Annotated in this window: 48 protein-coding genes, 2 pseudogenes and 1 riboswitch (2 of these 51 only partly in view); of the genes and pseudogenes, 22 read left to right on the top strand and 28 right to left on the bottom strand. The window is 72.3% G+C overall.

The window, feature by feature from the left end:
• On the top strand, positions 1-325 hold the 3' portion of the coding sequence (eda, locus tag ACIDOF_RS17035) for a bifunctional 4-hydroxy-2-oxoglutarate aldolase/2-dehydro-3-deoxy-phosphogluconate aldolase (protein WP_409006714.1). 302 nt of this gene lie to the left of the window's left edge; only the last 325 of its 627 coding nucleotides appear in the window; its start codon lies off the left edge, out of view; the stop codon is at positions 323-325.
• An 8-nt stretch (positions 326-333) separates the two neighbouring features.
• Here eda and ACIDOF_RS17030 read toward each other — a convergent pair whose 3' ends face one another.
• The 4 genes from ACIDOF_RS17030 to ACIDOF_RS17015 all read right to left on the bottom strand — a co-directional run bounded on the left by ACIDOF_RS17030 (position 334) and on the right by ACIDOF_RS17015 (position 4455).
• The gene (locus ACIDOF_RS17030; RefSeq protein WP_409006713.1) at positions 334-1689 is read right to left on the bottom strand and encodes a bifunctional RNase H/acid phosphatase; all 1356 of its coding nucleotides are present in this window, start codon (positions 1687-1689) and stop codon (positions 334-336) included.
• A 3-nt stretch (positions 1690-1692) separates the two neighbouring features.
• Complete coding sequence (locus tag ACIDOF_RS17025; protein WP_409006756.1) at positions 1693-2436, bottom strand: zinc ribbon domain-containing protein; 744 nt, start codon at positions 2434-2436, stop codon at positions 1693-1695.
• On the bottom strand, positions 2433-3284 hold the full coding sequence (locus ACIDOF_RS17020) for a Nif3-like dinuclear metal center hexameric protein (RefSeq protein ID WP_409006712.1): 852 nt from the start codon (positions 3282-3284) through the stop codon (positions 2433-2435). The genes ACIDOF_RS17025 and ACIDOF_RS17020 overlap by 4 nt, the downstream gene beginning before the upstream one ends.
• Positions 3285-3399: 115 nt before the next feature.
• On the bottom strand, positions 3400-4455 hold the full coding sequence (locus ACIDOF_RS17015; protein WP_409006711.1) for an ABC transporter substrate-binding protein: 1056 nt from the start codon (positions 4453-4455) through the stop codon (positions 3400-3402).
• A gap of 599 nt (positions 4456-5054) precedes the next feature.
• Between ACIDOF_RS17015 and ACIDOF_RS17010 the strand changes: the two genes are divergently transcribed.
• A complete protein-coding gene (locus ACIDOF_RS17010; RefSeq protein ID WP_409006755.1) occupies positions 5055-6206 on the top strand; it encodes a hypothetical protein in 1152 nt (383 codons plus the stop codon).
• A gap of 290 nt (positions 6207-6496) precedes the next feature.
• A complete protein-coding gene (locus ACIDOF_RS17005) occupies positions 6497-6673 on the top strand; it encodes a hypothetical protein (protein ID WP_409006710.1) in 177 nt (58 codons plus the stop codon).
• 91 nt (positions 6674-6764) lie between these two features.
• On the opposite strand, the gene ACIDOF_RS17000 is transcribed toward ACIDOF_RS17005, so the two are convergent.
• From ACIDOF_RS17000 to ACIDOF_RS16990, 3 genes are all read right to left on the bottom strand, one after another.
• Positions 6765-7706, bottom strand: a complete 942-nt coding sequence (locus ACIDOF_RS17000; RefSeq protein WP_409006709.1) for a 3-oxoacyl-ACP reductase — start codon at positions 7704-7706, stop codon at positions 6765-6767.
• A 45-nt stretch (positions 7707-7751) separates the two neighbouring features.
• Positions 7752-8828: a Zn-dependent alcohol dehydrogenase gene (locus ACIDOF_RS16995; RefSeq protein WP_409006708.1), complete on the bottom strand. Its 1077-nt coding sequence runs from the start codon at positions 8826-8828 to the stop codon at positions 7752-7754.
• A 63-nt stretch (positions 8829-8891) separates the two neighbouring features.
• On the bottom strand, positions 8892-9746 hold the full coding sequence (locus ACIDOF_RS16990; protein WP_409006707.1) for a MaoC/PaaZ C-terminal domain-containing protein: 855 nt from the start codon (positions 9744-9746) through the stop codon (positions 8892-8894).
• 300 nt (positions 9747-10046) lie between these two features.
• Here ACIDOF_RS16990 and ACIDOF_RS16985 point away from each other — a divergent pair.
• Positions 10047-10472, top strand: a pseudogene (locus ACIDOF_RS16985) (response regulator); the annotation flags it as partial.
• A 39-nt stretch (positions 10473-10511) separates the two neighbouring features.
• On the opposite strand, the gene ACIDOF_RS16980 reads toward ACIDOF_RS16985, so the two are convergent.
• Positions 10512-11960 (bottom strand): MFS transporter, encoded by a 1449-nt coding sequence (locus ACIDOF_RS16980; RefSeq protein WP_409006706.1) that lies wholly within the window; start codon positions 11958-11960, stop codon positions 10512-10514.
• 268 nt (positions 11961-12228) lie between these two features.
• On the opposite strand from ACIDOF_RS16980, the gene ACIDOF_RS16975 reads away from it, so the two are divergent.
• A complete protein-coding gene (locus ACIDOF_RS16975) occupies positions 12229-13071 on the top strand; it encodes a tyrosine-protein phosphatase (RefSeq protein ID WP_409006705.1) in 843 nt (280 codons plus the stop codon).
• Positions 13072-13133: 62 nt separating this feature from the next.
• On the opposite strand, the gene ACIDOF_RS16970 is transcribed toward ACIDOF_RS16975, so the two are convergent.
• Genes ACIDOF_RS16970 through ACIDOF_RS16960 form a run of 3 tightly spaced genes read right to left on the bottom strand, consistent with a single transcriptional unit; the run spans position 13134 to position 17404 of the window.
• Complete coding sequence (locus tag ACIDOF_RS16970; RefSeq protein WP_409006704.1) at positions 13134-14321, bottom strand: lipid-transfer protein; 1188 nt, start codon at positions 14319-14321, stop codon at positions 13134-13136.
• Positions 14322-14345: 24 nt separating this feature from the next.
• Positions 14346-16553 (bottom strand): acyl-CoA dehydrogenase, encoded by a 2208-nt coding sequence (locus ACIDOF_RS16965; protein ID WP_409006703.1) that lies wholly within the window; start codon positions 16551-16553, stop codon positions 14346-14348.
• 38 nt (positions 16554-16591) lie between these two features.
• On the bottom strand, positions 16592-17404 hold the full coding sequence (locus ACIDOF_RS16960; RefSeq protein ID WP_409006702.1) for an alpha/beta fold hydrolase: 813 nt from the start codon (positions 17402-17404) through the stop codon (positions 16592-16594).
• Between the two features lie 78 nt (positions 17405-17482).
• Between ACIDOF_RS16960 and ACIDOF_RS16955 the strand changes: the two genes are divergently transcribed.
• The gene (locus ACIDOF_RS16955) at positions 17483-18328 is read left to right on the top strand and encodes a helix-turn-helix domain-containing protein (protein WP_409006701.1); all 846 of its coding nucleotides are present in this window, start codon (positions 17483-17485) and stop codon (positions 18326-18328) included.
• Positions 18329-18524: 196 nt separating this feature from the next.
• Positions 18525-19961, top strand: a complete 1437-nt coding sequence (locus ACIDOF_RS16950) for an FG-GAP repeat protein (RefSeq protein WP_409006700.1) — start codon at positions 18525-18527, stop codon at positions 19959-19961.
• A 24-nt stretch (positions 19962-19985) separates the two neighbouring features.
• Here the strand turns inward: ACIDOF_RS16950 and ACIDOF_RS16945 are convergent, their stop codons facing one another.
• The 7 genes and pseudogenes from ACIDOF_RS16945 to ACIDOF_RS16915 form a co-directional block, all read right to left on the bottom strand.
• A complete protein-coding gene (locus ACIDOF_RS16945; RefSeq protein ID WP_409006699.1) occupies positions 19986-20300 on the bottom strand; it encodes a hypothetical protein in 315 nt (104 codons plus the stop codon).
• 440 nt (positions 20301-20740) lie between these two features.
• Positions 20741-21148 carry a hypothetical protein gene (locus ACIDOF_RS16940; protein WP_409006698.1) on the bottom strand — a complete coding sequence of 136 codons (408 nt, stop codon included), beginning with the start codon at positions 21146-21148 and terminating at the stop codon, positions 20741-20743.
• A gap of 16 nt (positions 21149-21164) precedes the next feature.
• Positions 21165-25897 (bottom strand): annotated as a pseudogene (locus ACIDOF_RS16935) (putative T7SS-secreted protein).
• On the bottom strand, positions 25897-26565 hold the full coding sequence (locus tag ACIDOF_RS16930; RefSeq protein WP_409006697.1) for a hypothetical protein: 669 nt from the start codon (positions 26563-26565) through the stop codon (positions 25897-25899). The pseudogene ACIDOF_RS16935 and the gene ACIDOF_RS16930 overlap by 1 nt, the downstream one beginning before the upstream one ends.
• A gap of 73 nt (positions 26566-26638) precedes the next feature.
• On the bottom strand, positions 26639-27067 hold the full coding sequence (locus ACIDOF_RS16925) for an SseB family protein (RefSeq protein ID WP_409006696.1): 429 nt from the start codon (positions 27065-27067) through the stop codon (positions 26639-26641).
• Positions 27068-27345: 278 nt separating this feature from the next.
• Complete coding sequence (locus tag ACIDOF_RS16920; RefSeq protein WP_409006695.1) at positions 27346-28314, bottom strand: N-acetylmuramoyl-L-alanine amidase; 969 nt, start codon at positions 28312-28314, stop codon at positions 27346-27348.
• A gap of 100 nt (positions 28315-28414) precedes the next feature.
• Positions 28415-29008 (bottom strand): class I SAM-dependent methyltransferase, encoded by a 594-nt coding sequence (locus ACIDOF_RS16915; protein WP_409006694.1) that lies wholly within the window; start codon positions 29006-29008, stop codon positions 28415-28417.
• Positions 29009-29334: 326 nt separating this feature from the next.
• On the opposite strand from ACIDOF_RS16915, the gene ACIDOF_RS16910 reads away from it, so the two are divergent.
• Both ACIDOF_RS16910 and ACIDOF_RS16905 read left to right on the top strand, forming a co-directional pair.
• A complete protein-coding gene (locus ACIDOF_RS16910; RefSeq protein WP_409006693.1) occupies positions 29335-30144 on the top strand; it encodes a hypothetical protein in 810 nt (269 codons plus the stop codon).
• Between the two features lie 147 nt (positions 30145-30291).
• Positions 30292-31302: an LLM class F420-dependent oxidoreductase gene (locus ACIDOF_RS16905; RefSeq protein ID WP_409006692.1), complete on the top strand. Its 1011-nt coding sequence runs from the start codon at positions 30292-30294 to the stop codon at positions 31300-31302.
• A gap of 20 nt (positions 31303-31322) precedes the next feature.
• Here ACIDOF_RS16905 and ACIDOF_RS16900 read toward each other — a convergent pair whose 3' ends face one another.
• The 4 genes from ACIDOF_RS16900 to ACIDOF_RS16885 form a co-directional block, all read right to left on the bottom strand.
• Positions 31323-31910 carry a hypothetical protein gene (locus ACIDOF_RS16900; protein WP_409006691.1) on the bottom strand — a complete coding sequence of 196 codons (588 nt, stop codon included), beginning with the start codon at positions 31908-31910 and terminating at the stop codon, positions 31323-31325.
• Between the two features lie 269 nt (positions 31911-32179).
• On the bottom strand, positions 32180-33271 hold the full coding sequence (locus ACIDOF_RS16895; protein WP_409006690.1) for a prenyltransferase: 1092 nt from the start codon (positions 33269-33271) through the stop codon (positions 32180-32182).
• On the bottom strand, positions 33268-34020 hold the full coding sequence (locus tag ACIDOF_RS16890) for a class I SAM-dependent methyltransferase (RefSeq protein ID WP_409006689.1): 753 nt from the start codon (positions 34018-34020) through the stop codon (positions 33268-33270). The genes ACIDOF_RS16895 and ACIDOF_RS16890 overlap by 4 nt, the downstream gene beginning before the upstream one ends.
• 192 nt (positions 34021-34212) lie before the next feature.
• Entirely contained in the window at positions 34213-35565 is a 1353-nt protein-coding gene (locus tag ACIDOF_RS16885) for a glycosyltransferase family 4 protein (RefSeq protein ID WP_409006688.1), read from the bottom strand.
• Positions 35566-35790: 225 nt separating this feature from the next.
• Here ACIDOF_RS16885 and ACIDOF_RS16880 point away from each other — a divergent pair, with 225 nt between their 5' ends.
• On the top strand, positions 35791-36435 hold the full coding sequence (locus ACIDOF_RS16880; RefSeq protein ID WP_409006687.1) for a TetR family transcriptional regulator: 645 nt from the start codon (positions 35791-35793) through the stop codon (positions 36433-36435).
• A gap of 103 nt (positions 36436-36538) precedes the next feature.
• Here the strand turns inward: ACIDOF_RS16880 and ACIDOF_RS16875 are convergent, their stop codons facing one another.
• Positions 36539-36772 carry a ferredoxin gene (locus tag ACIDOF_RS16875; protein ID WP_409006686.1) on the bottom strand — a complete coding sequence of 78 codons (234 nt, stop codon included), beginning with the start codon at positions 36770-36772 and terminating at the stop codon, positions 36539-36541.
• A 12-nt stretch (positions 36773-36784) separates the two neighbouring features.
• On the bottom strand, positions 36785-38242 hold the full coding sequence (locus ACIDOF_RS16870) for an aldehyde dehydrogenase (protein WP_409006685.1): 1458 nt from the start codon (positions 38240-38242) through the stop codon (positions 36785-36787).
• Positions 38243-38546: 304 nt separating this feature from the next.
• Here ACIDOF_RS16870 and ACIDOF_RS16865 point away from each other — a divergent pair, with 304 nt between their 5' ends.
• From ACIDOF_RS16865 to ACIDOF_RS16835, 7 genes are all read left to right on the top strand, one after another.
• Complete coding sequence (locus ACIDOF_RS16865; protein ID WP_409006684.1) at positions 38547-39593, top strand: MBL fold metallo-hydrolase; 1047 nt, start codon at positions 38547-38549, stop codon at positions 39591-39593.
• Positions 39594-39908: 315 nt separating this feature from the next.
• Positions 39909-39980, top strand: a riboswitch (cobalamin riboswitch).
• Between the two features lie 142 nt (positions 39981-40122).
• Positions 40123-41340, top strand: coding sequence for a prenyltransferase/squalene oxidase repeat-containing protein (locus ACIDOF_RS16860; RefSeq protein ID WP_409006683.1), 1218 nt, complete (start codon positions 40123-40125; stop codon positions 41338-41340).
• A complete protein-coding gene (locus ACIDOF_RS16855) occupies positions 41337-41984 on the top strand; it encodes an SCO2322 family protein (protein WP_409006682.1) in 648 nt (215 codons plus the stop codon). Before ACIDOF_RS16860 ends, ACIDOF_RS16855 begins: the two co-directional genes overlap by 4 nt.
• Positions 41985-41992: 8 nt before the next feature.
• Positions 41993-43132 carry a CbiQ family ECF transporter T component gene (locus ACIDOF_RS16850; protein ID WP_409006681.1) on the top strand — a complete coding sequence of 380 codons (1140 nt, stop codon included), beginning with the start codon at positions 41993-41995 and terminating at the stop codon, positions 43130-43132.
• Positions 43129-44886, top strand: a complete 1758-nt coding sequence (locus ACIDOF_RS16845; protein ID WP_409006680.1) for an ABC transporter ATP-binding protein — start codon at positions 43129-43131, stop codon at positions 44884-44886. The genes ACIDOF_RS16850 and ACIDOF_RS16845 overlap by 4 nt, the downstream gene beginning before the upstream one ends.
• Positions 44883-45740, top strand: coding sequence for an ECF transporter S component (locus tag ACIDOF_RS16840; RefSeq protein ID WP_409006679.1), 858 nt, complete (start codon positions 44883-44885; stop codon positions 45738-45740). Before ACIDOF_RS16845 ends, ACIDOF_RS16840 begins: the two co-directional genes overlap by 4 nt.
• Positions 45741-46094: 354 nt before the next feature.
• On the top strand, positions 46095-46538 hold the full coding sequence (locus ACIDOF_RS16835) for a transglycosylase SLT domain-containing protein (protein WP_409006678.1): 444 nt from the start codon (positions 46095-46097) through the stop codon (positions 46536-46538).
• Positions 46539-46620: 82 nt separating this feature from the next.
• Here ACIDOF_RS16835 and ACIDOF_RS16830 read toward each other — a convergent pair whose 3' ends face one another.
• Positions 46621-47790, bottom strand: a complete 1170-nt coding sequence (locus ACIDOF_RS16830; protein ID WP_409006677.1) for a steroid 3-ketoacyl-CoA thiolase — start codon at positions 47788-47790, stop codon at positions 46621-46623.
• Between the two features lie 281 nt (positions 47791-48071).
• Here ACIDOF_RS16830 and ACIDOF_RS16825 point away from each other — a divergent pair, with 281 nt between their 5' ends.
• Positions 48072-49316: a cytochrome P450 gene (locus ACIDOF_RS16825; protein WP_409006676.1), complete on the top strand. Its 1245-nt coding sequence runs from the start codon at positions 48072-48074 to the stop codon at positions 49314-49316.
• Between the two features lie 374 nt (positions 49317-49690).
• Positions 49691-51091, top strand: coding sequence for a glycine betaine/L-proline transporter ProP (gene proP / locus ACIDOF_RS16820; protein WP_409006675.1), 1401 nt, complete (start codon positions 49691-49693; stop codon positions 51089-51091).
• 21 nt (positions 51092-51112) lie between these two features.
• On the opposite strand, the gene ACIDOF_RS16815 is transcribed toward proP, so the two are convergent.
• Together ACIDOF_RS16815 and ACIDOF_RS16810 are read right to left on the bottom strand one after the other, a co-directional pair.
• Positions 51113-52237 (bottom strand): serpin family protein, encoded by a 1125-nt coding sequence (locus tag ACIDOF_RS16815; protein ID WP_409006674.1) that lies wholly within the window; start codon positions 52235-52237, stop codon positions 51113-51115.
• 89 nt (positions 52238-52326) lie between these two features.
• A complete protein-coding gene (locus tag ACIDOF_RS16810; protein ID WP_409006673.1) occupies positions 52327-52719 on the bottom strand; it encodes a hypothetical protein in 393 nt (130 codons plus the stop codon).
• Between the two features lie 170 nt (positions 52720-52889).
• Here ACIDOF_RS16810 and ACIDOF_RS16805 point away from each other — a divergent pair, with 170 nt between their 5' ends.
• Positions 52890-53216, top strand: a complete 327-nt coding sequence (locus ACIDOF_RS16805) for an antibiotic biosynthesis monooxygenase family protein (RefSeq protein ID WP_409006672.1) — start codon at positions 52890-52892, stop codon at positions 53214-53216.
• A 177-nt stretch (positions 53217-53393) separates the two neighbouring features.
• Positions 53394-53885, top strand: coding sequence for a GNAT family N-acetyltransferase (locus ACIDOF_RS16800; protein WP_409006671.1), 492 nt, complete (start codon positions 53394-53396; stop codon positions 53883-53885).
• Between the two features lie 103 nt (positions 53886-53988).
• On the opposite strand, the gene ACIDOF_RS16795 is transcribed toward ACIDOF_RS16800, so the two are convergent.
• Positions 53989-56052 carry a DHA2 family efflux MFS transporter permease subunit gene (locus tag ACIDOF_RS16795; protein ID WP_409006670.1) on the bottom strand — a complete coding sequence of 688 codons (2064 nt, stop codon included), beginning with the start codon at positions 56050-56052 and terminating at the stop codon, positions 53989-53991.
• Positions 56053-56388: 336 nt separating this feature from the next.
• Between ACIDOF_RS16795 and ACIDOF_RS16790 the strand changes: the two genes are divergently transcribed.
• Positions 56389-56619, top strand: partial view of a peptidoglycan-binding domain-containing protein gene (locus ACIDOF_RS16790; protein WP_409006669.1) — the start only. Its footprint extends 753 nt past the window's final position; only the first 231 of its 984 coding nucleotides appear in the window; its start codon is at positions 56389-56391; its stop codon lies off the right edge, out of view.

Genomic DNA, 56619 nt, shown 5'->3' with positions numbered 1-56619 from the left:
GTCCGGCGTGCCGTTCCTGCCCGGCGTCTCCACGACGTCCGAGGTCGTGGCGCTGCTCGAACGCGGCGTCGACGAGATGAAGTTCTTCCCCGCGGAGGCCGCCGGCGGCACCGCCTACCTCAAGTCCCTCGCGGGCCCGCTCCCCCAGGCCCGCTTCTGCCCGACCGGCGGCATCACCCCGGCCTCCGCCCCGTCCTACCTGGCGCTGCCCAACGTCGGCTGCGTGGGCGGCAGTTGGATGCTCCCCGGGGACGCGGTCGCCGCCAAGGACTGGGCCCGGGTCGAGCAGCTCGCCCGCGAGGCGGCGGCGGTACGCACCGCCTGACCGCCCGATCAGTTGCGCAGGTGGGACGTCTCGTTGAGGAGCCGCAGCGAGGCGTTGCCGTCCGCGTAGTACGCGATGGCGGAGAGCGAGGCCGCCGACAGCTCCATCCGGAACAGCGCCTCCGGCGGCGCCCCGAGCGCGAGCCGCACCAGCGTCTTCACCGGCGTGACATGCGTGACGAGCAGCACCGTGCGCCCCGCGTACCGCGCGACCAGGCGGTCCCGTGCCTCCTCGACCCGCGCGGTGACCTGCGCGAAGGACTCGCCGCCCGGCGGGGCCGCGTCCGGCGAGGCCAGCCAGGCGTTCAGCTCGTCCGGCCAGCGCTCGCGCGCCTCGCCGAAGGTCAGGCCCTCCCAGGCCCCGAAGTCCGTTTCCCTGAGGCCCTGTTCGACGGTCACGCCGAGGCCGAGGCGGGCCGCGACGACGTCGGCGGTCTCGCGGCAGCGGCGCAGCGGTGAGCTGACGATCTCCTGGATGGTGCCGCGCGCGGCGAGGGCGGCGGCGACCCGCCGGGCCTGTTCGCGCCCGGCGGCCGAGAGCTCCGGGTCGCTGCCGCCGCTTCCGGAGAACCGCTTCTCGGGCGTGAGCGCGGTCTCGCCGTGCCGCAGCAGGACGAGCGTGGCGGGCGGCCCGAGGTCGGGCCCGGCGGAGCGGGCGGCGGGGGGTGCGCCGACGACCGGGCCGGAAGCGGTGGTCGCGTGCGCACCGGAAGCGGTGGTCGTACTCGCGCCGGAATCGGTGGTCGCACCCGCGCCGGGGTCGGTCGCAGCCGCGCCCGCACCCGTGTCCGTACGCGAACTCGCCAGCGCCGCGCGGGCCTTGGCCGCTCCCGCCGTCGCGTCACCGGGCGGGCCCTCGGGCTCCGGCAGGGAAGGGGCGGGCGTCGCGGCCTTGCGGGCGGCGCGCGCGTCCTGCGCGTCGAGCTGGGCCGTCGAACTCGCCGCGTCCCACTGCTCGCCGCGCTTCCCGGCGTCCATCGCCTCGTTGGCGAGCCGGTCCGCGTGCTTGTTCTCCGCGCGCGGGATCCACTCGTACGTGACCCGGTCCGGCGGGAAGATTCCGCGGGCCTCGGCGGCGAGCGGGCGCATGTCGGGGTGCTTGATCTTCCAGCGGCCCGACATCTGCTCGACGACCAGCTTGGAGTCCATCCGGACCGCGACCGAGCCGTCCGGGTCGAGGGCATGGGCGGCCCGCAGCCCGGCCACCAGGCCCTTGTACTCCGCGACGTTGTTCGTCGCCACGCCGATGAACTCGGCCCGCTCGGCGAGCACTTCACCGGTGGCGGCGTCCAGGACGACCGCGCCGTAGCCCGCGGGCCCCGGGTTGCCCCGGGACCCGCCGTCGGCCTCGACCACGAAGTGCATGGACTACAGCCCGGACTCCGACGTACGGACCAGGATGCGGCGGCAGTTCTCGCAGCGCAGGACCGCGTCGGGGGCCGCGGCGCGGACCTCGTTGAGCTCGGTGATGTTGAGCTCCAGGCGGCAGCCCTCGCAGCGGCGCTGGTAGAGGCGGGCCGCGCCGACGCCGCCCTCCTTCTCGCGCAGCTTGTCGTAGAGCTTCAGGAGGTCGGCGGGGACCGAGCCGGCGACGACCTCGCGCTCCTTGGTGACCGTGGCGACCTCGCCGTCGATCTCCTCGAAGGCGGCGTCGCGGCGGGTGGTGGCCGCGTCGATCTTCCCCTGCACGGAGTCGACGCGCTCGGACAGCTCGCCGACCCGCTCCTGCGCGGACTCGCGGCGCTCCATCACCTCGAGGACGACGTCCTCCAGGTCGCCCTGGCGCTTGGCGAGCGAGGCGATCTCGCGCTGCAGGTTCTCCAGGTCCTTGGGGCTGGTGACCGCGCCGGAGTCCAGGCGCTGCTGGTCGCGGACGGCGCGCTGGCGCACCTGGTCCACGTCCTGCTCGGCCTTGGTCTGCTCGCGGGCGCAGTCGCTCTCCTCGGTCTGCGCGGCGACGAGCAGGTCCTTCAGCTGCGTGAGGTCCTTGGTGAGCGACTCGATCTCCGCGTGCTCGGGCAGCGCCTTGCGCTTGTGCGCGAGCTGCTGCAGGCGTACGTCGAGCGCCTGGACGTCGAGAAGGCGGATCTGGTCGGCGGGCGCGGCGTTCAGTTGGGGGCTCCTGCTGTCGTGGGTGGGGTGGCCGCGTGGGCGGTCCAGGGGTCGGTGACCGTACGCGAGACGTGGACCCGAAGGCCCCATCCGTTGCGGTCGGAGATCTCGTCGAGCTGGGCGGCGGCCTGCTCGCACCACGGCCACTCGGTGGCCCAGTGGGCGGCGTCGAACAGCGCGAGCGGCGTCTGCTGGGTGGCCTCGGACGCCGGGTGGTGGCGCAGGTCGGCGGTGAGGAAGCCGTCCACGCCGGCCGCGCGGACCGCGTCGAAGAGGCTGTCGCCCGAGCCGCCGCTCACCGCGACCGTACGGATCACGGCGTCCGGGTCGCCGGCCGCGCGGACGCCCTGCGCGGTGCCGGGCAGCCGCTTGGCGGCGCGGTCCGCGAACTCCCGCACGGTGAGCGGGTGGTCGAGCTCGCAGACCCGGCCGAGACCGCGGCGGCCCGCGGGGTCGGTGGGGTCGGGCACGAGCGGGCCCACGACGCGCAGGTCGAGGGCGCCGGCGAGGGCGTCGGAGACTCCCGGGTCGGCGGTGTCGGCGTTGGTGTGCGCGACGTGCAGGGCCACGTCGTTCTTGATCAGGTCGTGCACGGCCCGGCCCTTGAAGTGCGAGCGGGCGACCGTCGTCGTACCGCGCAGGTAGAGCGGGTGGTGGGTGACGAGGAGGTCGGCGTCCAGGCGGACCGCCTCGTCGACGATCTCCTGGACCGGGTCGACGGCGAACAGCACGCGCGTGACCTCGGCCTGCGGGTCCCCGCAGACGGTGCCGACGGCGTCCCACTGCTCGGCCCGCTCCGGGGGCCACAGTGCGTCCAGGGCGGCGATGACTTCAGACAGACGGGGCACGGGTTCAGGCTACCTGGCCTCGCGTCGTCCGATCACTGGGCGTTGCCCGCGAACGGACGGGGCCCGGGGTACGCGCCCGGGGCCCCGTCCGGTCACATCGCCGGGTACGCGATCACTACTTCGCCAGGTAGCCGTCCAGGTCGTCCAGGACCTCGTCGGCGGCCGTCACGCCGAGGCCCAGGTACCAGGTCTCGTCCGGGACGTTCTTCGCCTGGCCCTTCTTCACCGCGTCGAGCTTCTTCCACAGCGGGTTGCCCTCGGCCTTGGACCGGTCGGTCTTCTTGGCGTCGCCGTAGACGCCGGTGAAGATCCAGTCGGCGTCCGCCTCGTCGATCTTCTCCGGGCTGATCTCCGCCGCGAGGTCGTCGATCTGCTGGTTCTTCGGGCGGTCGACGCCGACGTCCTCGAGGATCGTGCCGATGAACGAGGCCTTCGCGTACAGCCGGATCATGCCCGGCATGTAGCGCAGCATCGTGACGGTCGGCTTCTCACCGCTCTCGTCGATGGCCTCGCCGAGCTTCTCGGCCTTCTCCTCGTACGCGGCAAGCTGCTTCTTCGCCTCGGCCTGCTCGTCGAGGGCGGCGGCGTTGAGGAGGTAGTTCTCCTTCCAGGTGAAGCCCGGGCGGATGGAGAACACGGTCGGGGCGATCTTGGAGAGCTGCGGGTACATCTTCGCGGCGCGCAGCTCGCTGCCCAGGATCAGATCGGGCTTCAGGGCCGCGATCGCCTCCAGGTTGAGGGCGTTGATCGTGCCGACGTCCTTGGGCTTGCCCGCGTCCTTCGCGAGGTAGCCGGGGATGCCGTCGTCGCCCTCGGTGGGCGCGTAGCCGACGGGCTGCACGCCGAGCGAGACCACGTTGTCCAGCTCGCCGACGTCCAGGACGACGACCCGCTTCGGCTTGGCCTTCAGCTCGGTCTTGCCCATGGCGTGCTCGATGGTGCGCGGGAACTCGCCCGGCTTCGCGTCGGTCCCCATCTTCGCGGTGTCCTCGGCGGCCTTCGCGAAGTCCTCGCCGCCCTGGGCCACGGACTTGCTGCCGCTGCCGTCCTTCTTGCCGCTGCCGCCGTCGGCCCCGCCGGAACCGGCGTTGCCGCTGGAACAGGCGGCCAGGGAGAGCGAGGCGGCGACGGCGAGTGCGACGGCTGCGGTGCCGCGGCGACGTATGGACATCAAAGCTCCTGCATGAGGAAGGCCCCGGTGGGGACGGGGAGAGGGGCACTTAGGTTGGCCTTACTTTAGGCCACTTCCCGTTCAGCACAACCACCGCGGTCCGCTCAGGCGAATCCGGACATGGCCACCCTTATGTGTGAAGCGAGGGGCTGCTCGTGCCACGGCAGCGCGTGCGAAAACTAGCTTTTTGCGCCGGAGGTGACAGCTCACTCATGACCACGACGGCCTGCGCCACGAAGACCACGCCCGAAGCCGCATCCGGTACGGGCACCGAAGCCGGGGTCGCACCCGAGGCCGAGCCCGGGCCCGCGGCCGAGGCCGAACCCCTGGCTGAAACCGACCCCGAACCCGAGGCGACGGACAAGACCGAGGCGGCACCCGAACCCGCACCCCGCACCGAATCCGCGCCCGGGACCGAGACCGAACCCCGGACCGAGACCGAGCCCCGCACCGAATCCGAGCCCCTGACCGAGACCGGCACCGAGCCCCGGGCCGAGACCAAGCCTGAAATCGAGCCCGAAACCCAGCCCTCGCCCCGGACCGACCCCACTCCCCGGGCCGAACCGGAGCCCGCGCGTCGCCCCGCTGCCGAAACGGTCCTGCACCAGCAGCCTCCGCCCCGCCCCACGCACCCCCCGTCCCCGCCCGCGTTCACGATCACCGCGGACGGTGCGTACGCCGCGCGTCTCGCCCCGCACCGGGTCGGCGACGGGCAGGACGGCGCCGACGTCTGGCGCCCCGAGCGGTGGACCCTCGACGGCCCCGAGCCGTACGCCGTCCCGCTCCCCCTCGACCAGCCCGAGGAGTACGGCACCGAGGTGCTGCCCATGGCGGACGGGCGCGTCCTCGTGCACCGCACCGTCGCGGAGCGGCAGTCGTTCTCGCTGCTCTACCCGACCGGGCCCGGCACCGGCGAGCACGTCCTGGGCGCCCTGGAATGCCCGGAGTTGAGGCTGCTGCCGCCCTCGCCGAGCGGCTCCTGCGCGTACGCCCTCGCCGTCGGGCCGCGCTCCACGGCGGTGTGGCTGGTCGCGGGCGGGGCGTTCGGGCCGACACGCGTCGCCGACGTGCCGGGCCGCTGCTCGGGCGGGGTGTGGCTGGACCGCACCGGCCGGATGCTCGCCCTCGACCAGGAGCTGGACGGCCGCACCAAGACGGTCTCCGTCGACCTGGAGCGGGGCGGCGAGGTCGCGCCGCTGCTGCAGATCACCGAGGAGAGCGACGACCGGCTGCTGCTCGCCGACGCGGCCAGCGGGCTGATCCTGGTCCGCTCCGACGCCCCCGGCCACGACCGGCTCGGCTGGGGCGTGCTCGGCTCGACGCTGCCCGTCCGCTTCCCGGAGTGCCTGCGGCTCCCGGACTGCACGGTCACGCCGTTCGCGATCCAGCCGGGGCAGGTCCTGATGCCCGAGCACTGCGCGGTCGCCCTGCGCGTCGACGGCCCGGCCGGCACCTGGATCGGGCTGTGGCGGCCGGTCGAGCGGCGCGTCCAGCACATCGCCGCGCCCGAGGGCTGGCTGACCGGCGCCGGCCTGTGGACGCCCGAGGGCGAACTCCGGCTTCCGTACGCGACGCACGCCGTGCCCTGCGGGGTGGCGCGGGTCATGGCGCCCCCGCCGGCCCCCGTGCCCGCGCCCGCCCCCGTCCCGCTGCCCGCCGCGCCCCGGCCGGTGCCGCTGCAACAGGCGCCGCTCCAACAGGCCCTCCTGATGCGCAGGTTCGCCCGCCGCGTGCACCGCATCGAGGCGTGAGACGACGGCGTGAGACAGCGGCGGCAGACTGCGTGAACGGCCGTAGGGAACAAGCGAGTTATCCGTGCAGAATCCGTGCAGACGTCGTACGGAAAGGCCTGTTCAGCGGGGCGCGAGAGGGATACCGACGGGTACGGCAAAGCTCGTGCACGGCGTGGCGGAGACGGCTTCCGAACCGTTACGAAGGCGTGTCTGAACCGGCCCCGCACCGGGCGCTCACGGCCCTTTCAGGAAAGTTAGACTCACCCGGCTGTCCTTTGACGATCTTCTTACGGGGTGACGTTTTTCCCATGACCGAGAACAGCAACGTGCCCACGGAGCAGCAGGCTCCGGACGCCGCGAGCGAGCAGCGCGGGCACGGCAGGCACCGCGGTCCGGTGTCCGTGCAGGACGTCCCGGAGAATGCTCCGGCGCCGCGCGGCCGACACCGCAAGCCGTCCGACGAACGACGCTCGGAGGCGGCGTAACCCGCCCGCCCCGCGCAGCAGTTCAGGCCGCACCCGAAGGGCCGTGTCCGCAAGCCGGACACGGCCCTTCGGCATGCACGACGGCCCGCGCTCAGCCCTTCTTGAGGCCGAGCACCTCGGCCGCCGCGAACGTCTCGCTCGCGGGCCGGTCCGCGTAGTACGGGGAGAGCAGCTCGTCCAGCTCCTCGTACGAGAAGGCCTCCTTGGCCGTGTCGAACTTGGCGGCCACGCGGGGCCGTTCGACGACCGCGACCATGCCGCCGTGCACGACGAGCAGCTGCCCGTTGACGTTCCCGGCCGCAGGACCCGCGAGGTAGCTGACGAGCGGGGCCACATGTTCGGGGGCCAGCGGGTCGAGTTCGTCGCCGGTGGGCTCGTTGAACCCGGCGAAGACGTCCTCGGTCATGCGGGTGCGGGCGCGCGGGCAGATCGCGTTGGCGGTGACGCCGTACTTGCCGAGGGCGAGCGCCGACGACGTGGTGAGGCCGACGATCCCGCCCTTCGCGGCCGCGTAGTTGGGCTGGCCCGCCGAGCCCGCGAGGAACGCCTCGGACGAGGTGTTGACGATCCGGCCGTAGACCGGGCCGCCGGACTCCTTCGCGCGGGCCCGCCAGTGCGCCGCGGCGAAGTGGGTGGTGTTGAAGTGGCCCTTGAGGTGGACGCGGATCACCGAGTCCCACTCGTCCTCGCTCATGGAGAAGATCATCCGGTCGCGCAGGATGCCCGCGTTGTTGACCAGGACGTCGAGCTTCCCGTACGTGCCGACCGCCAACTGCACCAGGGCGCGGGCCTGTTCGTGGTCGGCGACGTCGCCGAGGTGGGCGACCGCCTGGCCGCCCGCGGCGCGGATCTCGGCGGCGACCTCCTCGGCGGGCGCGGCCGACGCCTCCCCCGAGCCGTCCCTTCCGGGCTGCCCGAAGTCGTTGACGACGACGCTCGCGCCGAGCCGGGCCAGCTCCAGGGACTCGGCCCGGCCGAGTCCGCGGCCCGCGCCGGTGACGATCGCGGACAGACCCGCAAGTGGCTGTGACATCAAAGTCCTTCCGCAGTGAGGGAGTTGAACGGCAGGCCGGTGGGGTCAGATCTCGATGCAGGTGCGCAGGGCCTCGCCGCTGCGCATCTGGTCGAGGGCGTCGTTGATCGAGGCGAGCGGCACCCGGTGGGTGATCAGCCCCTCCAGGTCGATCCGCCCGGCCCGCCACAGGGCGATGGCCCGCTCGTACGAGGTGAGGACGTCGCCGCCGCCGTACATGGAGGGGAGGATCCGCTTCTCGTCGAAGAACAGCTCGAACATGTTGACCTGCAGGAAGTCGTCGAGCGCGCCCGCGCCGACCACGCACAGGGTGCCGCCGCGCCGGGTGGTCTCGTACGCGGTGCGGGCGGTGGCGGACTTGCCGACGACCTCGAAGACGTAGTCGAAGCCCTCGCCGCCGGTGATCCGCTGCTTGGCGTCGTCGATCGCGTCCGGCGCGACCGCCTCGGTGGCGCCGAAGCGGAGGGCGGCCTCGCGCCGGGCGGCGACCGGGTCGACGGCGACGATCTGGGCGGCCCCCTTGAGGCGCGCGCCCTGGATCGCGGAGATCCCGACGCCGCCGCAGCCGATCACGGCGACCGACGAACCGGCGCGCACATCGGCGGTGTTGACGGCCGCACCGAGCCCGGTGGTGACGCCGCAGCCGATGAGCGCGGCGATGTCGAAGGGCACGTCGTCCGGGATGGGCACCGCGCACTTGGCGTCGACGACGACCTCCTCGGCGAACGTGCCGGTGCCCGCGAACCCGAAGACGTCCCCGGCGGGCCGCTTGAAGTTGGGCACGCCCGCGTTCATGAACCCGGCGAGACACAGGTGCGTCTGGCCGCGCTTGCAGGCGGGGCACGCACCGCAGGCCGGCAGCCAGCACATCAGGACGCGGTCGCCGGGCTTGACGTGGGTGACGCCGTCGCCGACGTCGAGGATCTCGCCGGCGCCCTCGTGGCCGGGCACGAACGGGCCGGGCTGCGGCAGCACCCCGCTCATCGCGGACAGGTCCGAGTGGCAGAGCCCCGTGGCCCGTACCCGGATCCGCACCTTCCCCGCCCCGAAGCCCACCGCCTCGACGTCGTCGAGGACCTCCAGCTTCTCCTGGCCTATCTCGTGCAGTACGGCTGCGCGCATGCCGCGGCTCCTCTCGTACGCCAACTCGGCCTGTCGGTACGTCGGTTGTGCTCGGCCCGTCCGTCAGCTGTGCTCGACGACCGTGTCCGCGAGGACCGGCGCGTCGTCCCGCTCCGCCGCGCTCACGGCGACCTGCACCCGGCCCTCGCCCTGCCAGATCCGCAGCCGCAGCGTCTCCCCCGGGAACACGACCCCGGCGAACCGCGTCGTGTACGACCGCACCCGCGCGACGTCCCCGCCGAGCACGGTGTCGACGACGGCCTTGAGGGTCATGCCGTACGTGCAGAGCCCGTGCAGGATCGGCTTGTCGAACCCGGCGAGCTTCGCGAACTCCGGGTCGGCGTGCAGCGGGTTCCAGTCGCCGGAGAGCCGGTACAGGAGGGCCTGGTCCTCGCGGATCGCGCGCTCCTCGACCCGGTCGGGCGCGCGGTCCGGCAGGTCGAGCCGCGCCGACGGCCCGCGCTCGCCGCCGAACCCGCCTTCGCCGCGCACGAAGATCTGGGTGTCGCAGGTCCACAGGGGGCCCTCGGCGTCGGCGACGTCGGAGCGCATGACGATCACGGCGGCCTTGCCCTTGTCGTACACCGCGGGGATCGTCGACGTCTGAACGGCCGTGCCGGAGACGGGGATCGGGCGGTGCAGGGTGACGGTCTGGCCGCCGTGCAGGACGTGCGCGAGGTTCACGTCGACGCCGGGCGCGGAGAGTCCGCCGGCCACGGCCATGCCCCCGCCGGCGACGGTCGCGAAGCTGGGCAGCACGTGCAGCTTCGACTCCAGGGTGTAGCGCAGCTCGTCCGGGTCGGTGGCGGGCAGTCCGGCGCCGAGGCCCAGGTGGTAGAGCTGGATGTCCTTGTGGTCCCAGGCGATGTCGGTGCTGCGGGGCTCGGCGGCTACGGCCTTGGCGGCATCAATGGGCATGGGGACACGGCTCCTTGGGGTTCGCGTCGGGGTGCGTGCGGGCGTGCGTGCGCGGGCCGGCTCACCCGGGCCGGCGTGTCCGTACGGGCGAAGACCTCGGTGCGACCGTCCGCACCGTCGGCCGCACCGAGGCCGTTCTCGACCGGCCCCAGCCGCGTCCCCGTACGCCGTTCTAGAACGCGTTCTAGGCCGATGGCCCCATGTATAACGCAGCCCAATGCCGTTGTGAAGACGTTCAGCTGACGCGATGTCAGATTCCGTCCGGATGCCCGAACCACCGCATATCCCTAATCTTGGGACATGAACGAGATGCCCCGGGACCACCGCCCCGCCAGGAGCGTGCGCGTCCTGCTCGCCGAGGACCCGAGCACGACGCACGGCGCGCTCGCCGTGCTGCTCGGCATGGAGCCGGACCTGGCGGTGGTCGCGCAGGTCGGCGCGGGCGACCGGGTGGCGTCCGAAGCACTGGCCGTACGGCCGGACGTGGCGCTGCTCGACGTCGCGCTGCCGGGGCGCGACGGCCTGGAGGCGGCGGCGGAGCTGCGCGCGGAGTGCCCGGACTGCGTGGTGCTCCTGCTCACCACCTCCGCCCGGCCCGGGCTGCTGCACCGCGCCCTCGCGGCGGGCGCGGCGGGGCTGCTCGTCAAGGACGGCCCCGTCGAGGAGCTGGCGGAGGCGGTCAGGCGGGCGCTGCGCGGGGAGACGGTCGTCGACCCGGCGTTCGCCGAGGACAGGGCCCGCGCCGACCGCCGCGAGGAGCCCTCGTCAGGCTGAGGCGTCGGCCGTCCTGCCGCGGCGGTCCGTGCCGCGCGGCATCCACAGGAACATCACGACGACGCCGACGACCAGGAAGACCGAGCTCGTCCGGAACGCCGTCGCGTATCCCTCCGTCAGCGCCTCCGGGGTGCCCGAGCCGTGGGTGGCGGAGGCGGCGACCGTGGACAGGACACTGAGGCCGAGTGCGCCGCCCATGGTGCGGGAGGTGTTGATGAGGCCGGAGACGAGGCCCGCGTCGCCGGGTTCCGCACCGGAGGTGGCGAGGGAGGCGAGCGGGGTGGAGGCGAGGCCCGCGCCGAGCATCATCACGATGCCGGGCAGCATGATCGACGTGATGTACGCGCCGTCCGCGGTCATCGTCGACTGCCAGCCGAAGCCGATCGCCGCGAGCACGATGCCGAGCATCGACACGTTCTTCGCGCCGAGCCGCGGCATCAGGCGCGGGGCGAGCTTGGAGCCGATGACGATGGTCAGCGAGGACGGGATGAGCGCGAGCCCGGCCTTCAGCGGGGTGTAGCCGAGGACGTTCTGCGCGTACAGCGTCATGAAGAACCACATGGCGAACATGGCGCCGCCGCAGATGAACATCGACGCGTTCGCCGCCGACACCGAGCGCACCCGGAACAGCTTCAGCGGCATGAGCGGCACCCGCGTCCGCGCCTCCACGAGCAGGAACACCAGGAGCAGCGAGAGCCCGGCGGCGAGCGGCACGAGCGTCGCCGGCGCCGTCCAGCCCTCGGCCTCGGTCTGCACGATCCCGTACGCCAGGGTGGCGAGGCCGGCGGTGACGAGGACCGCGCCGGGCAGGTCGAGGCGGCGGGCCTGGCCGGAGCGGCTCTCGCTGAGCCAGAGCGCGCCGGCGACCAGGACGAGGGCGCCGATCGGCACGTTGATGAGGAGCACCCAGCGCCAGGACAGCAGGTCGGTGAGGACGCCGCCGACGAGTCCGCCGGCCGCGCCGCCGCCCGCCCCGACCGCGGACCAGGTGCCGATCGCCCGCACGCGCGCGGGCCCCTCCGGCACCGCCGACGTGAGGATGGTGAGCGTCGACGGGGCGAGGATCGCCGCGCCCAGGCCCTGCACGGAGCGGGCGGCGAGCAGGTGCCAGTCGGCCTGGGCGAGGCCGCCCGCGAGGGAGGCGGCGGTGAACAGACCGAGCCCGACGAGGAACATCCGCTTCCGGCCGAAGAGGTCGCCGGCCCGTCCGCCGAGGAGCATGAACCCGGCGAAGGCGATCGAGTAGGCGTTGACCACCCACTGCAGGCCGATCGCGCTCATGCCGAGATCGGCGCGCATCGACGGCAGCGCGGTGTTGACCACGGAGACGTCGAGCACGACGAGGAACTGCCCCGCACAGGCGGCGAGCATGACCGCCCAGAGGGGCGCGGGCTTACGGGTGCGGGGAGCTATGTACGTCTCGGAGGGGGTCTGGACCATGCCCGCCATGGTCTCAGGAGGCGGGCTCCGCTTGCATCGGGGCGTGGGCGTACCCGGCCTCGGTCGCGGGGCCTAGGCCGTCTCCGTCGGTTGCCGCTCGGGGCTTCTTCGGCTCCCGCCAGGGCTTCTTCGGGTTCCCGCTCGGGGCTTCTTCGGTTGCCACTCGGGGCCGCTTGGTATACATGGCGGGGGAAAGTAAAGCGGAAGAGGGTCCTCCGGTTGTTCGGTGTTCACGTTCCGTTCCGCCGGTCTCCGCAGCCTCGACGGCATGAACAAGCGCCTTCTCTCCCTCGCTCTCGCCGGTGCCGTCGCCCTCGGCGCCGCCGCTCCCGCCACCGCCGCCCCGGCCCTCGCCCCCGCCACGGCCCAGGCCGGCCAGGAGGCCGGCGCGGACTCCGCCCGCCTCGACGGCGCGTCCAACTTCCGTGACCTGTCCGGCGAGGTTCCCGGCATCAACTCAGGGGTCCTGTACCGCTCCAACAAGCTGAACAAGCTCTCCGACGCCGACCTGCGGAAGCTGACCGAACTCGGCGTGAGAACCGACGTCGACCTGCGCACCCTCTCCGAGCGCACCCAGGAGCCCGACCGGCTGCCGGAGGGCGTGCGGTACGAGGTCGCCGACGTGCTGGTGACGCCCGTGACCTCCGAGCCGCCGGCCTCCGCGGACGCCGCCGAGGCCTGGATGATCGAGACGTACCGCGACTTCATCCGCAAGGACTCCGCGAACGCCGCCTACCGCAAGCTGTTCCTGGAGGCCGCGAAGTCCGGCGACGGAAACGCTCTCGTATACCACTGCACCGCGGGCAAGGACCGTACCGGCTGGGGCAGCGCGATCCTGCTGCTCGCCGCCGGTGTGTCCAAGGACGCGGTGGAGCGCGACTACCTCGCGAGCAACGACCGCCTGGCCGAGGACAACGCCAAGATCCTGGCCCCGCTCCCCGCCGACCAGCAGGAGGCCCTCAAGCCGATCCTGGACGTCCGCCCGCAGTACCTCGCGGCGGCCTTCGACGAGATGAACAAGAAGTACGGCTCCTTCGACGCGTATCTGCACGAGGGCCTGAAGCTCACGGACGCCGACATCGACCGGCTGAAGAGCGCCCTCCGCGGCTGACGCGACGCACCCGCCCCCGCACCGGGCCCGGTGGCACCGTCCACGTCACCGGGCCCGCCCCCTCACTTCCGCAGCAGCGTCACCACGGCGGCCCCGCCGAGCCCGATGTTGTGCGCGAGCCCCACCCGCGCGTCCGGCACCTGCCGTTCCCCCGCCGTGCCCCGCAACTGCCAGGTCAGCTCGGCGACTTGGGCGAGGCCGGTCGCGCCCAGCGGGTGCCCCTTCGAGATCAGCCCGCCGGACGGGTTGACCACCCAGCGCCCGCCGTACGTGGTCGCCCCGGACTCGACGAGCTTCCCGGACTCCCCGTCAGCGCACAGGCCGAGCGCCTCGTAGGTGAGGAGTTCGTTGATCGAGAAGCAGTCGTGCAGCTCGATCACGTCGACGTCCTCGATGCCGAGCCCGGACTCCTCGTACACCTGCCGGGCCGCGGCCCGCGACATGGGTTTGCCGACGACGTCGATGCAGGAACCCGAGTCGAAGGACGCCGCGGTGTCGGTCGTCATGGCCTGCGCGACGATCTCCACCGCCCGGTCCGCCAGGCCGTGTCGCTCCACGAACCGCTCCGAGACGACGACGGCCGCCGCCGCCCCGTCCGAGGTCGGCGAGCACTGCAGCTTGGTCAGCGGCCGGTGGATGGTCTTGGCGGCGAGCACCTCCTCGACCGAGTACACGACCTGGAACTGGGCGTACGGATTGTGCGCCGAGTGCCGGTGGTTCTTCGCGCCGACCGCCGCGAGCTGGGCCTGCGTGGTCCCGTACAGCTCCATGTGCTCGCGGGCCGCGTCGCCGAAGATCTGGGCGGTGGGCGGGGTCATCTCGAAGCCGTGCCGGGCGGCCATGATCCCGTAGTGCCGCGCGACGGGCGAGGTCTTGAAGTCCCCGCCGTCAGAGCCGCCCCCCAACGCCCCGCGCGTCATCTTCTCGAAGCCGAGGGCGAGCACGCAGTCGTTGAGGCCCCCGGCGACGAACTGCCGGGCCATCATCAGGGCCGTCGACGCGGTCGCGCAGTTGTTGTTGACGTTGTAGACGGGCACACCGCTGAGCCCCAGTTCGTACGCGGCGCGCTGCCCGGCCGTCGACGCCTGGAAGCAGTAGCCGACGGGCACCTGCTCGACCTGCTCGTACGAAATCCCCGCGTCCGCAAGGGCGTTGGTCCCGGCCTCCCTGGCCATGTCCCAGTACTGCCAGTCGCGGGTCTCGGGCTTCTCGAACCTGGTCATGCCGACACCGACGATGTACGTCTTCACAGCGAAGCCTTCCGTGGAGTGCGGTCAGATGAGGGGGCGCGGCTCGGGATCGCGGGGCAGGCCGAGGAGCCGTTCCGCGACGACGTTCAGCTGGACCTGGGTGGTGCCGCCGGCGATGGTCAGGCAGCGGGACATCAGGAATCCGTGGACGGCCCGCTCCCCCGCGCCCTCGCGCACCGCGCCCGCGGGGCCGAGCAGTTCGAGGGCGAGCTCGGCGACCTTCTGCTGGTGCGGGGTCTGCACGAGTTTCCTGATGGACGCCCCGGCCCCCGGCTCGGCCCCGGCGACCTGCCGCATGGTGGTCCGCAGCCCGATGCAGGCCAGGGCGTGCGCCTCGGCGGCGAGTGCGCCGATCCGGACGCGGCAGGCGCCGTCGAGGTCCGCGGCGCGGGCGACGAGCGCTTCGAGGCCGGTGTCGAACGTCAACTGGTCGGCCATGTGGACGCGTTCGTTGCCGAGGGTGTCGCGGGCGACCCGCCAGCCGTCGTTCACCTCGCCCACGACGGCGTCGGCGGGCAGCACCACGTCGTCGAAGTACACCTCGTTGAAGAGGGAGTCGCCGGTGATCTCCTTCAGCGGCCGTACGTCGATCCCGGGCGTGTTCTTCATGTCGACGAGGAAGTACGTGAGCCCCTTGTGCTTGGGCGCCTCCGGGTCGGTGCGGGCGAGCAGGATCCCGAAGTGCGCCCACTGCGCGGCGCTCGTCCACACCTTCTGCCCGTTGACCCGCCAGCGCCCGTCGTCGAGCCGCTCGGCGCGGGTGCGCAGCGCCGCGAGGTCGGACCCGGCCTCGGGTTCGGAGAACAGCTGGCACCAGAGCACGTCCCCGCGCAGCGTCGGCCCGAGGTGGGTCTCCTGCTGCTCCGGCGTGCCGTACGCGAGGAGCGACGGCACGACCCAGGTGGCGATCCCCAGGTCGCTCACCTTCACCCCCACGGCCCTCAACTCCTCCTGCACGACGAGCTGTTGGACGGGCCCGGCGCCGAGCCCGTACGGGGCCGGGAGGTGCGGGGCGGCGTATCCGGTGGGGGCGAGGGCGCGGCGGGCGGCCTTGGGGTCGAGCCCGCGCGCCCCCTCGATCGCCTCGCGCGCACCCCGGCGGTACGTGTCCGCCTCGGCGGGCAGGTCGAGCCGCAGCTCCCTGCGCGTCCCGGCCTCGGCGAACCGCACGGCACGCGCGCGGTGGCCGTCCCCGGCGCCGAGCAACTGCCGGGCGACCAGGGCGCGGCGGAGGTGGAGGTGCGCGTCGTGCTCCCAGGTGAAGCCGATGCCGCCGAGGATCTGGACGCAGTCCTTGGCGCAGCTGTGCGCGGCGTCGAGGGCGGTGGCGGCGGCGAGGGCGGCGACGAGTCCGCGGACGTCGGAGGGTTCGTCCGCCGCACGGGCCGCGTCCCAGGCGAGGGCGCGGGCCTGCTCGACGCGGACGAGCATGTCGGCGCAGAGGTGCTTGACGCCCTGGAACTGTCCGATGGGCCGCCCGAACTGCTCGCGGACCTTGGCGTGTTCGGCCGCGAGGTGCAGCGCCCGGTCGGCGGTGCCGCAGGCGTCGGCCGCGTACAGGACGGCGGTGAGGTCGCGTACGAGCGCGGTGTCGAGCCCGTGCAGGACGCGCGCGCCGGGCACGTGCGCCTGCGCGGCGGTGACCTCGGCGGTGGGCCGGGTCGGGTCGGCGCTCTCGTGCCCGCGCACGGTGAGGGCCTCGGCGTCGACGGCGACCCAGACGAGGCCGGCCGCGGACTCGGCGGCGAGCAGCAGCAGATCGGCCTCGCCGCCGGAGAGCACGGGCGGCGCGGTTCCGTCGAGCAGGTACCCGTCGCCGTCCGCCACCGCGGTCAGCGTGCCGGCGCCCGGTGCGGCGGCGCCGATCCGCTGCCCAGCGGCCAGTTGCCGGGCCAACTCCCGCTGCCCGGACCGGTGCAGGGCGGTGACGGTCAGGGCGTTGGCGAGGTACGGGCCGGGGAGCAGTCCCCGCGCGGCCTCTTCGAGGACGACGGCGAGGTCGACGAGGTCGCCGCCGCCTCCCCCGTACTCCTCGGGCAGATGCGGTGCGAGCAGGCCCTGCTCGGCGAGGCCGTCCCAGTACGCGGGCCGGGTCGCTTTCCCGCTCGGCGCGTCGAGCAGCTTGCGCGTCTCCTCGGGCGGTACGGCGCGGGCCACCCAGCCGCGTACCGCATCGGCCAACTCCCGTTGCTCTTCCGTGATTCCGATGCTTCCGGTGCGTCCGATCCCCATGCGGGGCACACTAGAACACGTTTCAATCTGACGGAAGGTCAGAAACAGTCCGGAGAGCTCGCGACGCGCGCGGCGAAGTCGAGCAGCGGAACGGCCGTCCGCGCCGGGTCCTCCACGATCGGCGAGTGCCCGAGCCCCGGCAGCAGGACGACGCGCGCCCCCGGTACCGCCTCGTACTCGGCGGCCGATGCGGACCGCCACCGCCGGTCGTCCTCCCCGAAGACGACCAGCAGCGGCTTGCCCACGGCCACCAGCCGCTCGGGCAGCGCACGCTCGACGAGATGGTCGGTGGCCGCCTGCTGGATGCCGACGAACGACGCGTACGTCATGCCGCGCACGTCGTCCACCATCGCCTGCGGGATCTCGAAGCCGGGGCGGCTGAAGGCGGGCGCCATCGCGTGCCGGATCTGCTCGTCGGTCAGCGTCGCCCACTCCTCGGGCCCGATCGGGATGTCCTCGCCGCCGATGAACGCCTCCATCCGGGGCCCGGAGTTGACGAGCACGAGCCCGTCGACGAGTCCCGGCCGCTGCTCGGCGAGCGCGGTGGCGACGTAGCCGCCGGTGGAGTGCCAGACGACGACGGCCCGCTCGACGCAGAGCCGGTCGAGCACGGCGGCGGCCCGACGGCCGTGGGCGGAGATCTCGTGCTTCCCGTCCTCGGGCTCGGCGGACTCCCCGTGCCCGGGCAGGTCGAGACGTACGACGTGATGGGCGCCGGTGAGGTACGGGACCAGCGCGTCCCAGGACCGGGTGGAGGCGGCGGAGCCGTGGAGGAGCAGCAGGACGGGAGCGCCGCGGGGACCGTCCCGACGGACGTGAAGACCGCGGATGTCGGTGGTGGTGGTCGCCATGGGGCCACGGTGCCGCACGGGCGGGGGCGGCGGATTGTACGAATGTTCCGGCGGCGCCTGCTCCGTACCCTGGAAGGCATGCGGTCCACCGGCAGCGGGCGGCGACGGCCCGGCACCGTCATGTGGGACACCACGCGCCCCCTGCGGCCGAGCGCGGTCGCGGGCGTGGCGATGGCCGGTTTCCGCGACCGGAACCTCGCGCCGTCCGGCCACCGCATGATCCCGCACCCGGCGCTCACCCTGGCCCTGGACTTCGGCGAACGCCCGCCCCTGCTCGACGACACGGCGGGCCACCGGCACCAGGGCAGCCTGGTCGCGGGCCTCGGCTTCGGGGCGGGGCGGGTACGGGGCGAGCGCATCGCCTGCGTACAGGTGCGGCTCTCCCCGCTGGTCGCGGGCGCGGTCCTCGGCGCCGGCCCGGCCGAGCTCGACGGGGCCGTGGTGCGCCTGGCCGACCTGTGGGGCGAGCGGGCGGCGGCACGACTCGGCGAGCGGCTGGCCGCCACGGACTCCTGGGAGGCCCGATTCGCCCTGGTGGAGGCGGAGTTGGGCCGCCGGTCGGCGTCCGGGACGCGGGCCGACCCGCAGGTGGCGTGGGCGTGGTCCCGCATCCGCGCGTCCGGCGGCGCGGTACGGGTGGACTCGCTCGCGGCCGAACTCGGCTGGAGCCGGCGCCGCCTGTGGACCCGCTTCCGCGCGCAGATCGGCCTGCCGCCGAAGCAGGCGGCCCGCCTGATCCGCTTCGACGCCGCCGCCCACCGGCTGGCCTCGGGCCACCCCCCGGCCGAGGTCGCGGCCGACACGGGCTACACGGACCAGTCCCACCTGCACCGCGAGGTGGCGTCCTTCACGGGTACGACGCCGGGGGCGGTGGCGGCGGAGCCGTTCCTGGCGGTGGACGACGTGACGTGGGCCGGTCGGTAGCCGACCCGACGGCCTCGCCCCCCGCACGCCTCGGAGGCCTCGTTCATCGCACGGCCATCTGTGCACAACCCTTCGTACGCCCCGTGAGTCACACCCCCGGAGGCGCACGCTCCGCAGGAGCGGACGCCTCCGCAGAACGGCACGCCGACCCCCGGGCCGGCCGCCCAATTCCCCCTACGACTACGGGAGTTCCTTCGTGCGCGTACGCACCCTCGCCGCCACCGCCGCCGTGGCGGCGCTCACCGCCACCGGGCTGACCCTGCCGCTGGCCGGGAGCGCCGCGGCCGTGGAGACGCCGCGGTTCGACTTCAACGGCGACGGATACGCGGACATCGCGGTCGGCATCCCGAACGCCACGGTCGACGGCAAGGCGAAGGCCGGCTACGTCAGCGTGATCTTCGGCGGCCCGCAGAGCCCGAGCCAGTCGACGGGCGTCATCAGCCAGGCCGACGCCGGCATACCCGGCACTCCCGAAGCCGGCGACCGGTTCGGCTCGTCCGTGGCGCCCGTCGACGTGGACGGGGACGGCGTGCACGAGCTGGTCGTCGGCGCGAGCGGCGAGTCCCTCACCGCCGACCAGCTGAAGGACGAGGGCACCATCACCGTCCTCGACGGCTGGGGCCCCGGCGCCCAGGGCACGACCGTGGCCCGGGGCACCTCCGAGTTCAGCGGCATCGGCCGCACCCTCGCCACCGGCGACTACGACGGCGACGGCGACACCGACCTCGCGTACGGCGAGAACGGCGAGGAGGGCGGCGCGCTCAAGTTCCGCCCGGGCCCCCTCACCGCCGACCCGGTCACGCCCACCACGCTGCGCGGCTACGGCATGGGCGGCAACACCCGCGCCCTGACCACCGGCGACTTCGACGGCGACGGCCGGGACGACCTCGCCGCCACCTGGCAGGCCACGGAGGACTCCGGCACGTTCATCACCCGCTGGGACGCCCAGGGCGCGCCCGCGCAGTGGTGGGCGGGCTCGGACCGCGGCAGCGCGCTCGCCGCCGCCGACTTCGACTCGGACGGCACGGACGACCTGGCGGTCGGCCTCGTCCAGCCCAACCCCGAGGCGGAGGGCACGCCTTGCGAGGACCGGCTCGGCGGGGCGGTGCTGCTGCTCAAGGGCTCCAAGACGTCCGGCTTCGGCGGGGAGACCCAGTGCGTCACGCAGTCCAGCGCCGAGGTCGGCGGGGCCGCGGAGGAGGGCGACGACTTCGGCGCCGCGCTCGCCGCGGGCGACCTGAACGCCGACGGCCACCCGGAGCTGGTGGTCGGCGTGCCCGGCGAGGACGTCGGCACGGTCCGCGACGCGGGCGGGTACGTCACCCTGAACGGCACGGTCAACGGCCTCCACGGCGGCCTGGCCCGCAGCCAGAGCACCGCGAACATGCCGGGCACGGCCGAGGCGGGCGACCGGTTCGGCGCGCAGGTGGCGGTCGGCGACCACAACCGCGACGGCCTCCGCGACACGGCGATCAGCGCCCCCGGCGAGAACGCGGGCGAACCCCGCTCGGGCGGCGTCTGGTTCGCCCCGACCAGCACGACGGAAACGTACCCCCAGGGCAAGTCCCTGACCCCCTTCGGCTTCGCCCTCCCGAACGGCACGCTGGGGTACGGGGAGGTACTGGGCGGCTAGGCGCGGTCGAGCCGCACCACCTGCTCACTCGGAGACGTGCAGCACCGTGTCCTCCGCGAGCCCGTGCTCGCGGAGGAACGCCGCCAGCACGTCCCGGGGGCTGCCCCGGCCGATCGCCGTGAGGATGTAGCCGGGGTGCGGGGCGTTCTCGACCTCCCGCACGAGCGCCGCCAGGGTGCCGTCCCGCAGCGCGAAGGGGAACGTGAGCCAGGGGCCCAGATCGTCGGCGGTGATGTCGGGCTCGCCCCAGCGGGACGCGAGGACCTCCGTGGTCACGTCGAGCTGGGCCACATACTTCTGCGGGCTGCCGCAAAATCGGACCACCGGGATCCGTTCCATCGTGCTCCCCATCTCGCGTCTCAAACTCAGCGGAGATAATGGTCGCCCCGACCTCTGTCTCGGCTATGTCCGAAGCAACTGGCCGCGGCGTTTATGGGTGGCCATCGAAGCTCGCGTCGACGCGCCGATCAGCCAGGAGGTCAGCACTCTCAGCCACGCCTCTCACTCCGCCATCACGCCAGCCCTTCCGTTGAAGCCGCCTGATCCTGACCCTCTGTGAGCTTCCGTGGACCCCTTCCACGTCCTGCGCATGCTCACTTCCAGGCAGCTGACGACCGTCAGCGACACCGCGAAACATGCCCTTACAGAAATGGCCACGAGCGTCCCCCCGACACATACCACAGGGCCCCACGGCCTAGTTCGAGCGCGAGGCGAATGCGTGCGACAATCAACGCTTCACTTAGGCACTGCGACTTTGCCGCCTACCCACTCGGAATCCGTCACCCACCGGCCCCCATGATCCGAGCTTTGGCTCCCACAGCATCGAGCATCCGGTCCAAATCAGCGTTGGCTGTGACACAGAAGTCCGGGTCCGCCTCCATGATCCGGTCCAGTGCCTCAGGGAACCCTCTCCTGCCAAGCTTCGACGCCTCTTCCATTAGTCGACTCGGGGCCAACAGCCAGTTCCTGCCCGAGGTATCGAAGTCCCACGAGACGTCAGTCTGCACATCATCGAAGATCCCTCGCAGCAGGGCCTCCAGCCCATCCACAGGCTTTTGGTAGCGCCATGAGACATACGGAACCTGCGGATAGCCGTACGTCGTATGCTCCGGCAGCGCGAACTTGTACCAGCCGAGCTCCCCGAACTCTCCCAGATTCCGCCGGACACGATCACCGCGAGCAGACACAATAATCCTTTCCCACTTAAAACAATGGCCCGCTGTATCCCCCGTCTCCAGTAATCACCTTCTGACCTGGATTAATAAGACGCAGCGACCTCTTGTAGTCACCCAGAGGAATGGGATTCCGCGACATCTCAGGATCGTAGACGTAGCGGCCATCCGTGAAGACGTCGTGATACCTGTAACCCGTCACGCGATTCCCACCCTCTGAGGGGATATCAATCTCGCCCGAAGGGGTGGTGAAATTTATAATCTTCCCGTCTCCGCCGGACCGGCGCATAATGTATTCGGCGATCTCGGAGCAGTCAATGTTACCCCCTATAGGCGCGTTCCTCATCGCATCAACCGCTGAGCTGCTCGGCGGATACTCAGGGTTTGGATCTCTGAAATCATACGGACCTCGCTTCTCCGGATAGTCAGGGGCCAGGCCAAGCGGATCAACGCGGCGATGCGGGTTATCGACGTACGCGCTGGGGTTTGGTGCCGGAGCCAGCCCCAAAGGGTCTGGAGACAGATAGCGAGCAGTTTCCGGATCGTAAGTACGGAAGCAATTGTAGTGCAGGCCGGACTCGGAATCGAAATACTGGCCAGGGAACCGCAACGGCGTAAAGGCTGACGCTCCCCGCGCCCAGGCGGTTGTTCCCCATAGCGTGTTTCGCGCTCTCCAGGCCAGCGTTCCATTCTCACCAACCAGCTCGGTCGGAGTCCCGACCAAATCCGTGACGATGGAGAAGAAACGGCTGTCGACCTCTCCTTGGCTGAAGCCTGGCGAATCGATCGATGACTTGCGTTCAGACTGGGTCAGTGGACGGAGACCTGCGTGATCCCACGTGATGCTGACTTCCTCTGGCATTCCCAAGATGCGGCTTCTCTGTTCGCAGAGGACCTCCGCGTCCCAGGTGAAGTCCACTTGCTCCACAACTGCACTCGAACCATCCGAAGCCAACCGCTGTTTCGCAATACGCCGCCCCAGCGGGTCGTACAGGTACCGCCAACGTGTCCCGTCCGGGGTCACCACCGACGTCAGGCGGTCCTCCGCGTCCCACTCGTAGCGCCACGTGTCCGGTTTCCGTGACAGGCGCGTCTTCTGGCGCAGGACCACTCGCCCCTGCGCATCGTGTTCGTAGCGGACGCCGCCCGCCGTGCGGATGCGGGTGCCCGCATACGTGCGCGGTCCCGTCGCGTCCTGGCTGCCCGGCATCGGGGACGGCCAGGTCGCGTCTGTCTGGTTGCCGGCCTCGTCGTACGCGTACGTCTCCGTCCAGCCCGCCGCACGGACCGCCGTGACCCGGCCCACCGCGTCAAGGTCGAAGTGGCGCGTGCCGTTCAACTGGTCGTCGATGCGGGTGAGATGGCCGTCGGCTCGGTAGCTGTACGACCTGTGCTGGATGGGAGTGCCTGCCCCCTCCGGCCCCGTCACCGCCTGCGCGGTCAAGCGGCCCAACGGGTCGTACGTGTTGGACAGGGACAGCGCATCGCCCACACGGCGCGTCAGTTCGCGGCCCGCCGCGTCGTGGTCGAACGTGATCGTCCGCCCGGACGTCGTCAGCTCCGTGCGGTTGCCCGCCGCGTCGTACGACCAGCGGCTGTGCGCCCCCGCAGGAGTCGTGCGGCCCACCCGACGGCCCAATGCGTCGTACTCGTACGACAGTCGACGCCCGTTGACCGTCTCGTACTTCAGGCGGCCGTTCCGGTCCCTGAGGAGCTCAAGGGTCGCGTCCGGGCCACGGGCCTCGGCCAGTTGGCCCGTCAGGTCGTACGCGAAGGTCGTGACTCGGCCTGCCGCGTCCTTCCGCGTGATCTGGCCCAGCGTGTTGCGCTCAAAGGTGATCGTCTCGCCCAGACCGTTCGTCCGAGCGGTCAGTCTGCCGCTCGCGTCGTGCGCGTACGTCAGCGTGCGGTCGTCGAAATCCGACTCCGATATGAGGCGGCCGGCAGGATCGTATGCGTAACTCCACGTCAAACCCTGCGGGTTGGTGACGCGGGTCAGGCGCAGTTCTGCATCGTGGTCGAACTCGTAGCGGACACCGTCCGGGCCCGTGCGGGCCTTGAGCAGGTCGAAGTGCGTGTACTCGAAGCGCGTCACGCCACCCATCGGGTCCGTGTGCGTCGTGCAGTTGCCCTCGCCGTCGTACGTCCAGGACTCCGACGAGCCATCGGGGGCCGTGCGGCGTGCGAGCTTGCCCTCGACGGTCCATTCCAGATGCGTCACCGCGCCGAGTGGGTCGGTCACCCGTAGCGGGCGGCCGAACGCGTCGCGGTCGTAGCGCGTCGCTGCCCCCAGCGGGTCCACGATCTCCACCGGCAGGCCCGCGCCGTGTCGCACCGTACCCGTGTTGTCGCACCCAGAGCGTCCGTGACGGCTGCCAGGTGGCCTTCGGCCGTGTACGTGTAGTGCGTGGTCGCTCCGGTCGGAGCCGTCGCCGCTGTGCGGTTGCCGCACTCGTCGTAGGTGTAGTGCCAGACGGTGCCGTCCGGACGTACCACCCTTGTCGGCAGGCCGAGTTCGTTGTACTCGGCCTGCGTCTCGCGTCCGTCGGCGCGCGTTGCCGACGCCAGGTGCCCGTTCTCGTCGTAGCGGTACGACGTGGTGTGCCCGAGCGGGTCCGTGTGGGTCAGCAGGCGGTTGTAGCGGTCGCGTTCGTAGCGGGTCACCGCACCCAGCGGGTCGATCTCGGCGACCACTTGGTGCCGATCGTTGATCAGGTAGCGGCGTTCATGGCCTTCCCCCGTGACCGCCCGAGTGACGCGCAGGCCGGTCGCCCGGTCCACCATGTCGTAGTCGAGGCGCAGGGCCATGTGGCCTTCGCTGCCGCCCTCGGCGACGCATCGGTCGGCCGCGTCGTATTCGTACGTATAGCTGCGGTCGTTCGTGTCCGTCCACGACGTGACTCGGCCCGACTCGTCGTACGTGAACTTCAGCGGTCTGCCGGAGGAGTTGGTGACTTCGGTGAGGTTTCCGGCCTCGTCGTAGCCGTAGCCGAGGAGTTGCTGGTCCGTGCCGTCGGGTGCGGCGCCTGCGAGGTGGAGGGCCGTGACTCGGCCCTCGGCGGTGGTGAGCCGGAGTCGGTAGCCACCGCAGTGGTTGATCTCCGTAGGTGCGCCCTCGGCGTCGTAGGAAAAGGTGATCCAGTTGCCGTTGCGGTCGTCGATCTGCTCCAGGACAGAGAGGTGCTCGCCGCGGTCGGCGAAGTGCCGGACCCTGCCGGTCTCCGGATCGGTGACCGTATAGCCGGCGCCGTCCTCCGCTCGGTCGAGCGGCCAGCGCGGGCCGTGGCTCGGCATGACCGGGACGCCGGGTGCCGGATGCGGGTAGGCGAGCAACAGGCCGTCCTCGTCGACCAGTACGACGCCCTCGGAATCGATCTCCAGGCGTTGGTCGACCGTGCTCGTCCAGGACGGACCGAACCACCGGCCCAGGTGGTAGCCGGACTCGACACGGCGCTTGAAGACCAGCGGAAGCGCGCCAGGCAGGGTGACGTCCGTCTGCGGCAGATACATCTTGCCGGTGGCGAGGTCGATCGGGTCGGTGCCCTCCGATTTGACGGAGTCGGCCGTACGCGAAGGGTCCGCCGGGTCCGCCTCGACCGTCTCCCGGCCGCCCCTCTTACCTGCGCTCTCTGCCAGATCCGCGCCCGTCTTCATGCCGTTCCGCAGCGCCGACCGGGCCAGGCCCGCGCCCTTGCTGCCGATGATCTCGGGCACAAGACGCCCCAGCGCCTCGGACGGGTCCTTCTTGAACGCGTCGATCGCTCCCTTCACCGCGCGCTCCGGATGTGCCGCCGTCGACACGAGACCACTGGCCGTCAGACTCAGGTTCTGCATGTACGCGGCCGGGTGCGTGATGTTGTACGGGTCGAACGGGATGAGGCCGCGGGCGGTGGTGACGATGCCTGCCGCGCCTTTGAGCACGCCTCCCGCGAAGTGCTCCAGCTGCATCGCGTTGCCTACGACGTGGTCCTGGAGCCTCATGCCGACCTGATCCAGGGCAGACGGCTCGGCTGGTGCATGGGCGAGTGCCTCGTGCACCGAGGCCGCGGCCACCCGTCCCATGTCGTCGCGCTGGCGCCGGGCCTCCTCCAGCATCTCGGCGGCCCGTTTCTGGGCGGCCACCCCCGGGTCGGCGAACGGCTCCGGCTTCGGCCCCGGGTCCTGCTGGGCCGTGACGGCCGCGTTGTACGCGTCCACACGCTTGTTGTACGAGGAGACCGCCTGCTCGGACTCCTGCTTGCCCTGTTTGTAGAGGGCAATGGCGTCCTCGGCCTGGCGCTGGGCCCACGTGACCGTCTCCGCGAACTGGTTCAGCGCTTCGGCTGCCCGGCCACAGGAGTCTGCGGCATGCAGCCACTTCGTGGGGTGCATCTCGAACGCACGCCGGAAGGCCTCCGCCGCTTCGCCCCGCCATCTCGACGAGTCGAGGCCGCGCATTCCGTTGCCGACCCGCTCGAACGCGTCGTGGAAGTCCTTGAGGTGTGCGGCGCTCTCCCGTATCGCGGCCGGGTCGCCGTGCACCAGCTGCTTCGGGTCGTCGGTCGTGCCGAGCCGGTCCTCCTTCACTTGCGCGCCGAGGTCGGAGGCGACGCCGTCGCCCCAGCCCTCGACCTCGTCCGCCACGCCCTCGGCGCCCACGTAGTCCAGGCCGTCGGCGACCACGTCGGTCCCTGCGTCGACGAGTTGACCCGCACCCTCCTTGAGAGCGCCGACCCCGCTTTCGAGATTGCCGAGGCCGGCGTTGATCGCATCCCCGATGCCCATCAGCCCTGCGCCCCCTGCTGTCCGTCCTCAAGGGCCTGTCGCTCAGCGGCTTTCGCCCGCTCCTCCGGGGATGGGCCGAAGTACTGGTCGAGGGACCTCTCGTACTGCTCCTCGCTGATGCCGGCGCCTTCCAGGGCCTGGTCCCTCGCCAGCCCGCCAAGACCCATGTCCGACGTAGCGATGTCCCGCCCCGCGTCCTTCCAGCCCTGCACCATGTTCGCCTTGGCCTTTTCCGCGGACTCCGCGCTGAAGTCGGGGTTGGCCACGGCGTGGTTGCTCCAGACCTCGTCCCAGCTCTGGGCGGTGACCTCTTCCTCCGTCGCGTGCGGGTTGCCCATCAGGGCATTGGCGCCGATCTTGAAAGTGCCGTCGATGTACTGCTCGTTCTCGTAGTACGCCCCCGCGGCGAGACCCACGCCTTGCGCGAATTTGTCGCCCTCGGCGAGAAGTGCGCGTACGCCCCATTCCCAGCGCTCGCAGAACTCCTCGAACGCCGCGGTGAGTTGGGCGTGCCCCAGCTGCACGCCGGTCAACGAGATGCTCTCGAAGCCCCTCCCTGACGCCACGTCGCCGACCGAACCGCCCAGCTCACGCAGCTCGTCGAGCGCGGCGTTGATACCGCGCTCGATCTGGTCGAGCCCGTCGACCTCCAGCTCTTTCCAGTCCATGTGTGTGCCCTCCCCCGTGACTGCACTTGCGTGCTGCCCTCGAAAGCCCGGCGTTTCCCAGGCTCTTGACGCGCTAGGCGTCGACTGCCACCGCGTCCGGGACGACCCCTGTCACCGGAGGGAACAGCACGGCGTCCTGTTCGTCGGCCGTGTCCAGGGCGATCCCGCACGGCACTCCGTCCTTCGCCACGGCCGGCACAGCGACGTCGAGGAGCCGGGCGCCCAGCACGCTCTGGTAGTCCCAGGGGCGCGCTCCTTCTCCACGTGCAAGGGCGAACCGTGCCAGGGCGCCCTCGTCGGAGAACGCGAGGATCCAACGGATGCCGCCGTGGTCAGCGGTCCAGAAACCGCCGCTGTCGGCGCCTCCGCCGGTCAGCGGCACCAGTACCGCGCTGCGCCTGAACTCGCCGAGGAGTGCCGCGAATTGGCGGCGTGCCTGTTCAGCGGAGGGCCCGCCGGCTGCTGCTGGTACCCCGACGGGCGCACTCGGCGCAGCGCTCATGGTCGGGCCCTTCGGCCCCGGCGGCCCTGACACATCAAGGCCTGAAAACTTCGACGGCGGCGCCAGTCCCGGCATGCCGCTCCCACCCCCGTGGTCACTCATGCCGACCACCCTCACACGAATACATTTCCGAATGCAACGCAGGTTTCGGGTGCTGGCTGGTTCAGATCGCCAACAGCGGTCACCCCAGGCCAGACCTGCGGGTATCTCGTACCAGGCCCCACCTGAACCGGGTTTCGGTGTCCGGAATCAGCCCCTGGGAGCACGTCGGATTCACATCACTTGCGAAGAAAGTCCACCAAGCCCGCAGCGATCCCCTTCGCCGCCTTCCCCCGCCACTCCTTGCTCGTCAGCAGCGCCTCGTCCTGTGGGTCGCGCATGTTGCCGCATTCGAGGAAGACCTTCGGGACCTTGGAGAGGTTGAGGCCGCCGAGGTCGGTGCGGGTGTCGAGGCCTGTGCCGCCGCCGATGTAGTTGGACGGGGGCGTGCCCGTGGCGCGTACGAAGCTGCCTGCGATGCGTTCGCCCAGGTCGCGGGACGGGCCGACGATCTTGCCCGTGTTCGCCGCGCCCGCGTCGACCTTGCCCGGCATGATCACGTGGAAGCCCCGGTTGCCCTCGCCCGAGCCATCCGCGTGCAGGGAGATCACCGCGTCGGCGTCGGCTTCGTTGCCGATCCGGGCGCGCTCGTCCACGCAGGGGCCGTAGGGCCGGTCGCCGTCCTGGGTGAGGGTGACCTCGGCCCCCTTCTTCTCCAGGAGCGTGCGGACCTTGCGGGCCAGGTCGAGCGTGAACTCGGCCTCGCTGTAGCCGTCGTTCGTGGCGGTGCCCGTCGTGTCGCACTCCTTCTTGTTCGTGCCGATGTCGACGAGGCGCGCGATGTCCGCCGTGCGGTTGCGGTTGTTGGGGTTGTGGCCCGGGTCGATGACGATCGTCTTCCCGGCCAGCTCGCCCCGGGCACCGCCCTCGCCGGCGGCCTTCGTCGGCGACGGGTTCGCGGGCCGTTCCTTCGAGGGCGACGGCTCCTCCGACGCGGACCGCTCCGGCTCCGGCTCCCCCGGCTTCGCCGCCACCGGCCCGCCCGATCCCGAATCCGACCCGGAACCCGACCCCGACGACCACAGCAGCCACCCCGCGAGCCCGACGGGAACGAGCATGGCGCCCACGACGAGGCCGACGCGGCGGCGGGGGCGGTGCGCGGCGGTCGCGAAGGCGGGCGTGGGGTTGTCCGGATCGTCGTACGACACGACACCGAGCCTAACGGGGACGGCGAGCCGGACTCGGACCCCCGCCCCCACCCCGGGGAACGGCCCTCAGACCCCCGCCCCCACCCCGGGGGCAGCCCGCTCAGACCCCCGCCCCCACCCGCCGCAGCACCCGCAGGGACCCCTGCGCCGAGATCTCCGCGAACGCGCCGGAGGCGAGCGCGCGCAGGTAGACGCGGTACGGGGCCTGGCCCGTGAACTCGTCCACCGGGTCCGGGAAGACGTCGTGGATCAGCAGCAGCCCGCCCTCCGCGAGGTGCGGCGCCCAGCCCTCGTAGTCCGCCGTGGCGTGCTCGTCGGTGTGGCCGCCGTCGATGAAGACGAGGCCGACCTTCCCGCCCCACACCGCGGCGACCTGCGGCGAGCGGCCGACGACGGCGACCACGTGCTCCTCCAGGCCCGCCCGGTGCAGCGTCCGCCGGAACGTGGGCAGCGTGTCCATGACGCCGAGCTCCGGGTCGACCACCTCCGGGTCGTGGTACTCCCACCCCGGCTGCTGCTCCTCGCTGCCGCGGTGATGGTCGACGGTGACAGCTGTCACACCGCGGGCGCGGGCCGCGTCCGCGAGCAGCACGGTCGAGCGCCCGCAGTACGTGCCGACCTCCAGCAACGGCAGCCCGAGCCCGCCCGCCTCGACGGCCGCGGCGTACAGCGCGAGACCCTCGTCGGCCGGCATGAAACCTTTCGCGGCCTCGAACGCGTCCATGACCTCGGGCTTCGGCTCCGAAGAAACCGCGGGAACACCCGGCGGAACAGCGGGTACGGGGACGGTCACAGCGGCCTCCTGGAGTACGCGAAAAGGGCGGTACGACGTGCGGGAACTGGGCAGATCACGGTCGGGTGGCGGTCTTTACACCGGCCAGACACCCCGGCCCGCCGGGCGATATTGTCATCCGTACGATGGGGGGCCATCCAAACCCCCACCATCCCCCACGCTTCGCACCCCGCGTACCGGCGACAGCGACGCCCGACGGACGACTGACCATCTACGAAGGACCTGAAGTGAACTTCCGCTCTCTCACTCGAGGCGACGCAGTGGTGATCGGAGCAGCGGTGTTGCTGTTCATCGCCTCTTTCCTCAACTCCACCAGCGGCGACTCCGGCTACTCGGTCACCCCGTGGGAGTTCCTCGGCAACGCCATCGGCCTCTACATGGTGGGAATCATCGGCGCGGCCCTGATCGTCGTGAACCGCGCGCTGCCGCAGCCGAAGAAGGTCGCCGGTATCGAGCTCGGCCACATCGGCATCGTGCTCACCATCTCCACCGCCTGGACGTTCTTCTGGACGATCCTCGACGCCTCGGGCGCCGGCCCGGCCCTGATCCTCGGCCTGATCGCCTCGCTGGCCCTCGCCGGCGCCGCCGTCGCCACCCCGCTCGTCCCGGCGCTGAGCGCCGACCTCATGGGCGCCCCGAAGCCGCAGCCGATGTACGGCGGCCAGCCGCAGCAGGGCGGGTACGGCTACCCCGGCGCCCAGGGCCAGCCCGGCCAGCCCTACCCCGGCCAGCAGCAGTCCTTCGGCGGCCAGCCGGTCCCCGGCCAGCAGCAGGCCGCCCCGCAGGAGCAGGGTCAGGGCCAGCCGCAGGCCGCCCAGGCGCAGGCCCCGGCCGCCGCGGACTTCGCCCCGTTCTGGTTCGCCGTGCCGGTGCAGCGCCCGCTGTACGCCGAGGACGGCAGCCCGACCCCGATCGCCGAGCTGGCGCCGGGCACCTGGTACCTCGCGGTCGAGCAGCGCGGCTCCGGCCTGGTGGCCCAGACGCAGGACGGCCGTCGCGGCGTCCTCCAGGACACGACGGGCATCCAGCGCGGCTGACCCGAGCCCCGCGGCCCGAACGGCCCCCGCTTCCGTACGCACACGGAGGCGGGGGCCGTTGCCATGTCACGGCATCGCCCGTACAGTCGGCCCGCACCAGGGAACTGACGTACCGTCAGGCAACGCTTGGACCGGTCGGGAGGGCGCATGCGGCTCGGGCTCGCACTCGGGTACTGGGGGCGCGGCCCCGACGCCGATCACGTCGCGCTGGCGCAGGAGGCGGAGCGGCTCGGCTACTCCTCCGTGTGGACCGCCGAGGCCTGGGGCTCGGACGCGTTCACGGCACTGACCTGGATCGCCGCGCACACGTCGAGGGTCGAACTCGGCACCGCCGTCGCGCAGATGGCCGCGCGCACGCCGACCGCCACCGCGATGCAGGCCCTCACCCTCGACCACCTCTCCGGCGGCCGCATGGCCCTCGGGCTCGGGCTCTCCGGGCCGCAGGTGGTGGAGGGCTGGTACGGGCGGCCGTTCCCGCGCAGCCCGCTCACCGCGACCCGCGAGTACGTCGACGTGATCCGCCAAGTCCTGCGCCGCGAGGCCCCGGTGACCCTCGACGGCCGCTTCCACCCGCATCCGTACGACGGCGCCGACGGCACCGGGCTCGGCAAGCCGCTCAAGCCGATCACGCATCCGCTCCGCGCCGACCTGCCGGTGTTCCTCGGCGCGGAGGGCCCGAAGAACATCGCGCAGACGGTGCGGATCGCCGACGGCTGGCTGCCGCTGTACTGGTCGCCGCTGCGGACGGACGTGTACGAGGCGTCCCTCGACGGCGTACGGGACGGGTTCCGAATCGCCCCCATGGCCCGCGCGAAGGTCTGCGACGACGTGGCCGAGGGGCTGCTCCCGGTGAAGGCGATGCTCGGCTTCTACATCGGCGGCATGGGCCACGCGGCGAAGAACTTCCACGCCGACCTGATGGCCCGCATGGGGTACGAGGCGGAGGCCCGGCGCATCCAGGAGCTGTTCGCCGAGGGCCGGCGCGAGGAGGCGGTGCTCGCCGTGCCGGACGCCTTCGCCGACGAGATCTCGCTGGTCGGTCCGCGCCGACGGATCGCCGAGCGGCTCGAGTTGTGGCGGAAGGGGCCGGTCACGGACCTGCTCGTCCTCGCGCCGGACCGGGAGACGCTGCGGGTCCTGGCGGAGCTGAACTCCTAGGGCGCGTAGGGCTTTTGCGCTCAGCCGCCGCGTAGCTCGGACAGCGACGGCACCTTGTCCTTCACCGGTGCACCGGCGCCCTTGCCCGCGTCCTTCACGGAGTTGATGACGCTGTCGAAGACGCCCGACGCGTCCTCCGCGCCGTCGCCCTTGCGCAGCTTGGACGGCAGGTCCTTGAGGGACTCGATGCCCTTGGAGAGCGGGGCGACGGCCTTCGAGAGCAGCGGGTCGCCCTTGGCGTTCTTCACGGCCGCCTTGAGCCGGTTGTACGCGAACGCGCCCGCGAGGCCCGCCTTGACCAGCGTGAACTTCCGGCCCTTGGCGCCCTTCTTGAACTTGCCGTCGCGGGCGGGCTTCACGATCCACTGGTAGGCCGCGCCCGCCGCGAGCCCCGCGTTCGCCACGAAGCGGGTCTTGGCGAACTTCTGCTTCTCCTGCTGGTCCCCCGAGGGCGTCGGCTCGGCCACGGCCGCGGCCCTGACGTCCGCGGCGTCCTTGCCGGAGGCCCCGCACGCGGTGCCGCCGGCGACGAGCGCACAGCACAGGGTCAGGGCGAGGAGCAGCTGCTTCAGCCGGGGGCGGGATATCGGTGCGTTCTTGCTGGACACGGGACCTCCGGGTGTCCGGGAAGCTGGGCGTCTTCACCGTCACCCGCCGCCCACGGTTGCGCCACCCGGGCGAGCCCGAACGGGGCACTGTGGGCTTTCCCCCCTCGGGCTCGTCTTCGACTTTCCCGCCGTCGTGGCGCTGTGCCCACCCGTTCCGCCCTGCGGAACGCCTGCCCACAGCAGGATGAGGGGATCCGTGCCCCGTCAGGGGCGCGGGGAACTGCGCGACCGGCCACGACGGCGCCGCAGACGAACGAACAACCGCTGGGTCAAACGCTCCCGCAGGGCACGCAGTCCGGCTCCAACCCCGCCGGCAGGCGCCCCGTACCGAAGACCGCGCAGGTCGCCTCGTGCCCGCCGAGCGCCGCGACGGCCAGCAGCACCGCCCCGGCCGTCCAGGCGGTCTGCTCCTGGGGCCAGATCGCCGAGTCCTCGAAGACGTACCCGGTCCAGTAGAGCCCCGTACGCTCGTCGCGCAGGTGGCCGATGGAGCGGAGGATGTCCAGGGCGCGGTCGGACTCCCCCATCACCCAGAGCGCGAGGGCGAGTTCGGCGCTCTCGCCGCCGGTGACCCACGGGTTGGGGACGACGCACCGCACCCCGAGGTCCGGCACCACGAACCGGTCCCAGTCCTTCGCGATCCGCGCCTCGGCCTCGGCTCCGGTCAGCGCGCCGCCCAGGACCGGGTAGTACCAGTCCATGGAGTAGCGGTCCTTGTCGAGGAAGCGCTCGGGGTGCCGCCGGATCGCGTGCCCGAGCGCGCCGGCCGCCAACTCCCAGTCGGGCTGCGGCTCTTCGCGTGCGTCGGCGATGGCGAGGGCGCAGCGCAGTGCCTGGTGGATGGAGGAGCAGCCGGTGAGCAGCGCGTCGGTGACGACGGCCCCGCCCTCGTCGGCGGGCTCGCGTTTCCAGCCGATCTCGCCGCCGGGCTGCTGCAGGGCGAGCACGCACTCGACGGCCGCGACGACCGTCGGCCACATCCGGTCGAGGAACGCGTCGTCGCCGGTGGCGAGGTGGTGGTGCCAGACGCCGACGGCGACGTACGCGCAGAAGTTGGACTCGACGCTCAGGTCGGTGGGCCGTTCGAAGTCCCCGTCCGCGTACGCCGCGTACCAGGAGCCGTCCGCGTTCTGGTGCCGGGCCAGCCAGTCGTAGGCGCGGGCGGCCGCCTCGTGTTCGCCGGCCGTGTCCAGGGCCATGGCGGCCTCGACGTGGTCCCACGGGTCGAGGTGGTGGCCGCGGAACCACGGTATGGCGCCGTCCTCGCGCTGCCCGGCGAGGATGCCGCGGACCGTGTGCGCGGCCTGCTCTGCGGTGAGGACTCCGGGCAGGACGAGGTGGTCGGTGCGGGGCGTCGTCACGAAGCGTCCGCCACGGCGGCCTCGGGGAGCTTCGGCAGGTGCGGCTTGGTCGCGTACGCCACGAAGCTCTTGCCTATCAGCGGGTTGAGGGCCTGCTCGGCGACGCGGGTGGCGAGCGGCTTCTTCATGATGTCCCAGACCAGGAGCTTGTGGTACGCCCGCACCGGCAGCGCCTTGTCGTTGTCCACGCCGAAGGCGCACTTGAGCCACCAGTACGGCGAGTGCAGCGCGTGCGCGTGGTGGGTGCCGTACGGCTTGAGGCCTGCCTCCTTCATCCGGCCGAGCAGTTCCTCCGCCTTGTAGATGCGGATGTGGCCGCCCTCGACCTCGTGGTACGCGTCGGAGAGCGCCCAGCAGATCTTCTCCGGGCCGTAGCGCGGCACGGTGACGGCGATCCGGCCGCCGGGCTTGAGAACCCGGACCATCTCGGCGAGCACGCCCTTGTCGTCGGGGATGTGCTCCATCACCTCGGAGATGATGACGACGTCGAACGACTCGTCGGGGAAGGGGAGTTGGAGCGCGTCGCCCTCCATCGCGGTGGCGGTGGCACCCTCGGGGGCCTCACCCGCCTCCTTCATGGCGGCGAACCACTTGGCGACCTCGCGGATCTCCTCGCCGTTCTGGTCGAGGGCCACGACGTGCGCGCCGCGCCGGTAGCACTCGAAGGCGTGCCGCCCGGCGCCGCAGCCCAGGTCGAGGACACGGTCGCCCGCGGCGAGCGGGAAGCGGGTGAAGTCGACGGTCAGCAAAGGGTCCTGCCTCGGAGTCGGAAGTGGTGGGCGTTCGGGTCGGCTGTTCGGGTGCGGGCCGTCGTCACTTCGGGGGCTCCGCCCCCGACCCCCCGCTCCTCAATCGTCGGAGGGGCTCAGTCTGAGCCCCTCCGGCGATTGAGGAGGCCCGTCCGGCGAGGCCTTTCGGGAAGGGGCGGGTCAGGGGAAGAGTCATCGCGCACCCACCACGGCCGACCGCTCGATCGCCGCCCGGTACCGCTCGGCCGTCCCCTCCGCGGCCCGCGCCCAGGTGAAGTTGGCGAGAACCCGCTCCCGCCCGGCAGCCCCGAGGCGCAGCCTCAACTCCCGGTCCCCGAGCACCCGGCACAGCGCGGCGCTGAGCGCCCCCGCGTCGCCGGGCGGCACGGCGAGGCACGTACGCCCGTCCTCGCCCGCGACCTCCGGGATGGCGCCGCCGGTGGTGGCGACGAGGGCCGTGCCGGTGGCCATCGCCTCCGCGGCGGGCAGCGAGAACCCCTCGTACAGCGAGGGCACGCAGGACACCTGGGCGCTGCGCACCAGGTCGACCAGCTCCCGGTCGGAGATGCCCTTCACGAACTCGACGGCGCCCTCCAGGCCGTACCGCTCGATGGCCGCGGCGACCGGGCCGTCCTCGGCGCGCTTGCCGACGACGACGAGATGCGCGTCCGGCTGCTCGGCCCGCACCTTGGCGAGCGCCTCGACGAGATGGACGAGGCCCTTGAGCGGTACGTCGGCGCTGGACGTCGTCACGATCCGCCCCGGCACCTCCCGCACCGCCGGGTCGGGCGAGAAGAGGTCGGTGTCGGCCCCGATGTGCACGACGTGGATGCGGTCGGCGCGGACGCCGAGGTGGTCGACGATCTCCTGGCGGGAGGTGCCGGAGACGGTCAGCACGGAGGGCAGCCGGCGGGCGACGCGCTTCTGCATGCGCGTGAAGCCGTACCAGCGGCGCTTGGACAGGCGGCCCTTCCAGTCGGCCGCGGCGTCGATCTCCAGTTGCCGGTCGACGGTGATGGGGTGGTGGATGGTCGTCACGAGCGGCGCGCCGATCGCTTCCGGGCCGCCGAGGAGCCCGTAGCCGAGGGTCTGGTTGTCGTGCACGACGTCGAACTGGCCGCTGCGGGCGGCGAGATGGCGGCGGGCGCGGAGCGAGAACGTGAGCGGCTCGGGGAAGCCGCCGGTGCGCATCGTGGCGAACTCGACCGCGTCCACCCAGTCCCGGAACTCCTCGCGCTTCGGCGTGCGGAACGGGTCGGGGCTGCGGTACAGGTCGAGGCTGGGCAGCTCGGTGAGCGTGACGCCCTCGTCGAGCACGGGGTACGGCTGCGCGCCGATCACCTCGACGTGGTGGCCGAGGCGGGCCAGCTCGCGGGAGAGATGGCGGACGTACACGCCCTGGCCGCCGCAGAACGGGTTCCCCTTGTAGGTGAGCATCGCGATCCGCAGCGGGCCGTCGCCGCGCGTCGCGGTCGTGCCGGGGCCCACGAGGGTCCCGGCCGCACGGCCCGTTCGGGGGCCTGTCTCCATGGCCTCAGCGGTCACGCGCGGCCCCCTTCTCCCTGCGGCTCCCGCGACACTACGTCGGGACGCTAACCTAGAACAAGTTTCAGACTTGATCGCCCGAGGAGCATCGAATTTACCGGCAGGTAACTGAACCGGAAGACCCGGCTCAGGTGATTCGCGCCACGACGGAGCCCCTGCCATGCTGTGCTCCTCGCGGGCCCGGATCCCAGGCTCTCCTCTGATCGGCATCACGGAACGGGACATATGACTGCGGAAGTGGAAGTGAAGGACTCCGGCGCGGCATCCCCTCCCCTGACCGAGCGTCAGGAGGCCCGGCGCCGCCGCATCCTGCACGCCAGCGCGCAGCTCGCCAGCAGGGGCGGCTTCGACGCGGTGCAGATGCGCGAGGTCGCCGAGGCCGCGGGCGTCGCCCTCGGCACCCTCTACCGCTACTTCCCGTCCAAGGTGCACCTGCTCGTCGCGACGATGCAGGACCAGCTGCAGCACATGCACACGACCCTCCGCAAGCGCCCGCCCGCCGGGGAGGGCGCGGCCGAGCGGGTCGCCGAGACGCTGATGCGCGCCTTCCGCGCCCTGCAGCGCGAACCGCATCTGGCCGACGCGATGGTGCGCGCCCTGACCTTCGCGGACCGCTCCGTCTCCCCCGAGGTCGACACCGTCTCCCGGCTCACCACGGCGATCATCCTGGACGCGATGGGCCTGGAGGCCGAGCCGACGCCGCAGCAGCTGTCCGCGGTCCGCGTCATCGAGCACACCTGGCACTCGGCCCTCATCACCTGGCTCTCGGGCCGGGCCTCGATCGCCCAGGTGAAGATCGACATCGAGACGGTGTGCAAGCTGATCGATCTGACGTCACCGGGTGCGACTGCCGGTCAGCCCGGCGTTTGAGGCGGGGCTACGCCCCACCCCCGGTCCTGCCCCACGGTGGCGTCGTTCGGCTGCGGCGTTCGTCGTGGCTGGTCGCGCAGTTCCCCGCGCCCCTTGAAAAACGCTACTCCTCGGGCGGAAACACCGGCTCCCCCGTCCCGAGCACCGTGATGGCGATCGCCTCCACCGGGCACCCCTCCGCCGCCGCGAGCACCTCCTCGTCGGCGTCCGTCTCCGGGGAGACCGGGTGGGACTGCCGCGCCGAGTCCAGCTTGAACCCCGCCGCGGCGGCGCTCACACACATCCCCGAGCCGATGCACAGGCTCCGGTCCACCTCGACCTGCCAGCGGTCACCCATCGACGCAGCACCTCATCCTTCGTAGCCGGACGGCAGATGGATCATCTTGTGCTCGAAGTACTCCCCGTACCCCTCGGGTCCGAACTCCCTACCCAGGCCTGAGTTCTTGTAGCCGCCGAAGGGTCCGAGCATGTCGAGGCTGAAGGTGTTGACGCTGTACGTGCCGGTGCGGACCCGGCGGGCGACGTCGATGCCGCGCTCGACGTCGGCGGTCCAGACGCTGCCGCTGAGCCCGTACTCGGAGTCGTCGGCGATCTTCACGGCCTCGTCCTCGTCCCCGTACGGGAGCAGGCAGATGACCGGGCCGAAGATCTCCTCGCGGGCGATCCGCATCGAGTTGTCGACGTCGCCGAAGAGGGTCGGCTCCACGTACCAGCCCCGGTCCAGGCCCGCCGGGCGGCCGCCGCCCGCGAGGATCTTGGCGCCCTCCTCCTGGCCGATGCGGATGTAGTCGAGGGACCGCTGCTGCTGGCGCTGCGCGACGAGCGGGCCGAGCTCGGTGGCCGGGTCGAGCGGGTCGCCGACCTTCAGCCCCGAGGCAGCGGCGGCGAAGGCCTCGGCGAACTCGTCGTAGCGGGAGCGCGGTACGAGGATGCGGGTCTGGGCCACGCACGCCTGGCCGTTGATCATCCAGGCGAAGGGCGCGATGCCCTGCACGGCGGTCTCGGCGTCCGCGTCCGGCAGCACGATCGCCGCCGACTTGCCGCCCAACTCCAGGGTGACGCGGGTGAGTTGGCGGGCGCACACCTCCATGACGCGCTTGCCCGCGGCGACCGAGCCGGTGAACGAGACCTTGTCGACGCCGGGGTGCCCGACCAGGTACTCGCTGACCTCCCGGTCGGCGGGGATCACCGAGAGCACCCCTTCCGGCAGCCCGGCCTCGGCGGCGATCTCGGCGAGCAGATACCCGTCGAGCGGCGTCTCCGGCGAGACCTTGAGGATCACGGGGCAGCCGGCGAGCAGCGCGGGCGCGAGCTTGGCGGCGGCGGTGAACTGCGGGACGTTCCACGGCACCACGGCCGCGACGACCCCCACGGGCTCACGCCGCACGAGCAGCTTCCCGAGCACGCCGTCGCGCTTCTCCTCGTAGGTGAAGTCGCGGGCGGTGGTGATCGCGGCGTCCCACACCATCATCGCGGCGAGCGCCTGGACCATGATGGACGAGGTGTACGGGGTGCCGTTCTGGCCGCTGATGACGCGGGCGATCTCCTCGTGCCGCACGGCGAAGGCGTCCTTGACGCGGGTGACGACCTCGATCCGCTCGTCCAGCGTGAGGCGCGGCCAGGGGCCCTCGTCGAAGGCGCGGCGGGCGGCGGCGACGGCCCGGTCCACGTCGGCGGGCGCAGCGTGCGGCACGCGGCCGACGACCTCCTCGGTGTGCGGGGAGATCACCTCGATGACGTCCTTGCCGAGCGGGTCGGTCCACTCCCCGCCGATGAACAGCTGCTGATGCTCCACGAGCTCGGTCATGGCCGTCTGCCTCCCGGTGTGCGTCCGTACGTACCGCATCTGACGCCATTTCAGAACTGATACCAGTTCTAGTTCCAGGAGTCCACGGACTCAACAGGCTTGCGGAAGAGGTGCGTTGGGCAACCATTGGAACTGGTTCTAGTTATAGTGAACCCGCCGGGCCGGACGCGGTCCGGGAGATCCGGTCCCGGGGATCCGGCCCGGGGGATCCGGTCCGGGGAATTGGGGCCGGGGGATCGGGGCCGTCCTCAGCCGGCGGACGGGTCACGGACGGGCCATGGACGAGCCACGCAGGGAGACCTCGATGACGACAGAGCCGACGGTGATCGAGCACGGCGGCGGCGTGTGGTCCATCGCGGTCCCCATCCCGGACAACCCGCTCGGCCACACCCTCGTCCATCTCCTCGACACCGACCGCGGTCCCGTCCTCGTCGACACCGGCTGGGACGACCCGGACTCCTGGGACACCCTCGCCGCCGGGCTCGTCGCCTGCGGCACGGCCGTCGAGGACCTGCTCGGCGTGCTCGTCACGCATCACCACCCCGACCACCACGGCCTGTCCGGGCGCGTGCGCGAGGCGTCCGGCGCGTGGATCGCGATGCACGCCGCCGACGCGCAGGTCGTCCGCCGGACCCGCGCACAGCAGCCCGCCCGCTGGCTCGACTACCTGGCCGGGAAGCTCGCCGCGGCCGGTGCGCCCGACGAGCACCTCGCGCCGCTGCACGCCGCCCGCGCCTCCGGCCGTACGCGCAGCCTGCCCGGCCTGAATGCCGCGCTGCCCGACCGGGAGATCGTCCCCGGCGAACTCCTCGACCTCGCCGGCCGCCGACTGCGCGCGATCTGGACGCCGGGCCACACCCCGGGCCACGTCTGCCTGCACCTCGACGAGGAGCACCCGACGGGCAGGCCCGGCCGCGGCCGCCTCTTCTCCGGCGACCACCTGCTGCCCGGCATCACCCCGCACATCGGCCTGTACGAGGACCCGGACGACGCGACCGTGACGGATCCGCTCGGCGACTACCTGGACTCCCTGGAGCGGATCGGCCGGCTCGGCGCCGCGGAGGTGCTGCCCGCGCACCAGCACGCGTTCACCGGCGCCCGGGCCCGCGTCGACGAGCTCCTCGCCCACCACGAGGCCCGCCTCCGCGACCTGCGCGCCCTCCTCGCGGAGCCCCTGACGCCCTGGCAGATCGCCGAGCGCATGGAGTGGAACCGCCCCTGGGACCGGATCCCCCACGGCTCCCGCACCATCGCCGTCTCCGAGGCCGAGGCCCACCTGCGCCGCCTCGTAAAACAGGGCCTGGCGGAGGCGGTGCCGGGGGACGAGCCGGTGAGATACCGGGCGGTGTGAGGCCTGAGCGGTCCCGGGCGGCTCCGGGCGGCTCCGGGCTGCCCCGCCGGGCGGGTTGGCGGTGCGCGATGGTGTCGCGCCGGGGCGGGGTGACGGTTCGCGGGCGGTGCGTCGCGCGGGCGGGCCGGCGGGCTGGCTGTTCGGGGGCAGTGCGCTGTCCAGGCGGGACGACCGTACGCAGCACACCCCGCCCGACAACCCCGACCGTACGCAGCACACCCCGCCCGACCAGCCCGCCCGTCCGGGCCCCCGCCTGGCCCCGTAGGTGGGAGTGACCGACCGGTAGAGTGGGTGGGTCATCACACGCCCGTACGGGGGGAAGCCGGTGGGAAGCCGGCGCTGACCCGCAGCCGTGAGCCGAACCCGTGTCGGCGAGCCGGAATGCCCCGCACCGGCGTGCGCTCCAGTCGCCGAGCCACGCTTCCGCAGCGCACGGCGCAGGGCACCGTCGAGGTATACGGAGCCGGAGCTCGGACCCCCGCGCGGGCCCGCGCCCCTGCTCCCCGCAGGAGAGGCCCCCGCCCCGATCATGAACGTTCGCCGCAGCGCGGCCGCCGCCGCTGCCACCGCCATGCTCCTCGTGGCCGCCGTGCCCGCCGCCCACGCCGCGGACGAGCCCACGCCCAACTCCTCGGCGGACCTGCCCTCCGGCCTGTACGGCGACAAGGACCCGAAGTTCGACGGCGTCTTCCGGCAGTCGTACGCGCTGCTCGCGCAGGACACCGTCGGCGTGCGGCCCGCGCAGAAGGCCGTCGACTGGCTGACCGGCCAGCAGTGCGACAGTGGCGGCTTCGCCGCTTACCGGGCCGACCCGAGCGAGGCCTGCGACGCGAAGACGCAGGTCGACTCCAACTCGACGGCCGCCGCCGTGCAGGCCCTGAGCGCGCTCGGCGGCCAGAACGGCACCGTGAAGAAGGCCGTCGGCTGGCTGAAGTCCGTGCAGAACCAGGACGGCGGCTGGGGCTACAACCCGGGCCTGCCCAGCGACGCCAACTCGACCGGCATCGTCGTCGGCGCCCTCGTCGCCGCGGGGCAGAAGCCGGCCGACGTGAAGTCGCAGCAGGGCAAGACCGCGCATGACGCCCTGACCAAGCTGGCGCTGCCCTGCGGCAAGGGCGAGGACGGCGCGTTCGGGCTCGCCGACATGAAGACCGGCAAGCTCGCCGCCAACGCCGACGCCACCGCCGCGGGCGTCCTCGGCTCCCTCGACCGGGGGCTCGTCGTGAAGCCCGGGTCGAAGTCGGCGCAGCCCGCGAAGTGCGCCGAGCCGAAGGACGCCGCGCAGGCCGCGAAGAACGGCGCCTCCTACCTCGCCGCTCAGCTCGCCGAGAACGACCACCTGACGTCCGCGATGCCCGGCTCCGAGGACCAGCCGGACTACGGCAACACCGCCGACGCGGTCGTCGCCCTGTCCGCCGCCGGGCTCCAGGACCAGGCGAAGCAGTCCACCGAGTGGCTGCGCAAGCACTCCGCGAAGTGGGCCAAGGACAACGGCCCCGCCGCGTACGCCCAGTTGATCTTCGCCGCGCACGCCGTCGGAGCGAACCCGAAGGACTTCGGCGCGACCGACCTGGTCCGCTCCCTGGGCGCCACCGGCCCCGCCCCGCAGCAGGAGGACGCGGCGGCCGAGAAGAAGAAGGACGACGACAGCGGCCTCAACCCGCTGTGGATCGTGGGTGTCTTCTTCATCGCGAGCGTCGGCTTCGGCTTCCTGCTGAGCGGGCGCAACAAGAAGAACCAGCTGTGAGTGCCCGCCGCCGGACGGGCCTGGTCCTGACCCTGCTCGTCTCGGTCCTGTGCGCCGCCCCGGCCCAGGCCGCCACCGGATACCGGTACTGGTCCTTCTGGTACCAGCAGGACGGGTCCTGGCAGTACGCGACGCAGGGGCCGTCGACCGCCCGGCCCGCCGACGGCGACGTCGAGGGCTTCCGGTTCTCCGTGAGCGCCGACGCGCAGGACGCCGCCCAGCCGCGCGGCGCCGCCGACTTCGCCGCCATCTGCGCCGACACCCCGGCGAAGGACGGCGCCAAGCGGATCGCGCTCGTCCTCGACTTCGGCACCGCCCAGGACGCCCCGAAGGGCGAGACCCCGCCGAAGGCGCGTACCGCCTGCGCGCAGATCCCCGAGGACGGCACCTCCGCCGACGCCCTCGCCGACGTCGCGAAGCCGCTGCGGTACGGCAGTGACGCCCTGCTCTGCGCCATCGCCGGGTACCCGGCCTCCGGCTGCGGCGAGCAGGTCGCGGACGGCGACAGCGGTGAGCGGGAGGACGCGGACGCTCCGCTCGTCTCGAAGAGCGAAGGGCCGTCCGTCGGCCTGCTCGCGGGCGGCGCCGCGGTACTGGTACTCGGCGGTGCCGCCCTGTGGCAGGCCCGTCGGCGCCGCGGCTGAGGCGCGTGATGCTCACGTCGAGCGCGCGTACGGGTCTGCGCGCCCCCGAGGCGAACCGCAGCAACGCCCTGCACCCCGGCGCCTGGTGGGTGTGGGCGCTCGGCCTCGGCACGGCCGCGTCCCGCACCACCAACCCGCTGCTGCTCGGGCTGCTCGTCGGGGTCGCCGGATACGTGGTCGCCGCCCGCCGCAGCGAGGCGCCCTGGGCGCGCAGTTACGGCGCGTTCGTGAAGCTCGGGCTCTTCGTGCTCGGCGTGCGCCTGGTCTTCGCCGTGTTCCTCGGCTCGCCCGTCCCCGGCTCGCACACCCTGTTCACGCTGCCCGACGTCGATCTGCCCGCGTGGGCCCAGGGCGTCCGGATCGGCGGCCGGGTCACCGCCGAGACACTGGTCTTCGCCCTGTACGACGGGCTGAAGCTGGCCACGCTGCTGATCTGCGTCGGCGCCGCGAACGCGCTCGCCAACCCGGCCCGGCTGCTCAAGTCCCTCCCCGGCGCGCTGTACGAGGCGGGCGTCGCCGTAGTCGTGGCCCTCACGTTCGCCCCGCAGCTGATCGCCGACCTGCAGCGGCTGCGCGCCGCCCGCCGCCTGCGCGGCCGCCCCGACCGCGGCGTACGCGGCCTCGTCCAGGTCGGACTGCCCGTCCTGGAGGGCGCGTTGGAGCGTTCGGTAGCGCTCGCGGCGGCCATGGACGCGCGCGGCTACGGCCGTACCGCCGCCGTCCCGCCCCTCGTCCGGCACACCACGTCCGTCCTCACGCTCGGCGGCCTGCTCGGTGTGTGCGCGGGTACGTACGGGCTGCTCGCCGCCGAAGGGGCGGGGTTCGGGCTGCCGGTGCTGCTGCTCGGCCTTGCCGCGGCGCTCGTCGGGCTCCGGCTCGGCGGCCGCCGCAGCGTACGCACCCGCTACCGGCCCGACGTGTGGGGTGCGCGGGCCTGGCTCGTCGCCGGTTCGGGGGCGGCCGTTGCGGCGCTGATGATCTGGTTCGCCTCGACCGATCCCGCGGCACTGCAGCCGGGTGTGGTCCCGCTGGTCGCGCCGACCCTGCCGCTCGCGCCGGCGGCCTGCGTCCTGGTCGGCCTGCTCCCGGCGTTCGCGGCGCCCGCGCCCGCCGCCTCTTCCCGTGCACCTCGGAAGGAAGCCCGATGATCCGCTTCGAGGACGTCTCCGTCACGTACGACGACGCCGCCGCGCCGACGGTCGCGGGGGTCGACCTGACCGTGCCCGAGGGCGAGTTGGTGCTGCTCGTCGGCCCTTCCGGGGTCGGCAAGTCGACCCTTCTCGGCACCGTCAGCGGGCTCGTACCGCATTTCACCGGCGGCACCCTGCGCGGCCGCGTCACCGTCGCCGGGCGCGACACCCGCACGCACAAACCGCGCGAGCTCGCCGACGTGGTCGGGACGGTCGGCCAGGACCCGCTCTCCCACTTCGTCACGGACACCGTCGAGGACGAACTCGCCTACGGCATGGAGTCGTTGGGCCTCGCCCCGGACGTGATGCGGCGCCGCGTCGAGGAGACCCTCGACCTGCTCGGCCTCGCCGACCTCCGCGACCGGCCCATCGCCACGCTCTCCGGCGGCCAGCAGCAGCGCGTGGCCATCGGCTCCGTCCTCACCCCGCACCCGCAGGTCCTCGTCCTCGACGAGCCCACCTCCGCCCTCGACCCGGCGGCCGCCGAGGAGGTCCTGGCCGTACTGCAGCGCCTGGTCCACGACCTCGGCACGACGGTCCTGATGGCCGAGCACCGCCTGGAACGCGTCGTGCAGTACGCGGACCAGGTCCTCCTCCTGCCCGCCCCGGCCGCCACCCCGGTCCTCGGCGCCCCGGCGGGCATCATGGCCGTCTCCCCGGTCCACCCCCCGGTCGTGAGCCTCGGCCGCCTGGCGGGCTGGGACCCGCTGCCTCTGACGGTGCGGGACGCCCGGCGCAGGGCGGGAGGTCTGCGGGACCGGCTGGCCGTTGTGGGCAGTTGTTCCGCTGGGCGATGGGGGTCCCCCCTGCTCGAGCGAAGCCGAGAGCTTGGGGGAGGGTGGGCACAGCACCCCGTCGCCGGGCCCCTGGAAAGCAGAGGGTCCAGGCGGCCGACCTGGTTCACGCGCCGCAAGCCCAGCACAACGCACCGCGAGGCCGGGCCGACGGTGGCACGTACCGAAAACCTGGCGGTACGCCGAGGCCAAGTCGAAGCACTCCGAGAAGTGAGCCTCACCGTCGACCGAGGCGAAACCGTAGCCCTCATGGGCCGCAACGGCGCCGGAAAGTCCACCCTCCTCAACACCCTCGTAGGCATGCTCGAACCGTCCGCGGGCTCGGTGCGGGTCGGCGGGGCCACCCCGCACAGAACGGCCCCGCAGGACCTCATCCGGCACGTCGGCCTCGTACCGCAGGAACCCCGCGACCTCCTGTACGCCGACACCGTCACCGCCGAGTGCGCCGCCGCCGACGAGGACGCGGGCGCCGCCCCGGGCACCTGCCGCGCGCTGGTCGGCGAGCTGCTGCCGGGCATCGCCGACGACACGCACCCCCGGGACCTCTCCGAGGGGCAGCGCCTCACGCTCGCCCTGGCCGTCGTCCTGACCGCGAAGCCGCCGCTGCTGCTGCTCGACGAGCCGACGCGCGGCCTCGACTACGCCGCCAAGGCCCGCCTCGTCGAGCACCTGCGGGGTCTCGCCGACGCCGGGCACGCCATCGTCCTCGCCACGCACGACGTGGAGCTCGCCGCCGAACTCGCCCACCGCGTGGTGATCCTGGCCGACGGCGAGGTCGTCGCAGACGGCCCGACCGCCGACGTCGTCGTCTCCTCCCCGTCGTTCGCCCCGCAGGTCACGAAGATCCTGGCGCCCCAGAAGTGGCTGACGGTCACCCAGGTCGAGGCCGCCCTCGCGGAAACCGAGGGCACGCAGTGAGTGCTCCCGCGAACCGGAACGCCCGCGCCGTCCGCCTCGGCCCCAAGTCGGTGTGCGCGCTGGCACTCGTGAGCGCGATCGGCGTGGCCGCGTTCGGCTGGCCGCTGCTCGCCGACGGCGCCTCCGGCGTGACCGCGCACGCACAGGACGCGCCCTGGCTGTTCGCGGCCCTGCTCCCGCTGCTCGTCGGCGTGGTGGCCGCGACCATCACGGAGTCCGGGCTCGGCGCGAAGTCCGTCGCGATGCTCGGCGTGCTCGCCGCCGTCGGCGCCGCGCTGCGTCCGCTCGGCGCGGGCACGGCCGGGCTCGAGCCGATGTTCTTCCTGATGGTCCTCGCCGGCCGGGTGCTCGGCCCCGGCTTCGGCTTCGTGCTCGGCTCGGTCACGATGTTCGCCTCCGCCCTGCTGACCGGCGGCGTCGGCCCATGGCTGCCGTTCCAGATGCTGACGATGGGCTGGGTGTCGATGGGCGCGGGCCTGCTGCCCGGATCGGTGCGCGGCCGCGCCGAGTTGGCGCTCCTCGCGGCGTACGGCGCGCTGGCCTCGTTCGGCTACGGCCTCGTCATGAACCTGTACGGCTGGACCATCGTCCCCGGCCTCGCCTCCGGCATCTCCTTCCACCCGGGCGACCCCCTGCACGAGAACCTGGTGCGCTATCTCGCCTACTGCATGGCCACCTCGCTCGGCTGGGACCTGGGCCGGGCCGTGATGACGGTCGCCTTGACCCTCACGGTCGGCTCGACGGTCCTGAAGGCGCTCCGCCGGGCCACCCGACGCGCCGCTTTCGAGGCGCCCGTCACATTCACCGCCCCTCCCGGAGAGGCGCAGGTCACAACGGCCGAACCGCGTCCGTAGATGCGTGCTGCCGTTGCGTAACGGAAAGCGGCCTCCGAGGGTGAGCCCCCGCACAGGACTTTGGTCCCCTACTAAGCACCCCCGTAGCCCCTCAGCCGGGGTCCGGCGCCCCCGCTGAACCGCCCCTGACCTGCGCCGACACCTCCTTACCAAAGCCTGGGACATTTCGCCCACCTTCGACCAGTCCTAGTAAAAGGGGGGCATTGCGACGACGTAACAGCCCTGCTTCTCTGGATGACGTCGCAGGGCGCCCCGACCGCATCCGGTCGCGGCGCCTCCGCATTGCCCCCCGCCACTCCCCCGTACGGCACCGGCATGCCTCGCGACGCCCATGTCCCCGTTGAAAGGCTCTCCGTGACCGTCTCCGTTCTCCGCCGCATCGCCACCCCGAAGAAGACCGTCGCCGGTGCCGCCGTGGCACTCGCCGCCGCCGGCATGGCTCTCTCCTCGGCCCCGGCCCACGCCGCCGCTCCCGCGGCCGCCCCGGCCGCCGTGGCCCCCGCTGCCGCCGGGTCGCCGCAGGAGATCGCGAAGAAGATGATCCCGGACCCGGCGCAGTACGCCGCCTTCAGCAAGATCGTCTCGCACGAGAGCGGCTGGAACCACACCGCGACCAACTCCTCGTCCGGCGCGTACGGCCTGGTCCAGGCCCTGCCCGCCTCGAAGATGTCCTCCGCCGGCTCCGACTGGAAGACCAACCCGGCCACCCAGATCAAGTGGGGTCTGGACTACATGAACGACCGCTACGGCAGCCCCGTCGAGGCCTGGAACTTCTGGCAGGCCAACGGCTGGTACTGAGCAGCCGACCCCTCCGCGTGGACATCCGGCCGCACCCCCTCACGGGGTGTGGCCGCCCGCATGTCCGGCCGCGGCCCCGCCGTCACAGCCGCTGCAGGATCGTGGCCGTGGCCAGCGCCCCTCCCGCGCACATCGTCACCAGCGCGAACTCCTTGTCCCTGCGCTCCAGTTCGTGCAGCGCCGTCGTGATCAGCCGCGCCCCGGTCGCCCCCACCGGGTGGCCGAGGGCTATCGCCCCGCCGTTGACGTTGACCTTCTCCAGGTCCTGCTCGAAGACCTGCGCCCAGCTCAACACCACCGACGCGAACGCCTCGTTGACCTCGACCACGTCGATGTCCTTCAGCGACATCCCCGCCTTGCCGAGGACCGCCCGCGTCGCGTCGATCGGGCCGTCGAGGTGGAAGTGCGGGTCCGAGCCGACCAGCGCCTGCGCCACAATCCGTGCCCGCGGCTTCAGCTTGAGGGCCCGCGCCATCCGCTTGGACGCCCACATGATCGCCGCCGCCCCGTCGGATATCTGTGAGGCGTTGCCCGCCGTGTGCACGGCCGTCGGCATCACCGGCTTGAGCCCGGCGAGCCCCTCCATCGACGTGTCCCGCAGCCCCTCGTCACGGTCGACCAGCCGCCACATGCCCTGGCCGGCCGCCTGCTCCTCCTCCGTCGTCGGCACCTGCACCGCGAACGTCTCGCGTTTGAACCGCTCCTCCGCCCAGGCCGTCGCCGCCCGCTCCTGCGAGATCAGCCCCAGCGAGTCGACGTTCTCCCGCGTCAACCCCCGGTTGCGGGCGATGCGTTCGGCCGCCTCGAACTGGTTCGGCAGGTCCACGTTCCACTCGTCGGGGAACGGCTTGCCCGGCCCGTGCTTGGACGCCGCCCCGAGCGGCACCCGCGACATCGCCTCCACGCCGCAGCTGATCCCGACGTCCATCACCCCGGACGAGATCATGTTCGCCACCATGTGACTGGCCTGCTGGGACGACCCGCACTGGCAGTTGACCGTCGTCGCCGCCGTCTCGTACGGCAGGCCCATGGTGAGCCACGCCGTGCGCGTCGGGTTGGCGGACTGCTCCCCCGCCTGCGTGACCGCGCCGCCCACGATCTGCTCGACGCAGTCGGGCTGGATTCCCGTACGCGCGAGGAGTTCCCGGTACGTCTCGCCGAGCAGGTAGGCCGGATGGAGGTTGGCGAGCGCCCCTCCGCGCTTGCCGATCGGGGTGCGCACTGCTTCGACGATGACGGGTTCCGCGGCCATGAGCCAGTCCTCTCCTCGCGCATCTCGCCCGTCCCGGGGGCGATCCCGGCACCCCGCCACGCACGGACAGACAGAACTAGTACGCGTTCTAGTTCTGAGAGCAGTCTTATGAGTGCCCCCCGCCCGCCGCAAGGGTCTTGCACGGACCGCGTGACAGCGCGTACGCAAGAGATGACGCCACGGGCCTTGCCACTTGTAGAACCCGTTATTACCTTTCGGACTTCTGATGGGCCGTCAGACACCCGTCGCCGCCCGCCGGTCGTACGACACTGGAGTTGCCGATGCCCTGTCCCGCGCTGCCCGACGGGTTCGACGCCACCGACCCGGACCTCCTGCAGAGCCGCATCCCGCACCCCGAGTTCGCCGAGCTGCGGCAGACCGCGCCGGTGTGGTGGTGCCCCCAGCCGCGCGGCATCACCGGCTTCGACGACGAGGGCTACTGGGCCGTCACCCGGCACGCCGACGTCAAGTACGTCTCGACGCATCCCGAGTTGTTCTCCTCCAGCACCAACACCGCCGTCATCCGGTTCAACGAGCACATCAACCGGGACCAGATCGACGTCCAGAAGCTGATCATGCTGAACATGGACCCGCCCGAGCACACCCGGGTCCGCCAGATCGTGCAGCGCGGGTTCACGCCCCGCGCCGTGCGCACCCTCTCCGACGCCCTGCGCGTGCGGGCCCGCGCCATCGCGGACGAGGCCCGGCAGAGCCTGGACGCGGACGGGTCCTTCGACTTCGTCACCCGCGTCGCCGTGGAGCTGCCGCTGCAGGCGATCGCCGAGCTCATCGGCGTCCCGCAGGAGGACCGGGCGCGCATCTTCGACTGGTCGAACAAGATGATCGCGTACGACGATCCCGAGTACGCCATCACCGAAGAGGTCGGCGCCGAGGCCGCGATGGAGCTCATCGGCTACGCGATGAACATGGCCGCCGACCGCAAGCAGTGCCCCGCGAAGGACATCGTGTCCCAGCTCGTCGCCGCCGAGGACCAGGGCAATCTGTCCACCGACGAGTTCGGCTTCTTCGTGCTGCTCCTGGCCGTCGCCGGCAACGAGACCACGCGGAACGCCATCAGCCACGGCATGCACGCGTTCCTCACCCACCCCGAACAGTGGGAGCTCTACAAGCGGGACCGGCCCGCGACCGCCGCCGAGGAGATCGTCCGCTGGGCCACCCCCGTCACCGCGTTCCAGCGGACCGCCACGCAGGACACCGAGATCGGCGGCGTGCCGGTCAAGGCGGGCGACCGCGTCGGGCTGTTCTACTCCTCCGCCAACTTCGACACCGAGGTCTTCGACCGGCCCGAGCGGTTCGACATCACCCGCGACCCCAATCCGCACCTCGGTTTCGGCGGGGGCGGGCCGCACTTCTGCCTCGGCAAGTCCCTCGCCATCCAGGAGATCGACCTGATCTTCAACGCCCTCGCGGACGCCCTCCCCGATCTGCGCCTCGCCGGCGACCCGCGCCGCCTGCGAGCCGCGTGGCTGAACGGGATCAAGGAGCTTCAGGTGACCGCCGGTTGACCACCGGCCACCTCGACTCCCGCCCGACATCCCGCTCCCGCCCGGCCGCTGACGCCTCCCCGAACCGCGCTTCCCGCCCGATCCCAGGCGCGCGCGCAACCCCCGGCACGCGCGCCGCACTCCTTCCACGACAAGCCACGACACCCGTCGACCTCCCCCGTTCCGAGTCCCCGTGCCCGGATCCTATGAGCCCTGCGTCACATCCCGCTGAGCCTGTGGATAACCTCGGTCCGCCCGCGACAAAGATCACAAGACGGACGTGCCGCACGACCCTTGCGAGGCCCCGACGACACTGGTGAGACGGGGTTTTCGCAGGTCGCGCAACGAACCGCACACGGTACGTAATGCGGCAAGTGCCCCTATCTTCGAGTCACATGTCCTCTGCCACTCTCAGTCCGACTGCGCCCGTTTCCGCGCGGCCCTCCGAGGTCACCGTCACCGACCCCGCCATGGTCAAGCGCGCTGTGAAGGCCGCAGCACTCGGCAACGCCATGGAGTGGTTCGACTTCGGCGTCTACAGCTACATCGCCGTCACGCTCGGCAAGGTCTTCTTCCCCTCCGGCAACCCCACGGCGCAACTGCTCTCCACCTTCGGCGCGTTCGCCGCCGCCTTCCTCGTACGCCCCCTCGGCGGGCTCGTGTTCGGTCCGCTGGGCGACCGGATCGGGCGGCAGAAGGTGCTCGCCCTCACCATGATCATGATGGCGGCGGGCACGTTCGCCATCGGTCTGATCCCCTCGCACGCCTCCATCGGCCTGTGGGCTCCCGCGCTGCTGCTCGTGGCGCGCCTGGTCCAGGGCTTCTCCACCGGCGGCGAGTACGCAGGCGCCTCCACGTTCATCGCCGAGTACGCGCCCGACAAGAAGCGCGGATTCCTCGGCAGCTGGCTGGAGTTCGGCACTCTCGCCGGCTACATCGGCGGCGCCGGTCTCGTGACGCTCATGACCGCGCTGCTCTCCACCGACGACCTGCTCTCCTGGGGCTGGCGCATCCCGTTCCTGATCGCCGGTCCGATGGGGCTCATCGGCCTGTATCTGCGGATGCGGCTCGAGGAGACGCCCGCGTTCGCCGCCGAGCTGGACAAGGCGGAGGAGTCGCGTCCGAAGGTGAAACTGCGCGAGATGGTCGTCGGCCAGTGGCGCGCTCTGCTGCTGTGCGTCGGCCTGGTCCTGGTCTTCAACGTCACGGACTACATGCTCCTCTCGTACATGCCGAGCTATCTGACGAGCGAGCTGAACTACGACTCGACGCACGGCCTGCTCGTCGTCCTCGGCGTGATGGCGCTGATGATGCTGGCCCAGCCGTTCGCGGGCCGGCTCACCGACCGCATCGGCCGCCGCCCCGTCATCGCCTTCGGCTGTGCCGGTTTCCTGCTGCTCTCCGTGCCGGCGCTGCTGCTCATCCGGCAGGGCTCGCTCCTCGCGATCGCCCTCGGCATGGGCGCGCTCGGACTGCTCCTGGTGTGCTTCACGGCCTCGATGCCGTCGACCCTGCCCGCGCTGTTCCCGACCCGGGTGCGCTACGGCTCCCTGTCCATCGGCTTCAACGTCTCCGTGTCGATCTTCGGCGGTACCACCCCGCTGGTCGTGACCGCGCTGATCGGCGCCACCGGCGACGTGATGATGCCCGCGTACTACATGATGGCCGCGGCCGTCGTCGGTGGTGTCGCCGTCTGGTTCATGACGGAGAGCGCCCGCCGCCCGCTGCCGGGCTCGCCCCCGGCGGTGGAGACGGAGGACGAGGCCCGCGCGCTCACGTCCGGAGCGCAGGGCTGAAGTCGAGCACCCCGGACCGCTTCATCTTCCGGGCGCCGTCGGAGCCTGGGCCTGCCAGGCCGTGAACAGCGGGACCGTGCCGCTCCCGTCGAGCACGACCAGGCCGAAGGGCCGGTCGTACGCGATGTGTTCGATGCGCTCGGGCGGGTGGTAGGCACTGCCCGCGCGCGCCGCCACGACCGTCGCCGCGGCGGCCTCCACGCCCTGCTCGGCGACCTTCACGACCGTCTCCTGCACGACCTGCGAGACGGCGAGCTCCTCCGGTGACAGGCCGGAGAAGTCGGCGCTGTCCAGGAACGCCTGCCGCACGCCCAGCGCCTGCAGGTGCCGTACGGCCTCGACGGTGGTGCGCAGGGACAGCTTCGGCAGGGCCAGGCGGACGGCGTCCGCGTCGATGTCGCGGCGGCGCTCGGGCGGCGCCCAGGCCAGCGGGAGCACCTGAGCGGGCTCGGCGCCGGGCGCCCCGAGGACGAACCGCACCTTCGCCGCGGCCGACGACGCCTGCTCGGGCGCGGCGCAGGCCAGCTCCACCACGCGCGCGTGACGGCCGTCCGTCGACGTGACGTCCCAGGCCTGGCCGGGCGGCACCGGGCCGTGCATCGTGGCGACCTCGTGCGGCCGGCCCGCCGCGTCCGTGAACGTCCTCGGTCGCGTCGCCGCCCCCTGGAACGGGATGTCCCAACGCGCCTTGAGCGCAAGGGCGTTGACCAGGACGAGCTGGACGGCTTCGGTGATCCGCACCGGCAGTCTCGGGACGAGCCCGCCCGTCGCACCGTCCACCCACGCGTCGATCCCGGCCGGGTCCATGGGACCGAAGCCGACGTCGGGCAGCCCCTCGCGGTACGCGCGGTAGACCGGAACCCTGCTCCACACGCCCGTGGCCACCGCCAAGGCGTCCGTTCCGGCCAGGGCACGGGCGCCCTCGGTCGCCGCGCCGGCCGCCTCCTCGCCCGCGACGCCGAGCAGGTTGCGCAGCTCGTCCGCCGTCCGCCCTCCGGCGCCCGCCGCGATCGCCGCCAGGGCCAGCCAGAGGCCCGTGGGCGAACAGGCGAAGTCCGTGTCGCCCCCGCCCAGTTGCGGCAGCCAGCGCTCGGCGAGGCGGCGCACCTCCGCGCCCGGAAGCACCTTGTCGATCTGCTCGGTCATCGCTCATCCCCCGTTCGTCCGCGACGACTTGTGCGGCCAAGTATGCGCGGCGCCACTGACAAAGCCCCTGACCTGGGTGAACGCCCTCGCTACGCCTCGTGGTCGAACCCGACGTGCACGCTCCGCGGGCTCGTCCGGTCCTCGATGACCACTTCGCCGGACGCACCCGACCGCAGCTGGACCGTGCCGCCGTACGGCAGGTCGTGGGAGGCGCCGTCGGTGACGAGGCGGACGCGGGACGACGGGTCGGGGTGGGAGCCCTTGAGCCACGTCACGCTCCACGTCAGGTCCTGGCCGCAGCGGAACTCCAGGTGGGCGCGGGACACGAACAGCCAGTCCTCGGGCGGCACGAGCCGGCAGACGGCGCCGTCGCGGCCCACCCGCAGCACCGCTCCCGGCGCGCTGTCCTCGTCGGCCATGAGCATGCCGGCGGTGGCGCCGGACTCCGCCGCCGCGACCGAGGCCATGGTGAGTTCGAGCACGTACGCTCCTTCAAGTCGCCGTTGCCTCGCGGGAGTCGGGAGGCCCGTTCCGGATCTGGGGCGCGGTCGAGCGCGCCGCCGCATGATAGGTCGCCCCGGTGTCCCCCGTACGTGACTCGGCCCACAGGGGGTCGCCGGGCGGGCGGTGGCTCGTGCGAGAGGATGGGGCCATGAGCATCGTGAAGATCAACGCCCTGACCGTGCCGCAGGAGCAGCGCGAGGTCCTGGAGAAGCGCTTCGCCTCCCGCGCGGGGGCCGTCGAGAGCGCCGACGGATTCGAGTGGTTCGAGCTGCTCAAGCCGCTGGAGGGCACCGACCAGTACCTGGTGTACACGCGCTGGCGCGACGAGGCCGCCTTCCAGGCCTGGATGGAGGGCCCGATGAAGGCCGCCCACCAGGGCGGCGGCGAGGGCGGCGAGCGCCCGAAGCCCGCGGCGACCGGCTCGACGGTGTGGACGTTCGAGGTCATCCAGCAGGCCCCGCCGAAGCAGGCCTGAAAACCGGCACCAGGGCCGGCACCAGAACCGGCACCTGAACCGGCATCTGAACGGCATCCGAAGGGGCACCTGAAGGGGGCGTCGCCCGGCGCCCCCTTCACGGCCACCACCAGCCCCCCCTCCCCCCCGGCCGGAATCCCGTTGCACGCGCGCGTGCCTCCGCCCGAACATCGGCCCATGACTTCCTGGACCGTCAGGCCCGAGCCGTACGACTCCGCCACCGCGGCCGCCCTCTGGCGCGCGTACTACACCGAGGTGAGCGACCGCTGGTACCTGCGCGAGACCGGGCGCCGCACCGCACCCGACGAGCTGGAGCGCGGCGTCGCCTCGGAGACCGGCGCCGACCTCGCGCCGCCGACCGGCGCCCTGCTCGTCGGCTGGTACGGGGACGTCCCGGCCGCCAGCGCGGGACTGCGGCTCCTCGACTCCGGACGGGCCGAGCTGACCAGGGTGTACGTGGACGGCGCGCTGCGCGGCAGCGGCGGCGGCACCGCCCTCATGACGGCCGTCGAACAGGCGGCGCGGGGCCTCGGGGCACGCGAGCTGGTCCTCGACACCCGCCTCGACCTGGTGGAGGCCCGCGCCCTCTACGCCCGGCACGGCTTCCGGGAGATCCCGGCGTACTCGACCGGCCCGTACAGCGAGATCTGGTACGGCAAGCAGCTCTGAGCCGCGGGGCCCGAACAGCCGCCGTCAGCCGCCGTACCCGAAAACACGTAGCCGCCGTGCGCGAAAAACAGCACCACGCGCGCGTGCAGCAGGAAGCCGAGCGTCACCGGCCCGCAGTGCGCTGCCGACCGGTCGCTGTCGCGGCGCCGTCGTGGGGGCGTTCGCTGTCGGAGCCGCACAGTTCGGCGTTCAGCTCCTCCACGAGCTGCTTCAGGTCCGTCGGGCGGTCCGGGCCCCACCAGTCGCCGAGCAGCTCGGCCAGGGACGCCTCCCGGGCCCTGGCAAGGCGGCCCGCCACTTCCCGGCCCTGCTCGGTGAGGACCAGCATCAGGCCCTCCCGCAGGGCGAGGTGCCGCTCCTCGACCTGCCGGGCGGCGGCCTGCACCACGGGCAGCGGTACAACGCTGTGCTCGGCGAGCCGGGCCGGCTCCACCGATCCGTGCCGCTGGATGCGCAGGAGCAGCCAGCTCGCCGCGGGGAGCAGGTCGTACCCCGCGCGTGCGGTGATTTTCTCGTAGACCTCCTTGCGGCCCTCGCGTGTGCCGAGGACCGACAGGGCGCGCAGCACCTCGTCGTGCGAGGAGCGCTCGACGGGGTTGCTGGCGAGGGTCTCGCTGATCTCCGGGGCGGTGACCGAGCCGCGCAGGCGGTCCTCCTTGAGCAGCCACGACAGCAGGAACGCGACCAGGGCGACGGGCGCCGCGTACAGGAAGACGTCGGTGATCGCCGACGAGTACGCCTCCACCGCCAACGGCCGTGCCCCCGGCGGGAGTTGGGCCATGGCGCGCGGGTCGGCCTCCAGGGCGGAGGCCGTGCCGGGCGGCAGGTTCAGGCCTGCGAGGGCGGTGGTGAGCTTGTCCTCCAGGCGGCCCGCGAAGATCGTGCCGAAGATGGCGACGCCGAAGGAGGCGCCGATGGAGCGGAAGAAGGTGGCGCCGGAGGTGGCGACGCCCAGGTCCTCGTACGAGACGGCGTTCTGCACGATCAGGACGAGGACCTGCATGACCAGGCCCAGGCCGAGGCCGAACACGAAGAAGTAGGTGCTCATCTCCAAGTTGGGGCTCGTCGGCTTGAGTTGGTGCAGAAGGAGCAGGCCGAGGGTGGTGACTGCGGTGCCGAGGACCGGGAAGACCTTCCAGCGGCCGGTGCGGCTGACGATCTGCCCGGAGACCGTGGAGGACAGCAGCAGCCCGAGCACCATCGGCAGCATGTGGACGCCGGACATGGTCGGCGAGACGCCGTGCACGACCTGCAGGAACGTCGGCAGGTAGGTCATCGCGCCGAACATGGCGAAGCCGACGACGAAGCTGATCACCGCGGACAGCGTGAACGTGCGGATCCGGAACAGCTTCAGCGGAAGCACCGGCTCCGCCGCCCTGCGCTCGACCGCGACGAACGCCGCGAGCAGCACCAGCCCGAGCACGGCGAGCCCGATGATCTGCGCCGAGCCCCAGGCCCAGGTGGTGCCGCCGAGCGAGGCGACGAGGACCAGGCAGGTGGCGAGCGAGGCGATCAGGAACGTGCCCAGGTAGTCGATGACATGCCGCTGCGAGCGGACCGGGATGTGCAGGGCGGCGGCGATGACGAGGAGTGCGACGACACCGATGGGCAGGTTGACGTAGAACACCCAGCGCCAGGAGAGGTGATCGACGAAGAGGCCGCCGAGCAGCGGTCCGAGGACGCTCGTGGCGCCGAAGACGGCCCCGAACAGGCCTTGGTACCGGCCGCGTTCGCGGGGCGGCACGAGGTCGCCGACGATCGCCATCGACAGCACCATCAGTCCGCCGCCGCCGAGGCCCTGCAGCGCGCGGAAGCCGATGAGCTGCGGCATGTTCTGGGCCATGCCGCAGAGCGCGGAGCCGATCAGGAAGATGACGATCGCGGTCTGGAAGAGCTTCTTGCGCCCGTACTGGTCGCCGAGTTTGCCCCAGAGCGGGGTGGCCGCGGTCGAGGCGAGCATGTACGCGGTGACGACCCACGACAGGTGCTTCATGCCGCCGAGTTCGCTGACGATCGTCGGCAGTGCGGTGGACACGATGGTCTGGTCGAGCGCGGCGAGCAGCATGCCGAGCAGCAGAGCGCCGATGGACACGAGCACGCTGCCGTGGCCGTGCTCCGCGCCCGGGGCCTTCGGGAGGCCGCCGCCCCCTTGGTCCGTCGTCGTCATCGACTCCTCCTCGAGCCGCCGGGGCGCTGCCGCGACGGAAACCGGAAAGGGGCCCGCCGTCCTCGATGCGGGGCCCGCCCACTCCATCGTGGTCGGTCCGGCCCGCCACGGCCTGTCGAGCAGCTTGGGGAGCTTCGGGAGCTCAAAAGCCGCCGGCTCCGGAGACCGCGCGAGGAGCGGCGAACGCGGAGAGGTGGACGCGGAGAGGGTGCACGCGGAGAGGGCCGACGCGGAGTGGCCGGGCAGTCCCTGGGCGGCAGGCCCGCGGCGCTGCATAATCGCCCCCGGATCGCCCCGGCGCGAGGCTCCGGGGGACCACGGGAGGGGGACCCGACGGTGAGCGCACTCAGCTGCCCGCAGTGCGGTACGCCGAGGGCCGCGCACGGCGGTCCGGCCTGCGGCTGCGCGCGGCGTACGGCGGACGCGGTCCGCGACACCCGCAGCGCGGAGGCGGCCGCCGCCGAGGACTTCGACCTGCTGCGGCTCCGGCCCTACGTATCGCTGCCCGAGGCTCCCGAACCCGATGGTCCGGCCGCAGGCACGGCCCCGGCGACAGCGGACGCGCCG

The organism is Streptomyces sp. Da 82-17, from assembly GCF_046098215.1.
In the GTDB taxonomy this organism is placed as follows: Bacteria; Actinomycetota; Actinomycetes; order Streptomycetales; family Streptomycetaceae; genus Streptomyces.
This window is presented reverse-complemented; position numbering and strand designations above follow the sequence as displayed.

Bases quoted from the DNA above. Each gene is read 5' to 3' on its own strand.
- ACIDOF_RS16945 (WP_409006699.1), bottom strand. From the start codon at position 20,300: ATGGAACGGATCCCGGTGGTCCGATTTTGCGGCAGCCCGCAGAAGTAT.
- ACIDOF_RS16930 (WP_409006697.1), bottom strand. From the start codon at position 26,565: ATGGACTGGAAAGAGCTGGAGGTCGACGGGCTCGACCAGATCGAGCGC.
- proP (WP_409006675.1), top strand. From the start codon at position 49,691: ATGTCCTCTGCCACTCTCAGTCCGACTGCGCCCGTTTCCGCGCGGCCC.
- ACIDOF_RS16865 (WP_409006684.1), top strand. From the start codon at position 38,547: ATGACGACAGAGCCGACGGTGATCGAGCACGGCGGCGGCGTGTGGTCC.
- ACIDOF_RS16995 (WP_409006708.1), bottom strand. From the start codon at position 8,828: ATGCGCGCAGCCGTACTGCACGAGATAGGCCAGGAGAAGCTGGAGGTC.
- ACIDOF_RS16880 (WP_409006687.1), top strand. From the start codon at position 35,791: ATGACTGCGGAAGTGGAAGTGAAGGACTCCGGCGCGGCATCCCCTCCC.
- ACIDOF_RS16830 (WP_409006677.1), bottom strand. From the start codon at position 47,790: ATGGCCGCGGAACCCGTCATCGTCGAAGCAGTGCGCACCCCGATCGGC.
- ACIDOF_RS16960 (WP_409006702.1), bottom strand. From the start codon at position 17,404: ATGGCGACCACCACCACCGACATCCGCGGTCTTCACGTCCGTCGGGAC.
- ACIDOF_RS16850 (WP_409006681.1), top strand. From the start codon at position 41,993: ATGCTCACGTCGAGCGCGCGTACGGGTCTGCGCGCCCCCGAGGCGAAC.
- ACIDOF_RS17005 (WP_409006710.1), top strand. From the start codon at position 6,497: ATGACCGAGAACAGCAACGTGCCCACGGAGCAGCAGGCTCCGGACGCC.
- ACIDOF_RS16845 (WP_409006680.1), top strand. From the start codon at position 43,129: ATGATCCGCTTCGAGGACGTCTCCGTCACGTACGACGACGCCGCCGCG.
- ACIDOF_RS16805 (WP_409006672.1), top strand. From the start codon at position 52,890: ATGAGCATCGTGAAGATCAACGCCCTGACCGTGCCGCAGGAGCAGCGC.
- ACIDOF_RS17015 (WP_409006711.1), bottom strand. From the start codon at position 4,455: ATGTCCATACGTCGCCGCGGCACCGCAGCCGTCGCACTCGCCGTCGCC.
- ACIDOF_RS16905 (WP_409006692.1), top strand. From the start codon at position 30,292: ATGCGGCTCGGGCTCGCACTCGGGTACTGGGGGCGCGGCCCCGACGCC.
- ACIDOF_RS16870 (WP_409006685.1), bottom strand. From the start codon at position 38,242: ATGACCGAGCTCGTGGAGCATCAGCAGCTGTTCATCGGCGGGGAGTGG.
- ACIDOF_RS16815 (WP_409006674.1), bottom strand. From the start codon at position 52,237: ATGACCGAGCAGATCGACAAGGTGCTTCCGGGCGCGGAGGTGCGCCGC.
- ACIDOF_RS16860 (WP_409006683.1), top strand. From the start codon at position 40,123: ATGAACGTTCGCCGCAGCGCGGCCGCCGCCGCTGCCACCGCCATGCTC.
- ACIDOF_RS16800 (WP_409006671.1), top strand. From the start codon at position 53,394: ATGACTTCCTGGACCGTCAGGCCCGAGCCGTACGACTCCGCCACCGCG.
- ACIDOF_RS16990 (WP_409006707.1), bottom strand. From the start codon at position 9,746: ATGCCCATTGATGCCGCCAAGGCCGTAGCCGCCGAGCCCCGCAGCACC.
- ACIDOF_RS17000 (WP_409006709.1), bottom strand. From the start codon at position 7,706: ATGTCACAGCCACTTGCGGGTCTGTCCGCGATCGTCACCGGCGCGGGC.
- ACIDOF_RS16955 (WP_409006701.1), top strand. From the start codon at position 17,483: ATGCGGTCCACCGGCAGCGGGCGGCGACGGCCCGGCACCGTCATGTGG.
- ACIDOF_RS16825 (WP_409006676.1), top strand. From the start codon at position 48,072: ATGCCCTGTCCCGCGCTGCCCGACGGGTTCGACGCCACCGACCCGGAC.
- ACIDOF_RS17030 (WP_409006713.1), bottom strand. From the start codon at position 1,689: ATGCACTTCGTGGTCGAGGCCGACGGCGGGTCCCGGGGCAACCCGGGG.
- ACIDOF_RS16915 (WP_409006694.1), bottom strand. From the start codon at position 29,008: ATGCCGGCCGACGAGGGTCTCGCGCTGTACGCCGCGGCCGTCGAGGCG.
- ACIDOF_RS16975 (WP_409006705.1), top strand. From the start codon at position 12,229: ATGAACAAGCGCCTTCTCTCCCTCGCTCTCGCCGGTGCCGTCGCCCTC.
- ACIDOF_RS16980 (WP_409006706.1), bottom strand. From the start codon at position 11,960: ATGGTCCAGACCCCCTCCGAGACGTACATAGCTCCCCGCACCCGTAAG.
- ACIDOF_RS16925 (WP_409006696.1), bottom strand. From the start codon at position 27,067: ATGAGCGCTGCGCCGAGTGCGCCCGTCGGGGTACCAGCAGCAGCCGGC.
- ACIDOF_RS16965 (WP_409006703.1), bottom strand. From the start codon at position 16,553: ATGGGGATCGGACGCACCGGAAGCATCGGAATCACGGAAGAGCAACGG.
- ACIDOF_RS16875 (WP_409006686.1), bottom strand. From the start codon at position 36,772: ATGGGTGACCGCTGGCAGGTCGAGGTGGACCGGAGCCTGTGCATCGGC.
- ACIDOF_RS16795 (WP_409006670.1), bottom strand. From the start codon at position 56,052: ATGACGACGACGGACCAAGGGGGCGGCGGCCTCCCGAAGGCCCCGGGC.